Source organism: Mesorhizobium sp. CA8 (assembly GCF_020164955.1).
Lineage (GTDB): Bacteria > Pseudomonadota > Alphaproteobacteria > Rhizobiales > Rhizobiaceae > Mesorhizobium.
This window is the reverse complement of the sequence record NZ_JAIUHG010000003.1, coordinates 1-56940: the sequence shown is the minus strand read 5'-3', so window position 1 is coordinate 56940 and position 56940 is coordinate 1. Positions and strand designations below refer to the sequence as shown.

General features: G+C 63.6%; 55 protein-coding genes and 1 riboswitch (1 of these 56 only partly in view). Of the genes, 25 read left to right on the top strand and 30 right to left on the bottom strand.

Annotation, left to right across the window (positions count from 1 at the left end):
• The 3 genes from LB553_RS04660 to LB553_RS04650 all read right to left on the bottom strand — a co-directional run.
• Positions 1–102 carry the beginning of a dienelactone hydrolase family protein gene (locus tag LB553_RS04660; RefSeq protein WP_224511083.1) on the bottom strand. It extends 630 nt beyond the left edge of the window, so 102 of the gene's 732 nt are visible here — the first part of the coding sequence; its start codon is at positions 100–102; its stop codon lies off the left edge, out of view.
• 104 nt (positions 103–206) lie between these two features.
• The gene (locus LB553_RS04655; protein ID WP_224511081.1) at positions 207–896 is read right to left on the bottom strand and encodes a 4Fe-4S dicluster domain-containing protein; all 690 of its coding nucleotides are present in this window, start codon (positions 894–896) and stop codon (positions 207–209) included.
• Positions 897–985: 89 nt separating this feature from the next.
• Positions 986–2560 carry a trimethylamine methyltransferase family protein gene (locus LB553_RS04650; protein ID WP_224511079.1) on the bottom strand — a complete coding sequence of 525 codons (1575 nt, stop codon included), beginning with the start codon at positions 2558–2560 and terminating at the stop codon, positions 986–988.
• 270 nt (positions 2561–2830) lie between these two features.
• On the opposite strand from LB553_RS04650, the gene LB553_RS04645 reads away from it, so the two are divergent.
• Positions 2831–3529 carry a corrinoid protein gene (locus tag LB553_RS04645; RefSeq protein ID WP_224511077.1) on the top strand — a complete coding sequence of 233 codons (699 nt, stop codon included), beginning with the start codon at positions 2831–2833 and terminating at the stop codon, positions 3527–3529.
• An 85-nt stretch (positions 3530–3614) separates the two neighbouring features.
• Here the strand turns inward: LB553_RS04645 and LB553_RS04640 are convergent, their stop codons facing one another.
• The gene (locus LB553_RS04640) at positions 3615–3749 is read right to left on the bottom strand and encodes an entericidin A/B family lipoprotein (RefSeq protein ID WP_041003961.1); all 135 of its coding nucleotides are present in this window, start codon (positions 3747–3749) and stop codon (positions 3615–3617) included.
• A 53-nt stretch (positions 3750–3802) separates the two neighbouring features.
• On the opposite strand from LB553_RS04640, the gene LB553_RS04635 reads away from it, so the two are divergent.
• A complete protein-coding gene (locus LB553_RS04635; protein ID WP_224511075.1) occupies positions 3803–4444 on the top strand; it encodes a DUF1638 domain-containing protein in 642 nt (213 codons plus the stop codon).
• 3 nt (positions 4445–4447) lie between these two features.
• Here the strand turns inward: LB553_RS04635 and LB553_RS04630 are convergent, their stop codons facing one another.
• Complete coding sequence (locus tag LB553_RS04630) at positions 4448–5356, bottom strand: NAD-dependent epimerase/dehydratase family protein (protein WP_224511072.1); 909 nt, start codon at positions 5354–5356, stop codon at positions 4448–4450.
• A gap of 123 nt (positions 5357–5479) precedes the next feature.
• Here LB553_RS04630 and LB553_RS04625 point away from each other — a divergent pair, with 123 nt between their 5' ends.
• The 6 genes from LB553_RS04625 to LB553_RS04600 all read left to right on the top strand — a co-directional run bounded on the left by LB553_RS04625 (position 5480) and on the right by LB553_RS04600 (position 10170).
• Positions 5480–6055, top strand: coding sequence for a DUF4893 domain-containing protein (locus LB553_RS04625; protein ID WP_224511070.1), 576 nt, complete (start codon positions 5480–5482; stop codon positions 6053–6055).
• Between the two features lie 95 nt (positions 6056–6150).
• Positions 6151–6933, top strand: a complete 783-nt coding sequence (locus tag LB553_RS04620) for a formyl transferase (RefSeq protein ID WP_224511068.1) — start codon at positions 6151–6153, stop codon at positions 6931–6933.
• Between the two features lie 135 nt (positions 6934–7068).
• The gene (locus tag LB553_RS04615) at positions 7069–7371 is read left to right on the top strand and encodes a virulence factor (RefSeq protein WP_041003951.1); all 303 of its coding nucleotides are present in this window, start codon (positions 7069–7071) and stop codon (positions 7369–7371) included.
• The gene (locus LB553_RS04610; protein ID WP_224511066.1) at positions 7364–7963 is read left to right on the top strand and encodes a methylenetetrahydrofolate reductase C-terminal domain-containing protein; all 600 of its coding nucleotides are present in this window, start codon (positions 7364–7366) and stop codon (positions 7961–7963) included. The genes LB553_RS04615 and LB553_RS04610 overlap by 8 nt, the downstream gene beginning before the upstream one ends.
• The gene (locus tag LB553_RS04605; RefSeq protein ID WP_224511063.1) at positions 7960–9054 is read left to right on the top strand and encodes a methylenetetrahydrofolate reductase; all 1095 of its coding nucleotides are present in this window, start codon (positions 7960–7962) and stop codon (positions 9052–9054) included. The genes LB553_RS04610 and LB553_RS04605 overlap by 4 nt, the downstream gene beginning before the upstream one ends.
• 141 nt (positions 9055–9195) lie before the next feature.
• Positions 9196–10170 carry a methyltetrahydrofolate cobalamin methyltransferase gene (locus LB553_RS04600; protein WP_095764928.1) on the top strand — a complete coding sequence of 325 codons (975 nt, stop codon included), beginning with the start codon at positions 9196–9198 and terminating at the stop codon, positions 10168–10170.
• 79 nt (positions 10171–10249) lie between these two features.
• Here the strand turns inward: LB553_RS04600 and LB553_RS04595 are convergent, their stop codons facing one another.
• Positions 10250–10492 (bottom strand): hypothetical protein, encoded by a 243-nt coding sequence (locus LB553_RS04595; RefSeq protein ID WP_224511061.1) that lies wholly within the window; start codon positions 10490–10492, stop codon positions 10250–10252.
• 89 nt (positions 10493–10581) lie between these two features.
• Between LB553_RS04595 and LB553_RS04590 the strand changes: the two genes are divergently transcribed.
• A complete protein-coding gene (locus tag LB553_RS04590) occupies positions 10582–12651 on the top strand; it encodes an ASKHA domain-containing protein (RefSeq protein ID WP_224511059.1) in 2070 nt (689 codons plus the stop codon).
• 110 nt (positions 12652–12761) lie between these two features.
• On the opposite strand, the gene LB553_RS04585 is transcribed toward LB553_RS04590, so the two are convergent.
• Entirely contained in the window at positions 12762–13784 is a 1023-nt protein-coding gene (locus tag LB553_RS04585) for an acyltransferase family protein (RefSeq protein WP_224511057.1), read from the bottom strand.
• Between the two features lie 338 nt (positions 13785–14122).
• Between LB553_RS04585 and LB553_RS04580 the strand changes: the two genes are divergently transcribed.
• From LB553_RS04580 to LB553_RS04570, 3 genes are all read left to right on the top strand, one after another.
• Positions 14123–14308 (top strand): hypothetical protein, encoded by a 186-nt coding sequence (locus LB553_RS04580; protein ID WP_181174730.1) that lies wholly within the window; start codon positions 14123–14125, stop codon positions 14306–14308.
• On the top strand, positions 14308–14457 hold the full coding sequence (locus LB553_RS04575; RefSeq protein WP_224511054.1) for a hypothetical protein: 150 nt from the start codon (positions 14308–14310) through the stop codon (positions 14455–14457). The genes LB553_RS04580 and LB553_RS04575 overlap by 1 nt, the downstream gene beginning before the upstream one ends.
• 148 nt (positions 14458–14605) lie before the next feature.
• Positions 14606–15568, top strand: a complete 963-nt coding sequence (locus LB553_RS04570; RefSeq protein WP_224511053.1) for an alpha/beta hydrolase — start codon at positions 14606–14608, stop codon at positions 15566–15568.
• Position 15569: 1 nt separating this feature from the next.
• Here LB553_RS04570 and LB553_RS04565 read toward each other — a convergent pair whose 3' ends face one another.
• Positions 15570–16469, bottom strand: coding sequence for a LysR substrate-binding domain-containing protein (locus LB553_RS04565; protein ID WP_042645025.1), 900 nt, complete (start codon positions 16467–16469; stop codon positions 15570–15572).
• A 221-nt stretch (positions 16470–16690) separates the two neighbouring features.
• On the opposite strand from LB553_RS04565, the gene LB553_RS04560 reads away from it, so the two are divergent.
• The 3 genes from LB553_RS04560 (at position 16691) to LB553_RS04555 (ending at position 18602) form a co-directional block, all read left to right on the top strand.
• Positions 16691–16876, top strand: coding sequence for a hypothetical protein (locus LB553_RS04560; protein ID WP_095764923.1), 186 nt, complete (start codon positions 16691–16693; stop codon positions 16874–16876).
• Between the two features lie 347 nt (positions 16877–17223).
• Positions 17224–17358 (top strand): hypothetical protein, encoded by a 135-nt coding sequence (locus LB553_RS30460; protein WP_263483928.1) that lies wholly within the window; start codon positions 17224–17226, stop codon positions 17356–17358.
• Positions 17359–17663: 305 nt separating this feature from the next.
• A complete protein-coding gene (locus LB553_RS04555; RefSeq protein ID WP_263483932.1) occupies positions 17664–18602 on the top strand; it encodes a GlxA family transcriptional regulator in 939 nt (312 codons plus the stop codon).
• 20 nt (positions 18603–18622) lie between these two features.
• Here the strand turns inward: LB553_RS04555 and LB553_RS04550 are convergent, their stop codons facing one another.
• From LB553_RS04550 to LB553_RS04450, 21 genes are all read right to left on the bottom strand, one after another.
• Positions 18623–19414, bottom strand: coding sequence for an ABC transporter ATP-binding protein (locus LB553_RS04550; RefSeq protein ID WP_224511048.1), 792 nt, complete (start codon positions 19412–19414; stop codon positions 18623–18625).
• The gene (locus LB553_RS04545) at positions 19411–20187 is read right to left on the bottom strand and encodes an ABC transporter permease (protein WP_411962156.1); all 777 of its coding nucleotides are present in this window, start codon (positions 20185–20187) and stop codon (positions 19411–19413) included. The genes LB553_RS04550 and LB553_RS04545 overlap by 4 nt, the downstream gene beginning before the upstream one ends.
• Positions 20188–20248: 61 nt before the next feature.
• The gene (locus LB553_RS04540; RefSeq protein ID WP_224511047.1) at positions 20249–21199 is read right to left on the bottom strand and encodes an ABC transporter substrate-binding protein; all 951 of its coding nucleotides are present in this window, start codon (positions 21197–21199) and stop codon (positions 20249–20251) included.
• A gap of 112 nt (positions 21200–21311) precedes the next feature.
• A complete protein-coding gene (locus LB553_RS04535; protein ID WP_224511045.1) occupies positions 21312–22157 on the bottom strand; it encodes a DUF1194 domain-containing protein in 846 nt (281 codons plus the stop codon).
• Between the two features lie 78 nt (positions 22158–22235).
• Complete coding sequence (locus LB553_RS04530; protein ID WP_224511043.1) at positions 22236–23177, bottom strand: phosphoribosylaminoimidazolesuccinocarboxamide synthase; 942 nt, start codon at positions 23175–23177, stop codon at positions 22236–22238.
• Between the two features lie 132 nt (positions 23178–23309).
• Positions 23310–25871, bottom strand: a complete 2562-nt coding sequence (locus tag LB553_RS04525) for a GcvT family protein (RefSeq protein WP_224511042.1) — start codon at positions 25869–25871, stop codon at positions 23310–23312.
• 147 nt (positions 25872–26018) lie between these two features.
• The gene (locus LB553_RS04520; protein ID WP_224511041.1) at positions 26019–26798 is read right to left on the bottom strand and encodes a hydroxymethylpyrimidine/phosphomethylpyrimidine kinase; all 780 of its coding nucleotides are present in this window, start codon (positions 26796–26798) and stop codon (positions 26019–26021) included.
• Positions 26789–27394, bottom strand: a complete 606-nt coding sequence (locus tag LB553_RS04515) for a thiamine phosphate synthase (RefSeq protein WP_224511040.1) — start codon at positions 27392–27394, stop codon at positions 26789–26791. The genes LB553_RS04520 and LB553_RS04515 overlap by 10 nt, the downstream gene beginning before the upstream one ends.
• Positions 27391–28164, bottom strand: coding sequence for a thiazole synthase (locus LB553_RS04510; protein WP_224511039.1), 774 nt, complete (start codon positions 28162–28164; stop codon positions 27391–27393). The genes LB553_RS04515 and LB553_RS04510 overlap by 4 nt, the downstream gene beginning before the upstream one ends.
• A 2-nt stretch (positions 28165–28166) precedes the next feature.
• Entirely contained in the window at positions 28167–28364 is a 198-nt protein-coding gene (gene thiS / locus LB553_RS04505) for a sulfur carrier protein ThiS (protein ID WP_224511038.1), read from the bottom strand.
• A complete protein-coding gene (gene thiO, locus LB553_RS04500; protein WP_224511037.1) occupies positions 28333–29340 on the bottom strand; it encodes a glycine oxidase ThiO in 1008 nt (335 codons plus the stop codon). The genes thiS and thiO overlap by 32 nt, the downstream gene beginning before the upstream one ends.
• Before the next feature lie 3 nt (positions 29341–29343).
• Complete coding sequence (thiC, locus tag LB553_RS04495) at positions 29344–31188, bottom strand: phosphomethylpyrimidine synthase ThiC (protein WP_224511036.1); 1845 nt, start codon at positions 31186–31188, stop codon at positions 29344–29346.
• 105 nt (positions 31189–31293) lie between these two features.
• A riboswitch (TPP riboswitch) is annotated at positions 31294–31409 on the bottom strand.
• A gap of 689 nt (positions 31410–32098) precedes the next feature.
• Positions 32099–32857 (bottom strand): FkbM family methyltransferase, encoded by a 759-nt coding sequence (locus LB553_RS04490; protein ID WP_224511034.1) that lies wholly within the window; start codon positions 32855–32857, stop codon positions 32099–32101.
• Complete coding sequence (locus LB553_RS04485) at positions 32854–34086, bottom strand: hypothetical protein (RefSeq protein WP_224511031.1); 1233 nt, start codon at positions 34084–34086, stop codon at positions 32854–32856. The genes LB553_RS04490 and LB553_RS04485 overlap by 4 nt, the downstream gene beginning before the upstream one ends.
• Positions 34087–34099: 13 nt before the next feature.
• Positions 34100–35575 carry an aspartate aminotransferase family protein gene (locus LB553_RS04480; protein WP_412033235.1) on the bottom strand — a complete coding sequence of 492 codons (1476 nt, stop codon included), beginning with the start codon at positions 35573–35575 and terminating at the stop codon, positions 34100–34102.
• Positions 35576–35597: 22 nt separating this feature from the next.
• Positions 35598–36605 carry an NAD-dependent epimerase/dehydratase family protein gene (locus LB553_RS04475; protein ID WP_224511030.1) on the bottom strand — a complete coding sequence of 336 codons (1008 nt, stop codon included), beginning with the start codon at positions 36603–36605 and terminating at the stop codon, positions 35598–35600.
• The gene (locus LB553_RS04470) at positions 36602–37036 is read right to left on the bottom strand and encodes an EamA family transporter (protein WP_224511028.1); all 435 of its coding nucleotides are present in this window, start codon (positions 37034–37036) and stop codon (positions 36602–36604) included. The genes LB553_RS04475 and LB553_RS04470 overlap by 4 nt, the downstream gene beginning before the upstream one ends.
• Positions 37037–37157: 121 nt before the next feature.
• A complete protein-coding gene (locus LB553_RS04465; RefSeq protein ID WP_224511026.1) occupies positions 37158–38510 on the bottom strand; it encodes an FAD-binding oxidoreductase in 1353 nt (450 codons plus the stop codon).
• Positions 38510–39943, bottom strand: coding sequence for a UbiA family prenyltransferase (locus tag LB553_RS04460; RefSeq protein ID WP_224511025.1), 1434 nt, complete (start codon positions 39941–39943; stop codon positions 38510–38512). The genes LB553_RS04465 and LB553_RS04460 overlap by 1 nt, the downstream gene beginning before the upstream one ends.
• Before the next feature lie 263 nt (positions 39944–40206).
• Positions 40207–40470, bottom strand: coding sequence for a hypothetical protein (locus LB553_RS04455; RefSeq protein WP_027167119.1), 264 nt, complete (start codon positions 40468–40470; stop codon positions 40207–40209).
• Between the two features lie 292 nt (positions 40471–40762).
• Positions 40763–43252, bottom strand: coding sequence for a mechanosensitive ion channel family protein (locus LB553_RS04450; RefSeq protein ID WP_224511024.1), 2490 nt, complete (start codon positions 43250–43252; stop codon positions 40763–40765).
• Positions 43253–43445: 193 nt separating this feature from the next.
• Between LB553_RS04450 and LB553_RS04445 the strand changes: the two genes are divergently transcribed.
• From LB553_RS04445 to LB553_RS04425, 5 genes are all read left to right on the top strand, one after another.
• Positions 43446–44705 carry a sarcosine oxidase subunit beta gene (locus LB553_RS04445; RefSeq protein WP_224511023.1) on the top strand — a complete coding sequence of 420 codons (1260 nt, stop codon included), beginning with the start codon at positions 43446–43448 and terminating at the stop codon, positions 44703–44705.
• A 15-nt stretch (positions 44706–44720) separates the two neighbouring features.
• Entirely contained in the window at positions 44721–44999 is a 279-nt protein-coding gene (locus LB553_RS04440; protein ID WP_224511022.1) for a sarcosine oxidase subunit delta, read from the top strand.
• Complete coding sequence (locus tag LB553_RS04435) at positions 44996–47989, top strand: sarcosine oxidase subunit alpha (RefSeq protein WP_224511021.1); 2994 nt, start codon at positions 44996–44998, stop codon at positions 47987–47989. The genes LB553_RS04440 and LB553_RS04435 overlap by 4 nt, the downstream gene beginning before the upstream one ends.
• Positions 47990–47996: 7 nt before the next feature.
• A complete protein-coding gene (soxG, locus tag LB553_RS04430; protein ID WP_224511470.1) occupies positions 47997–48584 on the top strand; it encodes a sarcosine oxidase subunit gamma family protein in 588 nt (195 codons plus the stop codon).
• A 220-nt stretch (positions 48585–48804) separates the two neighbouring features.
• Entirely contained in the window at positions 48805–50187 is a 1383-nt protein-coding gene (locus tag LB553_RS04425; protein WP_224511020.1) for an MFS transporter, read from the top strand.
• A 27-nt stretch (positions 50188–50214) separates the two neighbouring features.
• On the opposite strand, the gene LB553_RS04420 is transcribed toward LB553_RS04425, so the two are convergent.
• A complete protein-coding gene (locus LB553_RS04420; protein WP_224511019.1) occupies positions 50215–50919 on the bottom strand; it encodes a nitroreductase in 705 nt (234 codons plus the stop codon).
• A gap of 281 nt (positions 50920–51200) precedes the next feature.
• Here LB553_RS04420 and LB553_RS04415 point away from each other — a divergent pair, with 281 nt between their 5' ends.
• The 5 genes from LB553_RS04415 to LB553_RS04395 all read left to right on the top strand — a co-directional run.
• Positions 51201–51743 (top strand): helix-turn-helix domain-containing protein, encoded by a 543-nt coding sequence (locus LB553_RS04415; RefSeq protein WP_412033267.1) that lies wholly within the window; start codon positions 51201–51203, stop codon positions 51741–51743.
• A gap of 98 nt (positions 51744–51841) precedes the next feature.
• Positions 51842–54295: a GcvT family protein gene (locus tag LB553_RS04410; RefSeq protein ID WP_224511015.1), complete on the top strand. Its 2454-nt coding sequence runs from the start codon at positions 51842–51844 to the stop codon at positions 54293–54295.
• Positions 54292–55191, top strand: coding sequence for a homocysteine S-methyltransferase family protein (locus LB553_RS04405; protein WP_224511013.1), 900 nt, complete (start codon positions 54292–54294; stop codon positions 55189–55191). Before LB553_RS04410 ends, LB553_RS04405 begins: the two co-directional genes overlap by 4 nt.
• On the top strand, positions 55191–56372 hold the full coding sequence (locus LB553_RS04400; RefSeq protein WP_224511011.1) for a pyridoxal phosphate-dependent aminotransferase: 1182 nt from the start codon (positions 55191–55193) through the stop codon (positions 56370–56372). The genes LB553_RS04405 and LB553_RS04400 overlap by 1 nt, the downstream gene beginning before the upstream one ends.
• Positions 56369–56940 (top strand): NAD(P)/FAD-dependent oxidoreductase (locus LB553_RS04395; RefSeq protein WP_224511008.1); only part of this gene is annotated, 572 nt, incomplete at its 3' end. The genes LB553_RS04400 and LB553_RS04395, both read left to right, overlap by 4 nt.

Below are 56940 nucleotides of genomic sequence, written 5' to 3'. Positions count from 1 at the left end.
CATGTAGAGGATGACGCCAGCCTTGGCCGGCGCGGCTGGACGAAACAGCCGTGCCTTCGCCGTGCCGTCCAGGGTCTTGATCTCGATGTCCTGCTTCGTCATTGCGCGCTCCGCCGGTTGCCAGGCGATAGATATCCGCGCCGCCCGGCAGGGCAAGCCGCAACCTCTCGATCGCGGTCAAGTTTCCGTGCGGTTCGGAAGAATGCCTACAGTCCGGCGAACGCCGCCATATGAAAAGCCTGGACATCGGGCGGATAGCGATACTTAGCGCCATAAGGACAGACGTTGCGGTCGAGGCAGCCGCCGGCGCGGCAGGGTGCACCATCCGTGCCACGCACATGCACCAGGCACGCCTGGTGCGCGAAGCCATCCATCGAATAGGCGCCGACCGGACAGGATTTCAGGCAGGGTTTTTCGACACATGTGTCGCAAAGATGAATCGCTTCGTGAGCTTCGGGAGCGGAAATCTCGTCATCGAACAGCAAGGCGCCGCGATAGGCATGCCAGAGCCCATAGGTCGGATGCATGAGAATGCCGAGCGGCGACGGTTTCAGCCCTTCCGCCCGCATCGCCCATTGCTGGAACGGCAGATAGGGCCGGTCTGAAGGCGATATGGCGCGGACGCCGAATTCTTGCGCCACCGCGCCGATCACCTCGCGCGACCAACTGTCGAGCGGGTTGGCGATGTCCCTCGCCTGTCGTTCCCGCCAACGCTGGAAATGCGGCCAGGGCGCCGCGCCCGCCTGCCCGACAAGCAGCATCGATTTGGCTGGAGCGCCGGAAGGTCCGGCCGGCGCCATCTCATCGTCGCCGAAGCTGAAACCGCCGCGCCGGATCAGGCCGTTGGCCGCGAGCGCGGCCGCAATCTCCTCGACCGTGCCGCGGGAAAAAGTCATCCTTTCCGGTCCGGATCGGAGAACGCGCTCCGCCAGACTTCCTTGTGAATGATGTTGGCGACTTTAGCCCGGCCTGACTCGGGCTCCTTTCACGTGAAGGCGTCGGGCATCGAGCCCTTCTTCTTGGCGATGAAGTCCTTCAGCGCCTCGTCGATGGCCGGATCGAGATGCGGCGCCTCGTAGCTTTCCAGCCAGCGGCGTGCGAGCTCATTCGCCCGCTGCGGCGCGGTCTTCTCGCCTTCGGCCAGCCACTGCTCGTAGGAATTATTGTCGGCGATGCTGGAGCGGTAGAAGGCCGTCTGGAAATTCGCCTGGGTGTGGTCGCAGCCGAGATAATGGCTGCCCGGGCCGACCTGGCGGATGGCGTCCATCGCCTGGCCGTTTTCCGACAGGTCGACGCCCTCGGCAAACTTCTGCTGCATGCCGAGCTGGTCGATGTCCATCATGAATTTTTCGTAGCAGGAGGCGAGCCCCCCCTCGAGCCAGCCCGCCGAATGCAGCACGAAATTGGTGCCGGCAAGGATGGTCGAGTTGAGCGTGTTGGCGCTCTCATAGGCTGCCTGCGCGTCCGGGACCTTCGAGGCGCAGAGCGAACCGCCGGTGCGGAATGGCAGACCGAGCCGTCGCGCGAGCTGTGCCGCACCATAGGAGACCAGCGACGGCTCGGGCGTGCCGAAGGTCGGCGCGCCGGACTGCATCGAGATCGACGAGGCGAAGGTGCCGAACAGCACTGGTGCGCCGGGCCTGATCAGCTGGGTGAACGAGGCGCCGGCGAGCACCTCGGCCAGCACCTGCGTCAGCGTGCCGGCAACCGTCACCGGGCTCATCGCGCCGGCCAGGATGAACGGCGTGACGATGCAGGCCTGGTTATGGCGCGAATAGACTTTCAGCGCCCCGAGCATGGTCTCGTCGAACACCATCGGCGAGTTGGCGTTGATCAGGCTGGTCAGCACCGTGTTGTTCTCGACGAAGTCGTCGCCGAACACGAGCTTGGCCATCGCCACCGTGTCCTCGGCCCGCTCCGGCGCCGTCACCGAGCCCATGAACGGCTTGTCCGAGTAGCGGATATGCGCGTAGATCATGTCGAGGTGGCGCTTGTTGACCGGCACATCGACCGGCTCGCACACCGTGCCGCCCGAATGGTGGATCGACGGCGCCATATAGGCGAGCTTCACGAAATTCTGGAAATCCTCGATCGTCGCGTAGCGGCGGTTGCCGTCGAGGTCGCGCACGAAGGGCGGGCCGTAAACCGGCGCGAACACGGTTGCATTGCCGCCGATCTGCACCGAGCGCTCCGGATTGCGCGCATGCTGGGTGTAGATCGAAGGGGCTGTCTTCAACAGCGAGCGGCAAAGGCCCTTGGGAAAGTGCACGCGCTCGCCCTTGACGTCGGCGCCTGCCTCTTTCCACAGCGCCAGCGCCTCGGCGTCATCGCGGAAGATGATGCCGGTTTCTTCCAGCACGGTGTCGGTGTTCTTCTCGATCAGCGCCAGCCCCTCCTCGTTGAGGACCTCATAGACGTTGATCTTGCGCTTGATGTAGGTGAGCTGGGTGCCCGGGCCGCCGCCCGATCGGGCCGCCCGGCGTGCCGCCGCGCCGCCGCTGGCGCCGCGTCCGCGCCGTCCACCTGACGCTTCCTGCTCGACTGCCGCGTTATCGCTCATGATCGTCTTCCTATAACTTGGCCTGAATTGGCTGGGGCGGCCCATCGTCACCGCTTCTTGCCGGATCGTAGCCATGCACCCTATTGGAAACGGCCAGCCAGCGCCAACGCCTGTCGCAAAATCGACAAGAAAAGCGCCAATTTTTCAGTCGCTTTCCTTTTGCGGGAAGTCGCAAATCAGCTATGGCTAGCTTGCCCTCGCGGGTTAGGTATTGGCGCATCGATTTTTAGGCTGCCGCAGTCATTCCGAGCAGCAAGGAGCCCGAGAAAAATGTCCGACGACGAGATCATCCTTTCCGAGCTTTCCGACGAGGAACTCGTGCAGCAGATGCATGACGACCTCTATGACGGGCTTAAGGAGGAAATCGAGGAAGGCACCAACATCCTTCTCGAGCGCAATTGGGCGCCCTACAAGGTGCTTACCGAAGCGCTGGTCGAAGGCATGCGCATCGTCGGCGAAGACTTCCGCGACGGCATCCTGTTCGTGCCGGAAGTGCTGCTCTCGGCCAACGCCATGAAGGCCGGCATGGCCATCCTGCGTCCGCTGCTCGCCGCCACCGGCGCGCCGAAGCAAGGCAAGATGGTGATCGGCACCGTCAAGGGCGACATCCACGACATCGGCAAGAACCTCGTCGGCATGATGATGGAAGGCGCCGGCTTCGACGTCATCGATCTCGGCATCAACAACGCGGTCGAGAAGTATCTCGACGCCATCGAGCAGCACCAGCCCGACATCATCGGCATGTCGGCCCTGCTCACCACCACCATGCCCTATATGAAGGTCGTCATCGACACGATGAAGGAAAAGGGCATCCGCGACGACTATGTCGTGCTGGTCGGTGGCGCGCCGCTCAATGAGGAATTCGGCAAGGCCGTCGGCGCCGACGCTTATTGCCGCGACGCCGCTGTGGCGGTGGAGACGGCCAAGGATTACATGAAGCGCAAGCACAATGTTCGCGCTTCCGCCTGACCCAAGGCATCAGGATCGATCGACAAGAAAAGCCGCGCCTTGCAGCGCGGCTTTTTTGTTCCCAGATGATAGGCGAGGCTGCCGATCAGTTGACGGTGTCTTTGACCGCCCTTGCCGTCGATTTGACATCCTTGCCGACGCCCCGGATGGTGTTGGCGCAGGCGGTGAGTGCAAGCGCGCAGGCCAGGATGGCAATCGGCGCGATGCGTAGCAGTTTCATGGACGGTGTCTCCCTCGACAGATGTTAAGCCCCGCAGCGAAAGCCGGCCCGACTTGGTCAAGACGCAAAAAACGGAACCGAATCAAACAGACAGGCTGCTCGTCATCGCCTGCGGGATGATTGCGCGCGAAGTTTTGGCCGTCAAGCAACGGCTAAAGCTCGACCATCTCGAGCTGACCTGCCTGCCGGCCGAGTTCCATTTCTATCCGGACCGCATCGCTCCGGCGATGGACAAGGCGATCGAGAAAGCCAAGGCGGAAGGCTACCAGCACATCTTCGTCGGCTACGCCGATTGCGGCACCGGCGGCCTGCTCGACCGCGTCATCGAGAAGCATGGCGTCGAGCGCATGGCCGGGCCGCATTGCTTTGCTTTCTACCAGGGCATGGACGCCTACGCGAAGGTGGCCGATGACGACATGATGTCGTTCTATATGACCGATTTCCTCTGCCGCCAGTTCGAGGCCTTCTTTATCAAGCCGCTCGGCCTCGACCGGCATCCCGAGCTGATCAAGGACTATTTCGGCAACTATGAGAAGCTGATCTATCTCGCCCAGACCGATGACCCGGAACTCGATAAGGTCGCCGAGAAAGCCGCCGCCATGCTCGGCCTCACCTATGAGCGCCGCTCGACCGGCTATGGCGACCTGATCGGCGAACTGGCGCGGGCGGCGCAGGGCGCTGCACGAGACGTCTAACCTTCAGGCCTGCTCCAGCGCCGCAAGCACGTCAGCAAAGCTGGTCCTGCAGACGAAGCCCAGCCTCTCCCTCGCCCGCGACGGGTCGTAGACGCGGTCGATCGAAGAGAACATCGTCCAGCCCTGCTTGGCAAAAAGGCGCGGATATTCCGGAAAATAGCGCGCCACCACGGCCGGCGCGTCGGCGATCAGCTCGGCGCAATCCTGCGGCCGGAATGGCGTCGGCGCCGAGATGATGAAGATGTCGAAGCCAAGGCTCGGCGCCTTCTCCAGGGCCGCGACATGGGCCTCGGCCGCATCTTCCACCGTCAGCCGGCGGAACAGCAACTCGTTGGCCTTGGTGTTGGCGTCCGATTGCTCGATCGCATGCGGGTCGTCCGCTTCGGGAAAGAAGCGCGCCATGCGCAGCACCACGACCGGCAGTCCATGCTGAAGATTGTAAAGGCGGCACAGATGCTCGGCGGAAAGCTTGGTCACGCCGTAGATGTTGCGCGGCTCCGGCGACATCTCCTCCGTAAGCCAGGCGGCCTTGCGCGCGCCGCCCTGGAAACCGGCGCGGATCGCCTGCGAGATCATCAGCGACGTCGTCGAGGTGAAGACGAAGCGCTCGACGCCGCAGGCAACCGCCGCGTCGAGCAGGTTCAGCGTCCCCTGGATGTTGGCCGCGACGAAGGCCGTATTCTCATTATGCTCGATGTTCGGCTTGTGCAGCGCGCCGCTGTGAATGATGGCCTCGATGCGATTGTCGCGGACAGTTCCGAAGACCAGCTCGCGATCGGCGATCGAGCCGACGACTTGCGTACGCGCCGAGGCAACCGGATCGAGACCGACCACCTCATGGCCGAGCGCTTCGAGCCTCGGCTTGAGCGCGCCGCCGAGCCAGCTGGACGATCCCGTGAGCAATATCCGCATCGATCAAACCGCCATTTTTCGAGCTCACGCTGTTAAGCATGGATGACAGGCGATGGCGAACCGGTAAGTTGTGCGCCAGCGATGGAAAAACTGTTCCAGCCATTGATTGAGGAAACACATTTCATGACGCCTCGCCTGCTTTTTGCCGCCCTCGGCCTCATCGCCCTCACCTTGCCCGCCCATGCCGACGGCGAAGTGCAGAAGCTGATCACCGCCGCCGACAAGACGCGACTGGATAGATACGGCGAGACGCGCAAGGCGGCCCTCGAGGAGGCAAAAGCCGGCAATCCGTCGGAGGTCAAGCAGTTGGATGACCTGCTCGCCAAGCCACTTGTCGCCTTCTCCGACAAGGACCTCACCGGAAACTGGAAGTGCCGCACCATCAAGGCAGGCGGCCTGAGCCCGCTCATCATCTATGGCTGGTTCAAATGCAAGGTGGCCGACGACGGCTCGGGCTGGCGGCTTACCAAGGTCAGCGGCTCGCAGCGCACAACCGGCCGCTTTTTCGACGACAACGAGAAACGCGCCATCTATCTCGGCTCGTTCTCGGTCAATGACGACAAGGCCAAGCCTTATGGCAGCGGCCCCGGAAGCGACCAGGTCGGCTACGCCTTCCGCAACAGCGCCACCGAATGGCGCATCGAATTCCCCGCGCCCTATTACGAGTCGAAGCTCGACATCATGGAATTCAAGCGCTGAACCGGGCGCTGAAACGCCTGACTGAGGGTTTTGGGCACACCAAGGATTAACCCGCTCCGCATAGCATGCGCCCGATTTTTTAGCGGGTGCTTGCCGTGGCAGCGTCGGAATCGAGTACGCGACCAATTGTGGTCGTCACTGAAGGTGGCCCGCATATCTGGGCCATCGTCAATGCGCTTGCCGACCGCGTCGGTCCCGTCAGCGTCATCCTCGAATCCGCTGAATCCAAAAAGCGCCTGCTCATCGGCCGCGCGCGACGCCAGGGCTGGATCTCGGCCATCGGCCAGCTTGGCACGATGGTGTTGACGAGACTCGGCAAGCGGTTCCTGGCCGGTCATGCCGAGAGGCTTATCGCCGAGGAGAAGCTCGCGACCGAGCCGCGGCATGGCCAGACGATCATTCATGTGCCTTCAGCCAACGGGCCGGAATGCCTGAAAGAAATCAACAGCATCAAACCCGGCGTCGTGCTGCTTGCCGGCTGCAGGCTGCTGTCGAAGGATACGCTGGCAAAGATGCCTTGCCCGGTGCTCAACTATCACGCCGGCATCGCGCCGAAATATCGCGGCATGAATGGCGGCTACTGGGCGCTGGCCTGCGGCGATCGAGGGAATTTCGGCACCACCATGCATCTGGTTGATGCCGGTGTCGATACCGGCGGCGTGCTGAAGCAGGCACGCGGCAGGCCAAAGACCGGCGACACGATCGCCAGCTACGCGCTGCGGCAGGCCGCCTTTTCGCGCGATATATGCGTCGAGGCGGTCGGCAATGCGCTGGCCGGCAGACTGGAAACGATCGATCCGGGCCTACCGTCGAAGCAATGGTATCACCCGACGATCTGGTTCTACCTCTGGACCGGCCTGACCAAGCGCGTCTGGTGATCAGCCGGCAACCGAATCCAGCATTCGCTTTGCGTCATGGCCAGCGTCGCTTTTGAAGGCGCGCGCGTCGTCCCATAACAAGCGGCTCAACCACGCATGCGGCAATGCTCCATGACTTCGAGGAGTTGAGAATTCATGGCCGATCTGATCGTCGTCTACTGGCGCGACATCCCAGCCCAGGTCATCGTCAAGAAGGGCCGGCAGAACGCCAAGCGCGAATTGCCGCTGCGCTTCACTGAGGCGATCGACATGTGCGCCATGCGCACCGGCGCTGGCGGCACCGACGACTATCTGGCGGAATGGCGCAAGGCCGACCCGGTCCCGGTCGGCGACGACATCGAGGCCGAGGTCGAGAAAGCCTATCAGGAACTCGACGCGAAATATGACCGCGAGCGGCTGGTCGCTCTGGTCAAGGCTGGCGGGAAAGAAAATGTCTGACAAGCAGCCGACGGTTACCCAGGCCACCTTGGTCAAAAAGGCAGCGCCGAAATCCGACTACAAGCCCGCGGACGTGTCGCCGCAGCGGCGCGTCCAGCGCACTTTTGCCGTCAGACTCTGGTCCATCCGGCACTCGCGACTGCTCGAATGGTTCTACAGCCGGTTCGCCGATGCCTTCCTGCTCCTGCATCCTCTGTGGAAGGGCATCGGCTACAGCCGGGTCGAAGCCCCGGTGAAATTCATCGAGAAGCGCGTCAAGGGCTTCATGTTTGACTGCCGTATGTGCGGTCAATGCATCCTGTCGTCGACCGGCATGTCGTGCCCGATGAACTGCCCGAAGCAGCTTCGCAACGGCCCCTGCGGCGGCGTGCGCGCCAACGGCAATTGCGAGGTCGAGCCGGACATGCCTTGCGTCTGGGTCAAGGCCTGGGAGGGCTCGCGCAACATGGTGCATGGCGACAAGATCCTGGCCGTGCAGAAGCCGGTCGATCAGTCGCTGCGCGAAACCTCGGCATGGCTTAGGGTGACGGCGCAGGCCGCCGCAGCGCGTGAAGCCGCCCAGAACCAGCAGAACACCGGAGCTTCAGCATGAGCGTCCGCCACCAGCGCGACGAGAACCCGGCCGGCATCCACCTGCCGCTTGAGCCCCTGCCCGGCCACACCTCGCGCGGCCGGCTGGAGCGCGTGCTGCGCCGCGGCGAGTTCGCGGTGACGACCGAGCTCAACCCGCCCGACAGCGCCGATCCCGAAGACGTCTACAACCGCGCCAAGATCTTCGACGGCTGGGTCGACGCCATCAACGCGGTCGATGCCTCGGGCGCCAACTGCCACATGTCCTCGGTCGGCATCTGCGCGCTGCTCACCCGCATGGGCTACGCGCCGATCATGCAGATCGCCTGCCGCGACAAGAACCGCATCGCTATCCAGGGCGACGTGCTGGGCGGCGCCGCGATGGGCGTCGCCAATATGCTCTGCCTCACTGGCGACGGCGTGCAGGCCGGCGACCAGCCCGGCGCCAAGCCGGTGTTCGACCTTGATTCCATGTCGCTGCTCGAAACCATCCGCATCATGCGTGACAACGGCAAGTTTCTGTCCGGCCGCAAGCTGACGACGCCACCGCAGGTTTTCCTCGGTTGCGCGGTCAATCCCTTCGCGCCGCCCTACGACTTCCGCCCGATCCATCTCGGCAAGAAGATCGCCGCCGGCGCGCAGTTCGCGCAGACGCAGTATTGCTTCGACGTGCCGATGTTCAAAGCCTTCATGCAGAAGGCGCGCGACCTCGGCCACACCGAAAAGCTCTTCCTGCTCTGCGGCGTCGGCCCGCTCGCTTCCGCCAAGACCGCGAAATGGATCCGTTCCAACGTGCCGGGTATCCACATCCCCGATGCGGTGATCAAGCGGCTGGAAGGCGCGCAGGATCAGAAGAAGGAAGGCAAGCAGCTCTGCATCGACATCATCAACGAGGTGAAGGAAATCCCGGGCGTCGCCGGCGTCCATGTGATGGCCTATCGCCAGGAGGAATATGTCGCCGAGATCGTCGATGAATCCGGCGTGCTGAAAGGCCGCCAGCCCTGGAAACGGGAGATCCGCCGCGACGATCAGATCGTCGCCGAACGGCTCGACCACATACTGCATGACGAGATTACCGAAACCCAGGTGGATATGGTGAAGACCGCGCACTGATGTATGTCGCCCAAAGCGGGAACCGGTTTGGTGCAACGACACACATGAACTTAAAATCTAAGAGCGCGGACGGCACGCATTCACTTGAACCAAATCAGATAACGATATAAAGAAGTCTTTATATCCCGACGGAGAGATTGCATGACCCGCACCATCGTCGCCTCGGCGACCCGAGAAATCGTCATCGGCTTCGACCAGCCCTTCTGCGTGATTGGCGAGCGCATCAACCCGACCGGCCGCAAGAAGCTGGCCGCCGAAATGGTGGCCGGCAATTTCGAGACCGTCATCAAGGACGCGCTGGAGCAGGCCGCCTGCGGCGCCACCATGCTCGACGTCAATGCCGGCGTCACAGCCGTCGACCCCAATGCCACCGAGCCGGCGCTTCTCGTGCAAACGTTGGAAATCGTGCAGGGCCTCGTCGACCTGCCGCTGTCGATCGATAGCTCGGTCAGCGCCGCGATCGAGGCCGCGCTGAAGGTCGCCAAGGGCCGTCCGCTGGTCAACTCCGTCACCGGCGAGGAAGAAAAGCTCGAGGCCATCCTGCCGCTGGTCAAGAAATACAACGTCCCGGTCGTCGCCATCTCCAACGACGAGACCGGCATCTCGATGGATCCGGACGTCCGCTTCGCCGTCGCCAAGAAGATCGTCGAGCGCTGCGCCGATTTCGGCATCCCGGCGCATGACGTCGTCGTCGACCCGCTGGTGATGCCGATCGGCGCGCTGGGCGATGCCGGACGCCAAGTGTTCGCGCTGCTGCGGCGGCTCCGCGAAGAACTCAAGGTCAACACCACCTGCGGTCTCTCCAACATCTCCTTCGGCCTGCCGCACCGCCACGGCATCAACGCCGCTTTCATCCCGATGGTGATCGGCGCCGGCATGACCTCGGCAATCATGAACCCGGTCCGGCCGCAGGAGATGGAAGCCGTGCGCGGCGCCAATGTGCTCAACGGCACCGACGAGAACTGCACCAACTGGATCCGCACCTACAAGGATTACAAGCCGGCCGAAGGCGGCCAAGCGGTTGCGGCTCCAACAGCCGTCAATGCGCCCGGCGAAGGCAACGGCAATGGCGGCCGTCGCCGCGGCGGCCGCGAAGCCCGCATGGCCAGGGGGTAAGCGCGCAACCGTGAGCCCCACCGCAAACAATGCTGGTCCGATCGCATCGCGGATGCGCTCGGACAGCTCTGCTTTGCGTTCAGACCACGCCCGATATGGCGTCGAACAACGCCATTCCCGCCCACGATCCGAAGATGCCCGTCACGCCGCCGACGATGAAATCATCGTCATGGGCGGGCCAGTACGCGTGCAGCAGCAGCGCACCGACAATCGCGCCGACAATCCCGGTGGCGAGGTATTGCGGATTGCGCAGCCACGAGCCCTTGATCACGCGCACCATGGTGAACGCGGTGAAGATGGCGGAGAGCAGCAGATCCGACATGGTTGGCCCCTGGACCAACGGACTCTCCGCCCAATAGTAAAACGATCCGTTAAACGGCATCGGCAATTGCCATCGAGACACATGCCAGCATGAATCCTCCCCCCAACATCACCGATCCGCTCGTCCTGTTCATGCCGTCGGGCAAGCGCGGCCGGTTCCCGGTCGGCACGCCGGTCCTCGATGCGGCGCGCCAGCTCGGCGTCTATGTCGAAAGCGTGTGCGGTGGCCGCGCCACTTGTGGGCGCTGCCAGATCGAAGTGCAGGAAGGCAATTTCGCCAAGCACAAGATCGTCTCGTCCAATGACCACATCTCGCCCAAGGGCGCCAAGGAAGAACGCTACGAGCGCGTGCGCGGTCTGCCCGAGCGGCGTCGCCTCTCCTGCTCGACGCAGATCCTCGGCGACCTCGTCATCGATGTGCCGCAGGACACGGTCATCAACGCGCAGACCATCCGCAAGGACGCCGACACCAGGGTGATCGCCCGCGATACGGCGATCCGCATGTGCTATGTCGAGATTGAGGAGCCCGACATGCACAAGCCCCTCGGCGATCTCGACCGGCTCAAGATCGCCCTGATGAAGGACTGGGGCTTCAAGAATCTCGAATTCGACTTCTATCTCATGCCGCAGGTGCAGGGCATCCTGCGCAAGGGCAACTGGACGGCCACCGCTGCCATCCACAAGGATGCCGACAGCGACATCGCGCGCGTCATCGCGCTGTGGCCCGGCCTGAAGAACGAAGCCTACGGCCTTGCCTGCGACATTGGCTCGACCACCATCGCCATGCATCTGGTGTCGCTGCTGTCGGGCCGCGTCGCCGCATCTTCCGGCACGTCCAATCCGCAGATCCGCTTCGGCGAGGATCTGATGAGCCGCGTCTCTTATGTGATGATGAACCCGGACGGCCGCGAAGGCATGACGGTCGCGGTGCGCGAGGCGGTATCCGGCCTCGTCGACAAGGTCTGCGCCGAAGGCAACGTCCAGCGCGCCGACATCCTGGATTCCGTCTTCGTCGGCAATCCGATCATGCATCATCTGTTCCTCGGCATCGATCCGACCGAGCTCGGCGGCGCGCCCTTCGCGCTTGCCGTCTCCGGCGCCGTGCGCATCAAGGCGTCCGACATCGGCCTGAAACTCAACCAGGGCGCGCGCCTCTATATGCTGCCCTGCATTGCCGGCCATGTCGGCGCCGATGCTGCCGCCGTAACCCTTTCGGAAGGGCCGCATCGCCAGGACGAAATGATGCTGATCGTCGACGTCGGCACCAACGCCGAGATCGTGCTCGGCAACTCGGCGCGCGTCGTCGCGGCCTCCTCGCCTACCGGCCCGGCCTTCGAGGGTGCTGAGATCTCCGGCGGCCAGCGCGCGGCGCCCGGCGCTATCGAGCGCGTGCGCATCGATCCGGACACGCTCGAGCCGCGCTACCGCGTCATCGGCTCGGAGCTGTGGTCGGATCAGCCGGGCTTCGCCGAAAGCGTGCAGGCGACCGGCGTCACCGGCATTTGCGGTTCGGGCATCATCGAAGTGATCGCCGAGATGTACCTGTCGGGCATCATTTCCGAGGACGGCGTCGTCGACGGATCGCTCGGCATGCGTTCGCCGCGCATTGTGCCGAACGGCCGCACCTTCTCCTACGTGCTGAAGGAGGGCGAGCCGAAGATCACCATCACCCAGAACGATGTGCGTGCCATCCAGCTTGCCAAGGCGGCGCTCTATGCCGGCACCAAGCTGTTGATGGAAAAGCAGCACACCGACCATGTCGACCGCATCCATTTCGCCGGTGCCTTCGGCTCCTTCATCGATCCGAAATACGCCATGGTGCTCGGCCTCATCCCGGATTGCGACCTCGACAAGGTCTCGGCCGTCGGCAACGCCGCCGGCGCCGGCGCGCGCATGGCGCTGCTCAATCGCGGCTATCGGCGCGAGATCGAGGAGACGGTGAGCAGGATCGAGAAGATCGAGACGGCGCTTGAGCCGAAATTCCAGGAGCACTTCGTCTACGCCATGGCGTTGCCGAACAAGGTCGACCCCTTCCCCAAGCTGGCGGCCGCGGTGAAGCTGCCGCCGCGCAAGACGGTGGGCGAGGACGGCGCCGCCGGCGATGCCGCCCCTCGCCGGCGTTCGCGCGAGGAACGCGCGGCACGGCGCGGCCGCGGCTAGAGCATGATCCCGAAAAGTGGAAACCGGTTTTCGGAGAAGATCCTGCTCCAACAAAGAGTTAGATCAGGATGGCGAGTCAACGAAACGTCATCCCGATCTAACGTTTCAGCTCATTCCGCGGCCCCTGCGGCCGCGGCATTGGTTGCCTTGACGGCGCTCTTGGGACGTTGCGGATGCAGCAGCCCGATCAATGGTTTTTCAACGATCAGATAGAGCATCGCCGAGAGGGCAAGCGTGGCGACCAGGATCGGCGCCGGCTGCAACGCTGCCGGCAGGCCGGTCCTCAAGACGACGCCAGTCGTCAGGACGCCGACCACGACATGCCACAGATAGATCGAATAGGACGCATCGCCGAGAAATGTGGGCAATGCAGCCGGCTTGAACGGCCGCGCCCGCTCGGCAAAAACCGCGCCCGCCACGATCAATGCGGCCGGAAGTCCCCAGCGCAAGGCACGCGGCAAATCGGCATCGAATAGTGAGCCGGCCGCAAGGAGAAGAAATCCCGCGCCAGCCATCGCCAGCCCCACCCCGAGCGGCAGCCTGGCACCTTGCAACCACAAGCGCCCGACAACGACGCCGGCCGCGAACTCGATCACGACGGGATCGGTGAAGGCATGCGCATATCCGGCCGGACGGACGAAATGCAGCGCGACGATGGCGACAAGCGCGCCGGTGAGAACGCCGAACCGCCACCGCTCGCCCAGGAACAGGACAAGCGTGAAAACGAGATAGAACATCATTTCATAGCAAAGCGTCCAACCCTGTATGACGATGGGATGCAGCGCGCCCTCCTGCAGGACCGGCAGGAAGAACAGCGAGCCCAGGAAATTCGGGACACTGAAGAAATGGCCGTAGAAGAATTGCGGCTTGAGCACGATGCCCGCCGCGGTCAGCAGCGTGACGATCCAGTAGAGAGGCACGATGCGGGTGATCCGGCGTCCCATGAAACGCCAGGGATCGGCCGGCCTGCCGGCCGTCGTCACCCACATGATGAAGCCGCTGATGACAAAGAAGATGTCGACGCCGGCTGCCCCGACGTCGAGCGGACCGCCGAACTGCTCGCTGACGTGAAAGCAAACGACCGCGCAGGCGGCGAGGCCGCGCAGATATTGGATACTATGTATGCTCGTCACGATGCCCTGACCCGTATCGCATCATGCTGCGATGCACATACCCCACGCCGCATTGCACAATAACAATGCAGCCGCTCGCCTCTGTCAACCACCGATGGCAGCTATTCGGATTGAAACGGGCGCGCCGGTCTGCCCAATCATTTGAATGCAAATGTTTCCGGATCCGCGGGATCTCGAAACCGAAACGCTGTTTTCGCGAAATCGACCCGATACATGCGTGACGCATTTAGCGGCCATCGCATGGCGGCTGAAGATTATGCACATCGCCCAAAAGCGCTTCGCGGCTTTGGGACAAAGACATGCAACTTCGGCTGCCACGCTCTTCAAGGGAGATGAAAATGTCGATGTTTGGAAATCTCAGCCGCTTCGGTGTCACCATCAGGCAGGCTCATGCCAGGAACAAGGCGATCCGCGCGCTCAACGATCTGCCGGCGCATGTCCAGAAGGATATCGGCTGGCCGGCCTCGCCGCCGAGCGACCCGCAGGCAGCCCTTCACGCGCTGCTTCTAGGCACGCCGCGCTGATGACCTTCGCCGACAAATGCAAGCTGCTCGGCAAGCGCCGGGGCCGCAATACGGCCCTGGCTGCCGGCGACAACAAACTGCGCGCGGCGCTGCGCTGGAGCAATGCCGGGAGAAGTGCGCAGCTGTTGGGCTCGGCGACGCAGCCGTAGCCTTCCGTTCGAATCGCGCAAACAAGGAACTCCCACCGTCGCAACGCCGATGCGCCAGCGGCTAAACCTTGACATTTTTAACTGAGGTACAATCTTGGAATAGCGGGGGAACTCTCTTAGTCGGCTCTGCCGAAATGCGTGTATCCGCATGCCCAGCTTGAAAAGCCATCTCGTTTCGTTCGTTCTCAGGCACAGCCGCAAGAAGGCGTTTTCCAGTCCCGAGAACCTGCACCGTTGGATCGCCTACGCCCGCAAGACCGAAGACCATCGTCCGCCGGCCTTGCTCAAGGCGCGGGTAGACATCACCGAGACCGAAATCGACGGCTTTCCCGTCTATGAGATCGCGCCGAAGGCGGGCGAGCGCCGGCGCATCCTCTACATGCATGGCGGCGCTTACGTTTTTCAGATCACCTCCTACCATTGGGGGCTGATCGCCGAGATGGCCGAGCGTCTCGGTTTCGGCATCACCGTGCCGATCTACCCAATCGCGCCCGAGCACGATTTCCATGACATGTTCGGCATGGTCGGCAACGTCTACCGCCGCATGCTCGATGAGACCGAGGCCGAGGACATCATCTTCATGGGCGATTCCGCCGGCGGCAACATGGCGGTCGTGCTGACCATGATGGCGGCCGAGGAAGGCCTGCCGGCACCGTCGCATCATGTACTGATCTCGCCCGGTCTCGACGTTTCGCTTGCAAATCCCGAAGTCTTCGAGGCCGAGCGGCAGGATCCATGGCTGGGCATTCCGGGTGGGCTGGAAGCGGTGCGGCTCTACAGCGCCGGTTTCGACCGCAACGACTGGCACATCAGCCCGCTTTACGGCGACTTGTCCGTGCTGCCGAAGACGCTGCTGCTGACCGGTTCACGCGACATGCTGACACCAGATAATCTCATCTTCGCCGAACGCGCGCGCGCTGCCGGCGTCGAGGTGGACGTGGTCTATGAGGAAGGCATGTTCCACGTCTGGCCGCTGATCGAGATGCCCGAGGCGCGCCGCGCGCGCGACAGCATCGTCGACTTTCTCAGCGTTCCCGCAGCCCTCCGGACTCGCGCCCGGCGCAGGACAAAGGCTGATTTCGCAGCCCGGCCCGCACCGGCGGCTGAATAGCTCAGAACTTGCCGGTCTCGCGGAACAGTTCGAACGTCGCCCGGATGTGGTCGGCCACGGCCTTCACCGGCGCGCTCGCATCGGGCGCCACCACCATGGCAAGGTTGTAGGTGCCGATCTCGGGCATGCCGTCCTTGGCGCCCAGCGAGACCATCTCGTCGCCGAGGAAGGACTTCGGCAGCGGCGCCACCGCGAGGTCGGCCATGATCGCGGCACGCTGGCCGGCCGTGTGGGCGCTCATATAAGCGATGCGGTAGTTGCGGCCCTCGCGTCCAAGCGCTTCCAGGGCGCCGGCCCGCCAGGCGCAGCCTTCTTCCCACAGCGACACCGGCAGCGGTTCGCGCAGATGCGCGCAGCCGCCCTTGGCCCCGGCCCACACGATCGGCTCGGTCAAAAGCACCTCCGCGCCGACCGCACTGGTCTTGTAGGAATTGGTGAGCAGCGTGATGTCGAGCGCGCGGTCGTCCATGCGCCGGCGCAGATTGATGCTCTGGTCGATGGTGACGTCGACGGCGATCGACGGATGCGACTGGGCGAAGCGCTTCAGCACATGCGGCAGCACACGCTCGCCGTAATCGTCGGGGGAACCGAGCCGTACCACGCCCACGATGTCGGGGATGATGAACTTCGACACCACCTCGCGGTTGATCGACAAAAGCCGGCGCGCGTAGCCGAGCAGCATCTCGCCATCCGTGGTCAGCGTCACCGAACGCGCGTCGCGCGCGAAGACGGAACGGCCGAGGATATCCTCCAGCTTCTTGATCTGCATGGAGACGGCCGATGGCGTGCGGAACACCGCATTGGCGGCGGTGGTGAAGCTGCCGGTCTCGGCAATCGCCACGAAGGTGCGCAGCACATCGAGGTCAAGCAGCGGCAAAGGATGATTGAGCGGGGCGTTCATGGCAGCCTGCCTTCAAATTTTCTGATGCAATCCATCATTCCATTTCGTTTGATTGAACATCACTCCAGGCGCATAGTCAACTCGATCGATACAGGATGCTGCCAAAAGCAGCCATGAAACGACCCTGACACAGTCCTGCAATCGACGTGAAATGAAGCTGAAACAGACTTGGTTTAACGCAATGACGGGCGCCCCTCCCTGCCCGCATAGAGGAGAAAGAAATGTCTATCCTGTCTTCCATCGGTCGGCTTGCGACCGAATTCAGCGCGGCCCGCGCCCGCTACCAGACCGAACGCGCCATCCATGCGCTGCCGATCGAACTGCAGAAGGATATCGGCTGGCCGGAAGCCGCAGATGCCAAGACCGGCTTGCGCCTCGGTGTTGGAAGCTGGGCCGGAGCGAAGTAACCGAGTGTGTATGAAGTTCTGAAGGCCTGCCGCGTCAGCTCGGCAGGCCTTTTTGTTTATGGCCTTTTGTTTGCATTCAAACCACTTTTCCGGCCATGCGGCTGCTGCATGACGCATATGAGCCATCCGCATAGCGGGTTAACAAACCAACCAACCCACCGAAAATAGTGGAAAATTTTGGGTACGCTGCCCAAGGATGTCGCAAGCCATGTCGCTTTTCATATCAAGCGCTTCGCTTTTGCGATTTAGATTTTGCTGAACTGAGCCTATATCACCGTCAGCCAAAACGAGCTGCCCCACTCCATTAAGCGAAGGCGACCCGTCTGAGCAACCAAATGGAGATGATGATGAAGCTCTTTGCCCGCCTGTTCACCCGCCGTGAAATGAACCTGACAACCGCTATGGAACGTCAGCGTCTTGCCAAGACCATGCCCGGCCAGACCGGCGCCATGGCTGCTGCCCGCCTCGGCTTCGTCGCCTGAGACAATTCGGCATGCTGAATTCCAACGCCGCCCGGCTTGCCGAGGCGGCGTTTTCATTTGGGCATTGCCACCTGACGTCGGCGAAGAGCCGCCCTGCAGTTGCACGAATTGCCCATTTGCGACCCGTGTCGCAAATTTAATCTTCACTTAGCCGCCTACCCGATTGACAGGAATGATTTTTCCTGTTGTCGCTATGCTGTTCGCGACATCCTGTTCGCGTCATGGCTGCGTGAGGTTTCCCCGTGAATGCCGTAAAGCATCCGATCAAGAGATCGTTTGTATTCTTCCTCATTCCCGATTTTACGATGATCGCCTTCGCGACGGCGCTGGATCCGCTGCGCTCGGCCAACAGGATGCTCGGCTATGAAGCTTATCGCTGGCGGCTGGCCAGCATAGACGGCAAGCCGGTGCGCGCCTCGAACGGCGTCGAATGCGCCGTCAACACCTCGCTCGAGGAAGAGCGCAAAAAGATGGCCGGGCCGGATCGGCCGAACATGGCGATCGTCTGCAGCGGCATCAATGTCGAGCGCTACCACAACAAGTCGGCCTTCGCCTGGCTGCGCGAGGAATACAACCGCGGCGTCGCCGTTGGCGGCCTGTGCACCGGCGCCCATATCCTGGCCGCCGCCGGCCTGTTGTCCAACAAGCGCTGCGCCATCCATTGGGAGAACCTGCCGGGCTTTTCCGAGGCATTCCCGAAGGCCAATGTCTTTGCCGACCTCTTCGAGGTCGACCAGAACGTCTACACCTGTGCCGGCGGCACCGCCGCGCTCGACATGATGCTGAAGCTGATCGGCGACGATTTCGACGAGAGCCTCGTCAATCGCGTCTGCGAGCAGGTGCTGACCGACCGCGTGCGCAGCCCGACTGACCGCCAGCGCCTGCCGCTGCGCGCCCGCCTGGGCGTTCAGAACTCGAAGGTGCTCACCATCATCGAGCTGATGGAAGCCAACCTTGCCGAGCCGCTGTCGCTGATCGAGATCGCCGACCATGTCGATCTTTCCCGCCGGCAGATCGAGCGCCTGTTCCGCACCGAGATGGGCCGCTCGCCCGCCCGCTATTACCTGGAGATCCGGCTCGACCGCGCCAGGCACCTGCTGATCCAGTCGTCGATGCCGGTTGTCGAAGTGGCGGTGGCCTGCGGCTTCGTCTCCGCCTCGCATTTTTCCAAATGCTACCGCGAGCTCTACGCCCGCTCGCCGCAGCAGGAGCGAGTCGACCGCAAGCAGCTGCTGGCGGCTTAAGCAGGCAGAGGCGCAGTCGTCTAGGCGGACTGCGTCTGCGCTGTCCGCATCGCCTCGATGCGGACGTCTTCGGTGAGTTGCGCCTTCAGCGCGGAGAATTCCGGGCTGGTCTTCAGCGTGTAGTAGCGCGGATGCGGCAGGTCGACCGGCACGTCCGATTTGATGCGGCCGGGCCGGGCGCTCATCACGATCACCCGCGACGCCATGAAGATCGCCTCCTCGATGTCGTGGGTGACGAACAGCACGGTCTTCTTGCGCCGCTCCCAGATGCCGAGCAGCAGTTCCTGCATCAGCCCGCGCGTCTGGTTGTCCAGCGCGCCGAACGGTTCGTCGAGCAGCAGGATTTCGGGATCGTTGGCCAGTGCCCGCGCGATCGCCGTGCGCTGCTGCATGCCGCCCGACAGCTGCTTGGGCCAATGGTTCTCGAAACCCCTCAGACCGACGAGATCGATATAAGAGGCGACGATCTCGTTGCGCTCGCGCTCGGGCCGGCCTTGCTCGCGCAGGCCGAAACCGATGTTTTCGGCAACCGTGAGCCAGGGAAACAGGGTGTAGGACTGGAACACCATGCCGCGGTCCGGGCCCGGCCTTGTGACCGCCTTACCGTCGAGCAGCACGCGGCCGGTACTCGGCGCCTCCAGTCCCGCGACGATCCTGAGCAGTGTCGACTTTCCGCAGCCGGATGGCCCGAGGATGGTGATGAAGTCATTGGCCGCGACCGCGAGGTCTACTGGCTGCAGCGCCTGCACCGGTTGCCCGCCCCCGACCCCGGCAAAGGTCCGCGAGACGCGCTCGATCAGAAGCTTGCTCATGCCAGGCTCCAAGGATAGAGCCAGCGGTTGAGCGCCTTGAAGGCAAAATCGGACAGAAGCCCGATCAGCCCGATGACGATGATGCCGAAGATGATCTGCCCCGTCGCCAACCGCGACTGGCTGTTGATGATCATGTAGCCGATGCCTGACGACGAGCCGATCAGCTCGGCGACGATCACATAAGTCCAGGCCCAGCCCAGCACCAGCCGCAGCGTTTCGGCGATCTCCGGCGCGTTGGCCGGCATGATGACGCGCTTGACGATGCCGTTGTCGGTCGCACCCAGCGTATAGGCTGCCTCGACCAAGTCCCGCCTCGTGCTGCCGACCTTGACCGCGACGATCAGGATGATCTGGAACACCGAGCCGACAAAGATAACCAGGAGCTTTTCGAGTTCGCCGATGCCGGCCCACAGGATGAGCAGCGGAATGAATGCCGACGCCGGCAGGTAGCGCGCAAAGGAAACGAACGGTTCGAGGAAGGCTTCGACCGGCTTCCAGGCGCCCATAGCGATGCCGATCGGCACCGCGAAGATCGACGCAAGCACGAAGCCGCCGAAGACGCGCCAGATCGTGATCAGGATATCGAGCCAGAACCGGTCTTCGACGAGCAGCCGCCAGCCGTCCTTCAGCATCGACAGCGGATCGGCGAGAAAGATCCGGTTCACGTGGCCGCCTAGCGTGATCCACGCCCAGAACGCCACGAACAGCACAAAGAAGGCGATGCCGAGCGCGGTTCGCGTGCCCGGCGCAACGGGATGCAAGGGACGCAGCATCAGGAAAAGTCCATGAGAGGAGGGATCGGCGGCCGGGCGCCACCGATCCGGCGATGCGCGATCAGTTGGCGACCGCGCTGGTGTCGGCGAGCGTCGTCACGTCGGGCGCTTCCTTGATCAGCCCCATCTGCAGCAGGAGCTCGGCGGCCGTTTTGGAGAAGTCCTGGAACTCCTTGGTGAAGAACTGCTTGTTCTCCGCCTTGTCGGCCCATTTCAGATACTTGGCCGAAGCCTCGAACTCCTTGGCCGACTGCTTCACGTCGGCGCCCATGATCTCATAGGATTTCTGCGGATCCTTCTTGATCATGTCGAGCGCGTCGAAATAGCTGTCGGCGAGGGCCTTGGCGGCATCGGGATTGGCCTTAAGGAAGTCCGGCGTGCAGCCGACCGTATCCATCACCATCGGATAATCGAGCGTGGTCGCCAGGATGTGGCCCTGGTCGGCCTTGTCGCGCACGGCGGATATGAAGGGCTCGTAAGTGACTGCGGCATCGTTTTGGCCGGCGAGAAAGGCTTGCGCCGCCGCATCCGGCTCCAGGTTGACGATGGTGACGTCCTTGGTCGACATGCCGTTCTTGTTCAGCACCCAGGCGAGCAGGAAATAGGGCGAGGTTCCAGGCGCGGACGAAGCGACGTTCTTGCCCTTGAGATCGGCGACGCTCTTGATGTCGTTGCGCACGACGATGCCGTCGGCGCCGTAGGATTTGTCGAGCTGGAAAATCTGCTTGGTGGTGACGCCGCTGGCGTTCCACACCATCCAGGTCTCGACGGTGGTCGCCGCGCATTGCAGGTCACCGCTTGCGATGGCCAGTGGACGGCTCGCCTGCGGCACTTTCTTGAGCGTGACGTCGAGCCCGTGCTTTTCGAAAAGCCCGGCCTGCTTGGCCAAAGTCAGCGGCGCGAAACCGGTCCAGCCGCTGATGCCGATGGTCAACGACGTCGCCGCCATCGCCGGCGCGCTAAGCACGGCGGCCGCGGTCAGCGCCGCCGCGAAAATGGAGGTTCTTTTCATTGTGGTTCCCCTTTTATGGTGAGCCCGAATTGTCTCACAGACCCCAAAAGGCTTGTCAATGAAGCAGAAGCCGCACCGGACGATGGTTCTCCTTGAGGGGCTTCTCGATTGCTCACGGCGTGCCCCAGCCGCGGTTGCGCCACATCTTCTCGCCCACCAGGCAGTCTGCTGCCGGCCCGTCGTCGGCGAGTACGACCGGCGGGTGCGCTGCCTCTTCGGCCGCCCATTGCGGTGAAGCCGGGCCGGCAAGCTCCAGCACCAGCTTGCGGCGGATCGCTTCGGGAAACTGCGTCCAGTCATTGACCGGGATCATGAAGGCGCCTGGTCCGCCGATGACGCAGTCGCTGTAATAGCGGTCGAGATTTTCGACGTCGAAGGCGCCGCTGAACCCGCCGCGCGTCATCAACGGCAGCCCGTTGATGGTGATGCCTTGCTTGACCACCTCGTCGCGCGTGAGATTGACCGGCGCGCCCTGGTTGTTGGGCCCGTCGCCGGAAACGTCGATGACCCGCTTCGTACCCTGGAAACCGCTCTCGGCGAACAGATCGCTGCCGAAGCTCAGCGCGCCGGAGATCGAGGTCCGCCGGGCGCTGTCCGGCGGCCGGGCATTGAGATGCGCCACCACCTTCTCGGCATCGTCGCGATTGGCGATCACCGTCCACGGCACGATGACGCGCTGCCAGGTCGTGCCCGCCCATTCGACATAGGTGACAGCGATCTTGCCATAGGCGCCGTCGGCGATGGCCTTCAGCACGTTGTCATGCGTCAGCGCCGCGGCGTAGCCGTGACGCTGGATCTCCAGCTCGGCCGGCGACATCGAAAGCGAGACATCGACCGCCAGCACCAGCTCGACATCGACCGGTTCGGCGGGAGAAGCTGCCGGCGTCAGCCAAAGCGCCAGCGCCAGGGCGGCGGCACCGGCTGAGACGATATGCCTTGCGCGGGCATAGGCGGACATGGAGGAAGGTTAGGCGAAAATCGCCGCGCGCAAAAGCCGGGAATTTCCCGGCGTTGGATTTCCGCCGGCGTGGATCTTTTAAAAATATCGCGCGAGATTCGAACGGATGCGCTCCAGCACCGTATCTCCCGAAAGGTCGGGCACGAATTTGGCGCCCGTGATCGCTTCATAGGCCTGGATGTAGATCGCCGAGGCCTGGTTGACGATCTCGTCCGGAATTTGCGGGATCGGATCGTTGTAGGGATCGCACCGCGCTGACACCCATGAGCGGACGAAATCCTTGTCGAAACTCTGCGGCCGCCCGCCGCTTGCGAACGCCTCGTTATAGCTCTGCGCGATCCAGTAGCGGCTGCTGTCGGGCGTGTGGATTTCGTCCGCAAGTACGATGGCGCCGTCCGGCGCGGTGCCGAATTCATATTTGGTGTCGGCCAGGATCAGGCCGCGCTCGGCGGCGCGCTGCTGGCCGCGAGCGAACAGTTGCAGCGCATAACGCGATACGGTGTCCCACTGCGCCTGCGTAAGCAGCCGCTGTTCGATGATCTCGGCCTCCGACAGCGGCTCGTCATGGCCGCCGCTGGCGGCCTTGCTGGTCGGGGTGATGATCGCTTGGGGCAGCTTTTCATTGTCGCGCAGCCCATCGGGAAAGGTGTGACCGTAAAAGCTCCGTTCGCCCTTCCTGTATTTGGTGAGGATCGAGGTGCTGGTGGTCCCCGCCAGATAGCCGCGCACCACGATCTCGACCGGCAGCATGTCGAGCCGCCTGCCGACGACGACATTGGGGTCGGGATATTCCAGCACATGGTTGGGGCAGATGTCGGCGGTTTCCTCGAACCAGTAGCGCGCCGTCTGCGTGAGGACCTGCCCCTTGAATGGGATCGAGGCCAGGATCGTGTCGAACGCGCTCAGACGATCGGTGGCGATGATGATGCGGCGCCCGTCCGGCAGATCGTAATTTTCGCGCACCTTGCCATTGTAGCGATTGGGCAGTTCGGGAATGAAAGCGTCGGAGAGGATGCGCATGGGACACGTAGCTTTCGCGGGCTTCTGATCGGGCCACATAAGCCGCTGGCCGCCTGTACATCAAGCCAAGCACGAAGGCCTTCCGAGGAAGGCCAAAGCTTTTCCGATCAGTTGCCGCTATCGCGCCGGCCGTCAGCTCCTCGGCTTGAGGTTCTCCGGGTCGTAGAGCGGCTTGTAGCCGACACCGGCCACCTCGACCGGATAGGTCTCACCAAAATACTCGACCTGCAGCTTGCGGCCTTCCTGGCAGAAGGCCCAGGGCAGATAGGCCAGCGCGATGTTCTTGCCGATGGTTGGGCCGTAGGCGACCGAAGTGGTGAAGGAGCGGCGGCCGAGCTCGTCGACCAGCGTCTCGCCGGTCGCGGGATCCTGCACCGGCATGGTGCCAACCGGATAGCGCGCGACGCCCTTGGAATCGGTGTTCTCGGTCATCACCAGCGTGCACAGCATCGCCGGCTGGTGCGCGCGGGCGCGATATTCCAGGTGCTTGGCCTTGCCGCAGAAATCGTTCTCCTTGACCTTCGGACGGGCGAGGTCGGCCTCGAGAAGGTTGTACTCGGTCAAAAGGTCGGCGTTCTGCAGCCTGAGGCTCTTTTCCATGCGGCGCGTGTTGGCGTAGGTCTCGACGCCGAACGGCATGACGCCGGTGGAGCGCAGCGCGTCCCAGACGGCCAGCCCATCCTCGTAGCGCATATGCAGTTCCCAGCCCTGTTCGCCGACATAGGAGATGCGGAACGCTGTGACGTCCTTGCCGCCGATCTTGATCGGCTTGATCGCGGCGAACGGGAAATTCTCCGGCGTCAGCCCGTTCGGATCCTCGACCACCTTCTGCAGGGTCGTGCGCGCATTCGGTCCCCAGATACCGATGGTGACGTATTTCTCCGTCACATCGGTGACGGTGGCATCGAAACCTTTGTCGTGCGCGGTGCGCTGCATGTAGCGGAAGTCGCGCGGGCCGGCGTCGGCGCCGTCGATCACCCGGCAGCGATCGGCCATGCGGATCACCGTGAAGTCGGCGCGCACCATGCCCTCCTCGTCGAGGAAGTGGGTGTAGATGCCCTTGCCGATATTGTTGTCGCCGCCGATCTTGGCCGCGCACAGCCACTCGAGTAGCGCGACATGATCCGGTCCCTCGACGTCGTACATGGAGAAGTGCGAGAGGTTGACGATGCCGCAATCCTCGCTCATCGCCAGGTGCTCGGCATTGGAGACGCGCCAGAAATGGCGGTTGTCCCACTCGTTCTCGCGCACCGGCACGCGGTTGCCGTACTTCTCCAGCAGATGCTCGTTGGCCGCGTAGCCATGGGCGCGCTCCCAGCCGCCTAGTTCCATGAAATAGCCGCCGAGCTCCTTCTCGCGCTCATAGAACGGCGAGCGGCGGACATTGCGGCCCTTGGAGAAGGGCTCGCGCGGATGCACCGCCGGATTGTAGACCTTCATCGCCGTCTCGGTGCAGCGGTCCCAGATGAACTGTTCCTGCATCTGGTGCGGATAGAAGCGCGAATAGTCGATCGCGTGATGGTCGATCGACGTGCGGCCGTCGGTCATCCAGTCGGCGATCAACTTGCCCATGCCCGGGCCGTCCTTGACCCAGATGGCGACGGCGTACCACAGGCCCCTCACCTTCTGGCTTTCGCCCATGGATGGACCGCCGTCGGTGGTCACCTGCAAGAGGCCGTTGAAGGAATGGCCTTCATTGTAGCCGAGTTCGCCGAGGATCGGCGTCAGTTCCATGGCGCGCTCGAGCGGCGCCATGATCTGCTCCATGTCTAGGTCGCGCTGCGAGGGCGACAGCCGCGCCTGGTCTTTTTCCAGAAGATCGCGCGGGTGGCACAGACGCGGATTGGTCTCCTCGTAATAACCCCATTCGATCTGACCGCCCTCGGCGGTCTTCGGATCGCCGGTGTCGCGCATATAGGCCGAGTTGCCCTGGTCGCGCAGCAGCGGCCAGCCGATCTCCTTGCCGGTGCCGGCAAACTCGTTGTACGGCCCGAAGAACGTCAGTGGATGGTCGATCGGCATGACCGGGAGGTCCTCGCCGACCAGCGCCGCGGTGAGCCGGCCCCAGATGCCGGTACAGACCACGACATAATCGGCCTCGATCGTGCCGCGCTCGGTCACCACGCCCTTGATGCGGCCGTTCTCGACGACCAGCTCCTTGGCCGAGGTGTTCGCGAAAGCCTGCAGCTTGCCCGCGGCAACCCCTTGGTCGACCAGCTTGCCGGCCACCGTCTGCGAGCGCGGGATGACGAGGCCGGCGTCGGGGTCCCACAGGCCGCCTTGCACCAGATGCTCCTCGATCAGCGGGAACTTTTCCTTGATCTCGGCCGGCTCGATCAGCCGCGCGCGGGTGCCGAAGGATTTTGCCGAGGCGATCTTGCGCTTGATCTCGTCCATGCGGGCGTCGTCGCCGACGCGAGCGACCTCAAGGCCACCGACGCGGGCGTAGTGGCCCATCTTCTCGTAGAAATCGATCGAGTAGAGCGTCGTCCAGCACGACAGGAAATCGTGGCTGGTCGTGTAGCAGAAGTCCGAGGCGTGTGCCGTCGAACCGATATCGGTCGGGATACCCGACTTGTCGATGCCGACGATATCCTCCCAACCGCGCTCGATCAGGTGATGGGCGACGGACGCGCCGACAATACCGCCCAGACCGACGATGACGACCTTCGCCTTTTTCGGAAACTCTGCCATTGCCCGCGACTCCAAAGGGATAAAGCGGGCGGGACTATAGGGCGGAGCGGTAGGGTGATTGAAGCCTGTTTGCGACATTAGAAAAATGCCGAGCGACCCTGACAGCCGAACGCGCCTGGCTCGGGCTGTTACAGGGTGAGGAATTCCTCATGCGCCGGGACTGGCTTCGTGCTGGGTACATCGCAGGAATTCCTCGAAGACGAGCCGCTTGCCTTCGCGCACGCTGTCCTCGAGCTGCTTCGCACCGGCCAGATACGCGGCGATCGCGCTCGCCAGCATGCAGCCGGTCCCGCGCATCGATCCGGCAAGCCTGGGCATATCGAGGCGCACAGGCTCTTGTCCGCCTTCCAACAGGACATCCGTCGATCTGGGCCCCGCTGCATGGCCGCCTTTGATGAGCAGCGCGTGCAGTCCTTCCGCAAGCAATTGCCTTCCCTGCCGCAGCGCATCGTCGTCGTCCGAAGCCAAATCCGATCCGGTCAGCATCGCCATCTCGACAAGATTCGGCGTCATGAGACGGCAAAGCGGCATGAGGTCGCGCTTCAATGCCCCGATCGCCTCCGGTTCCAGCAATTGCCTGCCCGACGAGGAAGCCAGCACCGGGTCGAGAACCGCCGGTATCTGCGGATTTTCGCGCAGCACGGCGGCAACCGCCTCGACAACGCGTGCCGTTGAAAGCATGCCCATCTTTATCGCCAGCACTTTGTTGGCGCGCAGCGCTGCGCGCATCTGATCGGCGACCAGGCCGGGCTGAATATGGCGGACTGCCGTAACGGATTGGTGTGTCTGCACCGTCACCGCGGTAACGGCAAGACAGGTCCGCAGGCCGATCGAGGAGATCGTCTCGATGTCGCGCGCAATCCCGGCGCCCCCGCTGGAATCCGATCCGCCGACAACAAGCACATGCGGGTCCCGGTTCAGCGCCATTGATCCGTCTTTTCGATCCATTCTCTGGTGCGCGCTTCGGGATCGGAATTCAAAGTTATGTCCGTGACCACCGCCGCACTGTCGGCGCCGGCTTCGAAAACACCATCGAGCCGCCCGGGGTTGAGGCCGCCGATAGCGACCAGTGGCAGAGGCGCGATCCGTTCCTTCCATGCTCGGACCCGTTCCAGCCCCTGCGGAGCCCATTTCATCTGCTTCAGGATGGTGGGATAGACTGGGCCGAGCGCAACGTAGTGGGGCTTCGCCGCAACAGCCGTTTCCAGCTCGGCATCGTCGTGGATGCTCAGTCCGAACCTGACGCCGGCGGCCTGTATCGCCCGAAGATCGGCAGTTTGCAGATCCTCCTGACCGAGATGGACGAAGTCGCAACCCTCCTCGATCGCCAGGCGCCAATGATCGTTGATGACAAGCTGGCAATGGTGTCGAGCGCACAAGGCTTTTGCCTTGCGGATCTCCATGCGCAGCCCGTCCTCGTCCATGTCCTTGATGCGGAGCTGCACCAGCCTGACGCCGAGCGGCACCAGTCGCTCGATCCAGGCGGCGCTGTCGACGATCAGGTAGAAGGGATCGAGCTTCATGAGAAAACCGCCCTGCCGATCGTAGGGGTCGACGGCACGGCGACGTCGCGCGGCTCGAGCAGACCCGAACCATACGCTTCGCGGCCGGCATCGACTGCCTTGCTGAAAGCGCGCGCCATTCCGACCGGATCGGCAGCCTTGGCGACCGCCGTGTTGAGGAGCACGGCGTCGAAACCGAGCTCCATCACGGTTGCCGCGTGCGACGGCCGTCCGAGCCCCGCATCGACGATCAACGGAACGTCGGGGAAATGCCCGCGCATCGAGCGCAGCGCCATGATGTTGACCGGTCCCAGCGCCGAACCGATCGGCGCGCACCACGGCATCAGAACCTTGCAGCCCGCCTCAAGCAGCCGCTCGGCGACGACAAGGTCGTCGGTGGTGTAGGGGAACACGATGAAACCGTCCTCGCACAGGATGTGGGCGGCTTCGACCAAGCCGAACACGTCCGGCTGAAGCGTGTCATGGTTGCCGATGACCTCTAGCTTGATCCAGGACGTGCCAAAAACCTCGCGCGCCATCTTCGCGGTCGTGACGGCTTCCTTCACGGAGTGACAGCCGGCGGTGTTGGGCAGGATTCTCACGCCGAGCGAATTGACCAGCGACCAGAATTGTTGGCCGCCCCTGCCGTCAGCCATTTCCCGGCGCAGCGAGACCGTCACCACCGAGGTGCCCGACGCCTTGACCGCTTCGGCCAGTATGGCCGGCGATGGATATTGAGCGGTGCCGAGGAGCAGCCGTGAGGCGAGCTTCGTTCCGAGAAGATCGAACATGGCTAGCCTCCCTGCATGGGCGACAGGATTTCGATCCGGTCGCCATCGGCCAATCGAAACTCCGCCCGGTTGGCCGCGGGCACGACATCGCCGTTGAGCGCGGTGGCCAGCCAGTTGCCCTCATAGTCGAGCTCCTTCAAAAGGGCGTCGAGCGTCGCCGCCCTGGCCTCAAGCGCTTCGCCGTTGACGATCAGCTTCATTTTCAGACTCCAGCTCGGTGGTTGAATTGAAGAGAAGGCCGGCAGCCTGCTCCGCCATGGCGGGTGAAAGCAGGAAACCGTGCCGGTAGAGGCCGTTGACCGTGATCGCGCCATCTTTCCGCCGTTTCACGCGTGGCAGATTGTCGGGATAGGCCGGACGAACGCCCACCCCTGTCTCGACGATTTCGGCCTCACCGAACGCCGGATGAAGTGCGTAGGCCGCGTTGAGGAGCTCCATCAGCGAACGGGCGGTGATCGGTCCGTCATGATAGCTTTCGATCATGGTCGCGCCGACCATGAAGTGATGATCGGCCCGCGGCACGATATAGATCGGATGACGCGGATGAAGGAGACGCACGGGCCGAGCGAGCGAGACCTCGCGCGTGTGGAGGATCAGCATTTCACCACGCACACCGCGCAAATCGTCGTCGGCCCGCGCCATGCCTATGCAATCGATCACCCGATCAAAGCCGGAAGGAGCGATCTCGCCCGCCTCGAAGAGGAAGACGACGCCCATTGCGCGCAATTTTCCGGCCAGCGCTTCGAGAACCCGGCGGGGATCAAGATGAGCTTCGCCCGCAAAGAACAGACCCTTGCGGAACCGGCCGGCAAGGTCGGGTTCAAGGGCCGCAATCGCCTCTTCGTCGACGGACTGGTGGTTACGCGTACGAGCCGCAAAGCGGGCAAGCTCCAGGGCCTCCCGCGCATGGGCGACGACGAGAGTGCCGGCCTTCGTCACGAGCCCGGGCAGTGTCCTTTCCCACCACTCGGCCGAAGTTTTGCCGAGAGTGACAACCGCCTCTTCGGCGCTTTCGCGCTCGCACCAGGGGGCCAGCATGCCGCCGGCAAGCCACGAGGCCTTGCCGCCTATCTGGCTGCGAATTTCGGCAACCGTGACGGACGCACCCCGCGCGGCTAATTCATGGGCGACGGTGAGGCCTGCCACACCGGCGCCTTTGACAAGGACACGGCGCATGACTCAGCGCGCGCCCCGATCATCCTGCGCCGAAGCCTGTTCTTCCACTCCGGGCGTTTCGACCGGCATATAGAGATCGCCGCCGGCGCGGTATTTCTCCGCCATGGCCGCCATCCCCTCCTTTTGCGCTTCCGCGCGAATGTCGTGGGAGATGCGCATGGAGCAGAATTTCGGCCCGCACATCGAGCAGAAATGCGCGACCTTATGCGCCTCCTTGGGCAACGTCTCATCGTGGAACGAGCGCGCCGTCTCGGGATCGAGCGACAGGTTGAACTGGTCTTCCCAGCGGAACTCGAACCGCGCCCGCGACAGCGCGTCGTCTCGGATCTTTGCGGCCGGATGACCCTTGGCAAGGTCTGCGGCATGAGCGGCGATCTTGTAGGTGATCACGCCGGTCTTGACGTCGTTGCGGTCCGGCAAGCCGAGATGTTCCTTCGGCGTGACGTAGCAAAGCATCGCCGTACCGAACCAGCCGATCATGGCGGCGCCGATGCCGGAGGTGATGTGGTCGTAGCCCGGTGCGATGTCCGTGGTCAGCGGCCCGAGCGTGTAGAACGGCGCCTCGCCGCAGACGGCAAGCTGCTTGTCCATGTTCTGCTTGATTTTGTGCATGGGAACATGGCCGGGACCCTCGATCATCACCTGGCAGTCTTTCGCCCAGGCGATTTTGGTCAATTCGCCGAGCGTCTCCAGCTCGGCGAATTGCGCTTTATCGTTGGCATCCGCGATCGAGCCGGGGCGTAGGCCGTCGCCGAGCGAGAAGGAAACGTCATAGGCCCTGGCGATATCGCAGATCTCATCGAAATGCTCATAGAGGAAGCTCTCGCGATGATGGTGCAGGCACCATTTGGCCATGATCGAGCCGCCGCGGGAGACGATGCCGGTGACCCGGTCGACGGTCAGCGGGATGTAATGCAGCCGCACGCCGGCGTGGATGGTGAAATAGTCCACGCCCTGCTCGGCCTGCTCGATCAGCGTGTCGCGATAGACCTCCCAACTCAGATCCTCGGCGATGCCGCCCACCTTCTCGAGCGCCTGGTAGAGCGGCACGGTGCCGATCGGCACCGGCGCGTTGCGTACGATCCATTCGCGGATGTTGTGGATGTTGCGGCCGGTCGAGAGGTCCATCACGGTATCGGCGCCCCAGCGGATCGCCCAGACCATCTTTTCGACCTCTTCGGCCATCGAGGAGGTGACGGCGGAGTTGCCGATATTGGCGTTGATTTTCACCAGAAAATTGCGGCCGATGATCATCGGCTCGCTCTCGGGATGGTTGATGTTGGCGGGGATGATCGCGCGGCCCCGCGCCACCTCGTCGCGCACGAATTCCGGCGTGACGAAGTCCGGTATCGATGCGCCGAACGCTTCCCCATCCTGTTGCAACCTGCTTCGCAGCATCTCGCGGCCAAGGTTCTCGCGGATGGCCACGAATTCCATCTCAGGCGTGATTATGCCGGCGCGCGCATAGGCAAGCTGTGTCACCGCCTTGCCGGCTTTTGCCCGCACCGGACGATTGCGGACTGGAAATTCAGGCGTCAGCCGTTCGCCCGTCGCAAATCCGTTGTCCTCGGGCCTGACGTGGCGGCCGTCATAGGCTTCGACATCGCCGCGCGCGGCGATCCAGTCCTGCCGAAGGCGGGCAAGACCCTTTTCGATATCCGTCTCGATCGCGGGGTCGGTATAGGGGCCTGACGGATCGTAGACCGTCACCGGCGGTTCCCCGGCTGTCGGGTGCACGCTGATCTCGCGCATCGGCGCCCTGATCTGCGGATGGATGATGCCGTTCTTGTGGATTTTTCGCGACGCCGGCAATGGCCCGGTCGATACGGTGGGTGTCAAGGCATTCATTTGAGGCTCCTTTGCTCGTTGCATTGGAGACCCAGTTCTGTGCCGGAAGGATGAAAAGACGCCTTTGCCTGCCTGCTTGAGACAGGTCTATGGGCACCAAGTCCCGCAAAAGCGCTTGCACCGTCCCTACGCCAGTATGAACTGGATCAGGTTCAACGGGTCACTGCGCCGCAAAGCCAGCAGTATCTCAGCCCCTTGCCGGGACTCCCCTGGTGAATGGCTGAAGTTGAGCGAGCCGACGCCGTTTTGTCAAGCACGTCCGGCCCGGGTAGTGGGTCACGCTGGCGTGACTGACAAGCTATGGGGGATCGCGGACATCGTTGCGCTTATCGAAGCGAAAGAAGCAGAGCAGCCGACGGTGCGCGGCTCTTACAAAAAAGGGATCGCATGATGCGCAGGAACATGAGCGGTCCGACCAGCTTATCAAGGTGACACAGGATTTCTGGCCGGGCCGCCCAGTAAGGCCGGGGTTGCCTATCCCAGCCTACCCCGCCCAAGTTCTTCCGAAAGCTGGTCGGGGTCAATTACGCCCCGCCTGAAAAGCCACATGACCTTCATGGCTATCTCTTCGCGCTCATTCTCGCGAACAATTCGATATTTTGCGCAGTAATCGTTGAGAGCTTTTGTGAGGATTGGGAGTTCGTCGGAATCCGCCACCCCGCACGACAACATGCCTGCCTCCCCATATATGGGCGGAAGCATGCCGCTTCCAATGTCCGCCTGCCTCTACCCCGTTGCGGACGACTTGAAAAAGATACACCCGGAAAAAGGTCAGCTTCGAGTCAATTCGATGCGACTGAGGTCGGACGCCCGTCAGGGCTTCTTGAGGAGACGCGCCTCGCGAATGCGCGAATTGGCCCGGAGGGCAATTGGGTTCGATTGCCGTTGCAGCGATTGGTGGTGATGCAGGCTAGGCGAAGGCCCAGATATCTTCGGCCTGGAAGCCGACCTGGTAGCCGGCGGTCTTCAGCTTGACAACGACCTGGCCGATCTCGGCGGCCGGAAGCGCCCCGACCTCGATCTTGATCATGCCGGGGCGGTAGCGCTCAAGGTCGAGCTGGTCGAACACCATCCAGTCGGCGCCTTCGCAGTCGACCAGGAACGCGTCTACGTGGGTGATACCGTTGCGGTCGAGCAGCGTCTGCAAGGTCTCTGACGGCACCTCGATGTCCTTCAGATGCGGCGCGAACCTGTTGAAGTTGGCGTCAACCTCGCCCCAGGCGTTCTTGCCCGACATCAGATTGGTGTCGGTGACCGATGAGCAGCCGATGAACTCGATCGGCAACGTGCCGGCCTCGAGCGCCGCGGCATCGAAGGTATGGACCGTGATCGTGCCCTTGGTCCTTGTCACCGCCACCGGCTCTATGATGAAGCGGCTCGCATCCGGGTAATTGGCGCGCAGCCGCTTCTGATTGTACGGGATCGGCTCGACCAGCATCGCGCGCGCCCCGGGGATGCGGTGCAGCCAGGGCGTCACGTCGTCGAACAGTGCGCCGTCGCAGGCGCCGACATTGACCATCTGGAACGGCCGGTCACCGCCGCCGAAACGTGCCCGGAGCGCCGCCTTGGCCAGGAACTTCGTGCCGTGCAACGCCGGCCCGCGGTCGAGCAGGCCCGCCGGAAGACCGAGCGACAGGAGAACGCGCGCAAAGCTGGACAGCGATCTCATGACTTGTCTCCGGGAATGACCTGCAGCGCAGCACGGCCGCCGCCCTGGCTTGCCGCCGCCCACAGCGCCATCAGCGGCGCGGCCAGCAGCAGGAAGGGCGGCAGAAGATTGGGGAAATAGATGCGGGTGTCGTGGATCGGGAAGACGGCGAATTTCGCCAGCACACCGAGCACCAGCGCCGCCAGCAGGATGCCGGCGCGGCGGTCGAGCCGGAAACCGGCGCGGCTCAAGCTGTACCATCCGGCCAGTGCCAGGACCGATACGCCGACCCAGCTGTTGACGTTGACGGCGCGCACCACCGAGGCGGCGAAGGCCTTGAGATAGGCCGTCAGCGAAAACGGCGGGTCGAACCCGTCCATATTGTAATGCTGCTCAATGCTGGAGAACCAAAGATGCGGCCACCAGCCGGGATGCTGCGCCCAATGCGAAATGGCGAAATAGGCGATGAAGGAGGCCGCGACGCCTGCCAGCGCACCCCATGCCCTCTCGCGGAACACGATAAGCAGCACGGCGAAGATGGCGAGGAAGACGATGTTGTCTGGCCTGGCCATGAATGCGAGGAAGAGCAAGGCCGCCGTAGCCGCCTCGCGCTTGCGCACATAGGCGAAGACACCGCCGAGGAACAGCGCCGAGCACAGAAGGTCCGGCGTCGAGGCCCGCGCCGCATCGCCGAAATCGGCCATGATCAGCAAGGCGCCGACGACCGGCGCCAGCGCCAGCGCGCCTTCCGCGCGCAGCCAGGCGAGCGTGATAGCGCCGAACAGCAGCACGGAAAACACTTGCACCAGCCGCATCGCCTCGACCGGCGAGACGACATGGCTGAGGCTGGACAGGATCTCCGCATAGAGGAACTTGATCCGGTACATGCCGAGCAGCGAATGGAAGTCGGCGGCATTCTGCGCCATATGGCTGCGGAAGCCGGCGCCATCGTCCGTCAGCGTCTTGTATTCACCCGCCGACACGCCAGCCTTCACTGTGCTGTAGGCATAGTCATGCAGCGCCTGGGGGGCCGGATAGGCGCTTTCCTCGGCGATCGCCAGATAAGGCAGCATGTCCCAGTTGGCGTCGGGCATGAACCAGGCGGTCGCGGCGGTCAGCAGGATATAAAGTGAGAAGGCGATCGCCCCGAGCGATGCTGCCCATTTCGCGTAAGCCCCCTCGCCCCACGCCAGGCCCGCACCGGTCAAGCGTTCCAGCGGATTGGTTGAACCGGACGGCCTTGTCAGCATCCTCACCGGCCCCCTATCTACCGACCTGGCTCTTCACGAAATCCTTCACGATCGACACGATGCCGCGCGACAAAAGGCTGTCGAAGGCATCGACGAAGCGGTCGACATGCTCGGGCTGGCAGATCAGCGGCGGCTCCAGCCGGATGACGTTGCGATTGTATTCGGTGAAGGCGACGAGCGCGTCGTAGTCGCGCAGCAGCAGCGAACCGACGAATCCCGACAGCGAGCCCTTCAGCTTGTCGTCGAGCACGCTCACCACCGGGCGCAGCACCATCGGCAAGGTCTGCGAGAAATCATGGAACTCGAGCCCGATCATGAAGCCCTTGCCGCGCACGTCCTTGATGATCTTCGGATACTTCCCCTTCAGCGCCTGCAGCCGCTGCAGAAGGTAGTCGCCGGTCGAGGCGGCGTTGTCGATCAGCCCTTCGTCATAGAGCACGTTGATGCCCTCGATCGCGGTGACGCAGGCCTCGCCCATGCCGCCGAAAGTCGCCATGGCGTGGATCATCGCCGTCTTCGGCGTGCCATAGGCCTTCATGTAAACGTCACGCCTGGCGATCATCGCGCCGACCGCCGCCTTGCCGGCGCCGAGCGACTTCGCCAGCGCCGTCACGTCGGGCACCACGCCGTAATGCTCGAAGGCGTAGAAGCGGCCCGAGCGGCCATAGCCGCACTGCACTTCGTCGGCGACCCACAGCACGCCATATTGGTCGCAAAGCGCGCGCAGCCTCCGCCAGTACTCGGCCTTTGCCTGGATGATGCCGCCGCCGCCCTGGATGGTTTCCAAGACGATGACGCCGATCTCCGGATCGCTTTTGAACAGCCGCTCGACAGCGTCGATGTCGGCGAAGGGAACGCGCACGACATTGTCGGCGACCTTGAAGTCGGCGCGGTAGAGCTGGCCGTCGGTGATCGCCAATACGCCCTTGGTCTTGCCGTGGAAGGAATTCTCGGCATAGACGATTTTCGGCCGCTTCGGGCCGGCGGCGCGCTCGGCGAGCTTCACCGCCGCTTCCATGGCCTCAGAACCCGACGAACCCAGGAACACCATATCGAGATCGCCGGGCGAGCACTTGGCGATGTTGTGCGCAAGCGCCGCCGCATATTGCGACATGAAGGCGATGGCGATCTCCTGGCGCTTCTCCTCCTGGAATTTCTTCCGCGCTTCCAGGATGCGCGGATGGTTATGGCCGAAGGCCAGCGACCCGAAGCCGCCGAAGAAGTCGAGGATCTTGCGGCCGTTCTGGTCGATATAGAACATGCCCTCGGCGCGCTCGATCTTGACCTTGTGGAAGCCGAGCAGCTTCATGAAATGAAGCTGTCCGGGGTTGAGATGCGCCTTAAACAAGTCGGTGATGCGGGCGACATCCATCGCCTTGGCCTGCTCGACGCTGATCAGGTCGGGCTTGGCGATTGCTGCAGGCGAAAGCGCCGGCGCATCGACCAGCGTGCGCGAGCCTGTTTGTTCCGGCTTGGCCATGACGGTCATCTGAAAAATCTCCCTTCGCGCCCTATTCGGCAGGCACATGTCTGGTGGCGACGGCGTGGCCGTCCTTCTTGGCGCGGTATTCGCTGTAGGCGGCGATCAGCATGTCCTCGTCGCGATATTGCGGCACCCAGCCGAGCTGGCGCTCGGCCTTGGATACGTCGAGCACGCATTCCTCGTCGGCGATCAGATACTGCTCCGGATCCATGATCGGCATGTTCAACCAGTCGAGCAGGTCGAGCGTGCGCTTGACCGCCCAACCGGGGGTCGGCAGCAGGAGCGACTTCGAGCCGGCATGGCGGATCAGGTCGCCGAGCAGTTTTTTGACCGGCGGCGGATTGAGCGAGCCGAGATTGTAGGCCTCGTTCGGCACGCCGGCTTTCCAGGCCGCGCGGGCGGCTTCGGCGCAATCGAACACAGAGATGAACTGGTAGGGATTCCGGCCCCAACCGATCATTGGCACCGGCAGGTTCCAGTCGATCAGCTTGAACAGTTTTTCCAGGATCCCGAGGCGACCGGGGCCGATGATCAGGCGCGGCCGAAACAGCGAGATCGACATGCCGCGCTTGCGCCATTCGGCGGCAAGCTCCTCGGTCTTGAGCTTCGACAACCCGTACTCGCCGAGCGGCGAGACGGGATGGTCTTCGGTCATCGGCAGCACCACCGTGTGGCCGTAGATCATGTCGGTCGTATAGTGGACGAGCCTCTGCGCGCCGGCCTTGTCCATCGCCTGGATAATATTCTCGGTGCCGTGGAAGTTCACCGGAAAGAAGAAGTCGTGCCGCTTGGCGCGCACCTGGATGGGCGACAGCATCTTGGCCGACAGATTGTAGACCATGTCGTCGGCCTTGAGCCCGACCGCCGCCACCGAGGCCGGATCGGTGACATCGCAGGTGATGAAGCGCACCGAGCGGTAATGTGGCAGGTCGCTCTTGACGATGTCGGCGACGACGACGGTCTCGCCATCGGCGACGAGCTTGGGCGCAAGGTGACGGCCGACGAAGCCGTCGCCGCCGAAAATCACATGTCTCATCGAACGATCTCGCTTGTGCCGATCTTGTCGGGATTGATGGATACGGTTTGGTCCTCATGCCTCCGCCCACTCTGCGCGATCAGCACCGTGCCGACGCAGATGCAGGCGATGCCGGCAATGCGCCAGCCATTGAGGTCCTCACGGAAGACGAAATAGGCAAAGACCGCCACGGCGACATAGGCGAGGCTGAGGAACGGATAGGCGAAGCTGAGCTCGACTTTGGACAGCACATAAAGATGCGACGCCATCGAGATGACGAAGGTGCACAGGCCGAGGAACACCCAGGGACTGAACACGACCTGCGACAGCTTGACGAACGGATTGACGCCCTCGAAGGAGACCGGCCCCATCGACATCATGCCTTGCTTCAGCATCAGCTGCGCCGCGGCATTGGTCATGACCGTGAAGAGAATGAAGGTTATGTATTTCATTGTTGCCACCCCCGCCCCTTGGGCGGTCCTATTAAAAACCCACAAATATTTCGTGAAGCGTGATATTGTTGAGTAAACCCTGACGTAACGATTTATTTACCGTGATTTATTCGACCTTTATCTATTCGGCGGCTTCAGCGCTCCCTTGTCGGATCTCCAGTCTCTTGGCGGTACGCGCCCAGAAATTTGATATGAACGCCGGGTCGCGAAGCGCCTCCAGCCGTTGCCATTGCGGGAACGACGCGGCGAATGTCTCAGGCCCCATCCGGGCGTCCTTGTAGGGGTTCACCGCCCCGCCCGCGCCAACAGCAATGCGGTCGAGCTCGGCGAGCAGCCGCAACGTCCCTTCGCCCCGGTTGGCGAAATCGAGCGTCAGCGTGTAGCCGGGCCGCGGGAACGACAGCAGCGCCGGCGAGCGGACGTCGCCGAAGCGCTTGAGCACGGTCAGGAACGATCCCTGCCCTGCCCGCCGTGCGGCGTCGAGAAGCACAGGTACGACGCGGCGCGCATTCGCATCCGGCACCACGCTTTGGTGCTGGAAAAGTCCCTGCGGCCCGTAGAGCCGGTTCCAGTCGCGGACCCCGTCAAGCGGAAAGAAGAAGCCCTGATGGCCGGCCTGGTGCGGAGCCTGGGACTTGCCCTTTTTCCAACGGTAGGCCGCGTTGAAGACGGTGAGGAAGGGCCGATTGAGGACGTTGAATGGTGGCTGCACCGGCACGGAAAACCGGCTGCCGGCGCGCGCCGCCGCGTGCGATCCGTGTTCGGCATGGTTGCCGGTGAACAACAGCCCGCGACCGCGCCCGTGGCCGCTGGCAAGCTGATCGATCCAGGCGACGGCATATTCATTGGCCTGGTCGGCAGCCTCGGCAAGATCGAAGAATTCGCCGAGATCGCGAAACCGCGTCACGCTTTCGATGATATCGAGCGATGGCACCCGCATCAGCTTGATCGATGCCGACAGGATCAGCCCCGTCAGCCCCATGCCGCCGATCGTCGCCCCGAACAGTCGGACATTGTCGGTTTGCGAGCAGCGATAGGTCCGGCCGTCGGACCGAAGCAGCGTCAAAGCCTCGACATGGCAGCCGAAGGTGCCTCGCCGATGATGGTTCTTGCCGTGGACGTCATTGGCGATCGCGCCGCCCAGCGTCACGAATTGCGTGCCTGGAACCACGGCCGGAAAGAAGCCGTAGGGCGCGGCATGAGCGATGATATCGCAAAGCAGCGTGCCGGCATCTGCCTCGATCACGCCCGTTTCGGCGTTGAAGGAACGGATGCGGTTGAGCGGCCGCATGTCGACCACCATGCCTGCATCGTTCTGGCAACTGTCGCCATAGGACCGGCCATTGCCGTATCCGAGCAGCGATCCGGTCTTCGCCTCGCCGCGTTTAAGCAAGGCGATCGCCTCGTCCGCCGCGATCGCCTTGCGCGCCGGCGGCGTCGCCAGTCCGAAGCTGCCGAAGCGCTCGTGCCTCATCACCAGCCTCCGGCGACGAGGAAGACCGCGCCGATGACGACGACGATCTGGCTGCGCCAGTCGCGGATGATGAAGACGACCGGGTCGTCATGCATCTCGTCGCGGCGGGCCAGGATCCAGACGCGCATCGTGAGATAAAGCACGATCGGAGCCAGCGGCCATATCAGCCACGGATGCGGATAGAGCTCGCGCACCGCCGGGCTGTCCATATAAAGCGCCAGGACCAGCGCCGACGAGAAAGCCGACGCCATGCCGGCCTGCGCGACGATCTCCTGGTCCTCGGTGCGATAGCCGCGGCCAGCGATGCGCTCGCCGGGCGGGATCGCAGTGGTGCGCAACTCGACGAAGCGCTTCACCAGCGCCAGCGACAGGAAGAAGAAGATCGAGAAGGCAAGCAGCCAGAAGGAGACATCGACACCGGTGGCGGCTGCGCCCGCAAGCACGCGGATCGTGTAGAGGCCCGCAAGCGTCAGCACATCGATCAGAAGCATGCGCTTGAACGACAGCGAATAGGCTGTGGTGACGACCAGATAGCCGGCAAGCACGCCAAGAAATTCGATCGGCAGGAACAAGCCGGCGGCAATGCCGACCGCAAGCAGCGCGACGATCGCGCCGAGACCGAATGGGATCGACAATACGCCGCTGGCGAAAGGCCGGTTGCGTTTTGTCGGATGCTTGCGGTCGAGCGCGAGGTCGAAGAAATCATTGAGGATATAGATGGCGGACGCCACGGCGCTGAAGGAAATGAACGCCAGCAGGCATTCCCAGATCATGTTCGGGTTGAAATATTCGTGCGACAGCACCATCGGCACGGCGATCAGGGCGTTCTTCAGCCACTGATGGATGCGCAGCATCTTGACGTAGGTCCTCAGCGTCGGCGTCGGCGCGAGCATGGCCTCGGCTTGATGCGCCGCCTGCCAGCGCCGGGCGCTGCGGTCGGGCGCCACCACGAGCGCGTTGCGCGCGGCATCGAACACTTTGAGGTCGTGGCGGCTGTTGCCGGCATAGTCGAAGCCTGCATCGCCATAGGCGGCGACAAGTGCCGCGCATTTCCTGCCGGAGGTCATGTTGTGCGGACCGTCGGTCGCCAGCACATGATCGAAAATGCCGAGATGCGCCGCGATCGCTTCCGCGAACTTGCGCGGCGTTCCCGTCGCCAGCACGATCTTGCGGCTCTCCCGGTGCTCGGCGCACAGCCGGTCGAGCAGATCCCGACGGTAAGGCAGCGAGGCCGGGTCAATGTCGACGCGGCTGGCGATTTCCTGCTTCAGCCGGGCCGGGCCGCCGATCAACCAAAACGGCAGGAGAAAGACATAGAGCGGATTCTTCTTGAGGAGGATGAACAGGCCTTCCCACAGAAGGTCGGTTGCGATCAGCGTACCGTCGAGATCGACCGCAAGCGGAATTGCGTTCCTGTCCGACCTCGCGTCCATTGCCCTGCCCCGATCGAGCGCAGAATCCCGAAACTCCGATCTCGGAAGGGAACCATGCGCCAACTCAACCCACGCCGTGTGCCGGCGTCCTCGGGGCAGATATAGCCGGAGATGACGCAGCGAACGTTAAAACGTCCGGTTGCAATGCATTGTCATGCCGGTTTTTCGGCGTCGTCGTTAAGCGACAGCTACCGGAAACGATAAAAGGCCGGACATCGGTCCGGCCTTTGCCAATCTTGCGGCGCCACTCTCTGTGGCGAGAGTTACTTGATGCGCGCCGCGCCGCCCGAGATTTCGACCGTTTCCGAGCCGGTCAGGGCTTCGAGGTCACCATTGGGCAGAGTGACGAAGCAGCCGTTCGAGCAGAATTCCACCGTCTCGCCGGCGGCAAGCGTCAGCTCGCTCTTGGCGCCGCCTTCGGTCACGACCAAGGTCCGCGTCTGAGCGTCCCGGTTGATCGCGCTGGCGGCGAAAGCCGAACCGCCCAGTGCCAGCAACGCGATGGCGGCAACGACAGACTTCCACATTGAAATTTCGGTGTTTCACACACCGCCTCTGTTCAAATTTGCAAGGCATTCTCGCCCTTTGCATCGAAGCTTATATGAGATGTTACCTGAACCGCAACTGAATGCCGCATTCATGCCACAATCGATTTCGCTGTCGGATAAGCCGTCGTCCAAGGTGTATTGAGATTCAGGTCAGGCCGAGCCGAAAATGGTGGCTTCCGAGAACCGGAGCGGAGCGTACTTGAAGTACGTGAGCACCGGAAGCGCAGGAAACCCCATTTGCAGGCCGGCCTCACCTGAATATCAATACACCTCAGCCGGGGTCCGGCTTGCGGCCCTTGCGCTTGGTCTTGGCCAGCCGTTCCCGCTCGGCCGCGGCTTCCGCCTCCAGCCTCTCGCGCTCCGCGAATTCGGCTTCGATCTTGTCGTCGTCGATCGGCCAGGCTTCGTGCTTCTTGCTCTCGACCACGGCGCGCGGCGTCGATGGTATCTCGATCTGCTCCTGCTCGAAGATATCGAAGATGGCGAAGCGGATATCGTTCTGCACGACGCTGCCGTTCATGATGTCCGCGACGAACACGCGTATTTCGAATTCGAGCGCGGCCGAACCGAAATTGGCGAAGAGGACGAACGGCTCGGGGTTCTTCAGCACCATCGGATGGGCGCGCGCAATATCCGTCAGGACGGCATGGACGCGCTTGACGTCGCTGCCATAGGCGACGCCGACCTTGATGTCGATGCGTCCGAGCTTGTTGCGATGCGTCCAGTTGCCGACAGCATTGTTGATCAGGTTCGAGTTGGGCAGGATCACCGCCTGCCGCTGGAACGTCTCTATCTCGGTGGCGCGTACGCTGATCTTCCGCACGGTGCCGCTGACGTCGCCCGCGACGATCCAGTCGCCGACCTTGAACGGCCGTTCGGCAAGCAGGATGAGGCCTGAGACGAAATTGGACACGACGTTCTGCAGGCCGAAGCCGATACCGAGCGAAAGCGCGCCGGCAACCAGCGCCAGGTTGGAAAGATCGATGCCCGCCGCCGAGATGCCGACCAGCGCGGCGACCGCCACGCCGGCATAGCCGACACCGAGCCGGATCGAGTTGCGCACGCCGGCATCGACCTTGCCGCGCGCCATCACCGAGCCGTCCAGCCAGCCCTGGAACCAGCGCGTCAGGAAATAACCGATGCCGAAGACGACGATGCCGCTGAGGATGCCGAGGAAGGAGATGGTCACCGAACCGATCGTGACGCCGGTCGCCAGTTTGTAGGCCCAGGCCTCGATGTCGCCGGGCTGGAAGCCCCACATCAATAGGATCAGCGGCAGGAACACCACCACGATCATCAGGTTGATGGCGATGCTGACGACCAGGCCGAGCTGGTCGAGGGCGGTATCCTCGTAGCTGGAGTTTTCCGAAAGCCATCGCCCGACCGAAGTGTCGGCGAAGCCGCCCTCCTCCCCGATCGCGCGAGCCGAGAGGAAGCCGATATACGCCGTCACCAGCACTGTGCCGGTCACCACGACCTGGAACGAGACGAAAAGCGCCAGGCCGATATAGCCAAGCAGCGCCGCCGCAATGGTGAACAGGCCGAGGGCGATGGCCATGAAGCGAAGCCATGCCGGCCAGGGCCGCCATGAGCCGTCAGCCGTCCTGAAAGGCCGCAGCAGTCCCATCAGGATCAGAATGACGCCGACGATGATCGCGGCGACAAAGCCCCTGGCGATCGTCAGCGAAAGTGGCGATCCCATCTTCTCGTTGACGACCGACAGGAAGTAATTGAACCCGAGCACCAGCGCCATGGCGGTCGTCAGACCAACCAGCCAACGCGCCCGGCCGGTCGCGACCGGGATCAGGCGCCAGTTGGGCAGGCGCGGTTCGAGCGCCGCGTTGGTCAGCCGGTTGACGCAGAACACCATGGCGATCACCGTCAGCAAGGCATTGAGGAACGTGCCGATATCGCCACGCAGCACATTGTAATAGTTGAAGAAGAACACGGCCGAGGCGAAGAAGACGCCGAGCGCCAGGGTCGGCAGCAGCGTCGACCAGAAGGCCACCGACAGCCTGCTGAGATAGGACGGATCCTCGACCGTCGGGTCGGCCTCGAATATGCGGCCGAACAGGCGCCTGCCGCCGATCAACAGAACGGCCGCCAGGGCGAGCGCCATCAGCGTCGCCGCAAGGATCGCCTGGAACTTGAACCTGACGGCGAAGCTCGCCCAGGACGAAACTGCCTTGTAGAGGCCCGTGAACTGATCATGCGCGTCGGAAAAGGCCTGCGGGCTCAACGCGTCGGTCAGATCATAATGCTTGGTGATGACGCTGCGGAAAAGCTCGCTGCGCATGACGGCGATCTTGTCGACCAGCCCGTTGACGCGGATCGACAGGTTTTGCGCGCTGGCGACGACCGCGTTGATCTGAGCTTTTTCCGTGGCGAGCGCACTGCGCTCGCTGCTGACGATCACCGGCTCGGTAGGTTGCCCCTGCGCCGGCGGCGGGCCGAGAACCTCGGCGCGATTGTTGATGTCGGTGAGGCGCTGCCGGAACGCCAGCGCGCTGTTCAGCGCCGCGCGCGAAATATCCTCCAGCTGCAACCGGATGTCGACAAGCCCCGCATCGTCCTGGTCGGGGTCGCTCAGTTTCTTTTCCAGGCCGTCGGTCCTGGCCGTCAGGTCCTGGATGACCTTGGTCTGATCGGCGATGAGCTGCGACGAACCATGGCCGATCGCCTGCGCCGACGCCTCGAGCGCCGGCTGCCCGAAGACAGCGACGATGACGATCAGAAGCAGGCGAAGCAGGCGGAAGAACATGACTTTGTTGGCGACTCGCGGCCGAAAAATTCTCGAAATTTCCGCCTTTGATAAAGACCGGCCTATCGGGCGGCAAGCCGTCCGATCGCATCGGCGAGAGTCGGCCTGGCGAAAAGCGATGGCGTAATCTTGGCTTTACGCTTCCCGCCTGCTCTATAGTCTGCCGCCTCGCATCATAAGGACGATAGGAAGAATGGCGGAATATTCAGCCTTTTCGCTGCTCAAGAACGCGCTGACCGGCAACAAGGATTGGAAGCCCGCCTGGCGCAAGCCGGATCCCAAGGCTTCCTATGACGTGATCGTCATCGGTGGCGGCGGCCACGGTCTTTCGACCGCTTATTATCTTGCCAAGGAACACGGCATCACCAATGTCGCGGTGCTGGAAAAAGGCTGGCTTGGCTCCGGCAATGTCGGCCGCAACACCACCGCCGTGCGCTCCAACTATCTCTTGCCGCAAAACACCCGCTTCTACGAACATTCGATGAAGCTGTGGGAGAACCTGTCGCACGACCTCAACTACAACGTCATGTTCTCGCAGCGCGGGTGCCTCAATCTCGCGCACACGCCCGCCCAGCTTGACGACTATGCCAGGCGCGGCAACGCCATGCGCCATCTCGGCGTCGACGCCGAACTGATGAGCGTCGACCAGATCAAGCGGCTTGTGCCGGCGCTGGATGTCTCCGGTTCCGCGCGCTTCCCTGTCGTCGGCGGCTTGATGCAACGCCGTGCCGGCAGCGCCCGTCACGACGCCGTCGCCTGGGGCTATGCGCGCGGCGCCGACCGGCGCGGCGTCGATATCATCGAGAATTGCGAGGTCACCGGTTTCCTGCGCGACGGCGACCGCGTCACCGGCGTTTCGACGACGCGCGGCGAAATCCGCGCCAAGAAGGTCGCGCTTGCGGTTGCCGGCAGCACCGGCCGCGTCATGCAGCTTGCCGGCATTTCGCACATGCCGATCGAAAGCCACGTGCTGCAGGCCTTCGTCTCGGAATCGCTGAAGCCGATCATCGATACGATCCTGACCTTCGGCATGGGCCATTTCTACATTTCGCAATCCGACAAGGGCGGCCTCGTCTATGGCGGCGACCTCGACGGCTACAACAGCTACGCCCAGCGCGGCAGCCTGCCGATCGTCGATGAGGTGATGAGCGAGATGCTGGCGCTGTTCCCCGGCCTGGCGCGCGTGCGCATGCTGCGCTCCTGGGGCGGGCTGTGCGACATGACGATGGACGGCTCGCCGATCATCACCACTGGCCCACTGCCGGGCATGTACCTCAATTGCGGCTGGTGCTATGGCGGCTTCAAGGCGACGCCTGCCTCCGGCTGGTGCTTTGCCTACACCATTGCCAAGGACGAGCCGCACGATTTCAACGCGCCCTTCACACTCGACCGCTTTTATCGGGGCCTCATCATCGACGACAAAGGCCAGGGCGCGACGCCCAGATTGCACTAGGGTTTGGATTGAAAAATGCTGATCACCTGTCCCTATTGCGGCCCGCGCGACGTCATCGAATTCACCTACCAGGGCGACGGCAACCGCCAGCGGCCGCAGCCCGCCTCGCAGAACCTCGACGCCTGGAACGCCTATGTCTACGACCGCCTGAACCCGGCCGGCGATCACAACGAGATCTGGCAGCATTCCGGGGGTTGTCGCGCGCATCTTAGGGTCGTGCGCAACACCATCACGCACGAAATCCTGAGCACCGAGTTCGCCCGTGGCGGCCACAAGACGGAGAGCCGCTCGTGAGCCCGCGCCGCGCCGAGACCGGCGGCCGGATCGACCGGCTGCGCACCATCCGCTTCACCTTCGACGGCGCGGCTTACACCGGCCATGCCGGCGACACGCTGGCCTCGGCGCTGCTCGCCAATGGCGTGACGCTGTTCGGCCGCTCCTTCAAATATCATCGCCCGCGCGGCCTGCTTGCCGCCGGCGTCGAGGAGCCGAACGCGCTGGTGACGGTGCTGCGCGGCGAAGTGCGCGAGCCGAACATTCCGGCCACCATGGTCGAGATCTATGACGGGCTGGTCGCCGTCAGCCAGAACCGCACGCCTTCGCTCGCCTGGGATATCGGCGCCCTCAACCAGCTCGGCGGCAAGCTCCTGTCGGCCGGCTTCTACTACAAGACCTTCATGGGTCCGGTGATCGGTCCGCTGAAGGGCACGCGCTTCTGGATGTTCTGCGAGCATTTCATTCGTCGCGCCGCTGGCCTCGGCAAGGCCGGCACCGCTCCCGACCCGGCGCGCTACGAGCGCATGAACGCATTTTGCGACGTGCTGGTCGTCGGTTCCGGCCCGGCCGGCCTGATGGCGGCGAAGGCCGCCGCCGACCAGGGCGTCCGCGTCATCCTTGCCGACCTCGAAGCCCACTTCGGCGGTTCCGCAAACTGGTCGGACGAAATCATCGACGGCATGCCCGCCGCCGACTGGGCCCAACGCGCAGTCGGGCAGCTCGAAGGCAACGACAATGTCCGCCTGCTGCCGCGCACGACCGTGTGGGGTTACTATGATGGCAACACGCTTGCCGCGCTGGAACGGGTGACCGACCACAAGGAAACACCCGCCAAGGGCGAACCGCGCCAGCGCTACTGGGCGATCCGCGCGGGCACAGTGGTGCTCGCCACTGGCTCCTTCGAACGGCCGCTGGTGTTTCCGGGCAACGATCGGCCCGGCGTCATGCTGGCGCATGCGGCGGAACGCTACGCAGTTGAATATGGCGTGCTGCCGGGACAGCGCATCGCGCTCTTCACCAATAACGACAGCGCCTACCGCTCCGCCGTCGCCTTGAAGAAGGCCGGCGCGACCATCGTTGCCATCGTCGATGTCCGTGCTGACATCTCGAACGACATGCGCCGGCTCGCCGGCGAGGCCGAGGCCGAGCTTCTGGACGGCCATGCCGTGATTGCGACCGAAGGCGGCAAGGCCCTCACCGGCCTCAAGGTGCAGCGCTTCGACGCCCTGAGCGGTGCGCTGAGCGGCGACGAACGAAGCATCCATGCCGACAGCCTTTTGATGTCGGGCGGCTGGTCGCCGACCATCCATCTCGCCAGCCAGGCGGGCGCCAAGGCTGAATGGGACCCGGCCAGGCAGGCCTTCCTGCCGCCCAAGCCGACGCAGCGCTGGATCGGCGCCGGCGCCTTCACCGGCAGCTTCTCCACCGCCGAAGCCATCGCCGAGGGTCGCGCGGCCGGCGTTTCGGCTGCCGGCGGAACGGCCGCGCCCGCCGCCCTGCCGACCGTCGAGGCCGCACCGGGCGATCCCGATCCGGCTCCGGTCTTCGAAATCAAGGCCAAGGGCAAGAGCTTTGTCGACTTCCAGCACGATGTGACCGCCGAGGACGTGCGGCTTGCGCATCGCGAAGGCTTCGTATCGGTCGAGCATCTGAAGCGCTACACCACGCTCGGCATGGCGACCGACCAGGGCAAGAACTCCAATGTGCCTGGCCTTGCGATCATGGCCGAGGCGCTCGGCAAGCCGATCCCCGAAGTCGGCACGACGCGCTTTCGCCCGCCCTACACCGCAGTGTCGATCGGCTCGCTGGCCGCCGAACGCTTTGGCGATCTCAAGCCCGAGCGGCTGACGCCGATGCATGACTGGCACATCGCCAATGGCGCGACCATGTATTCGGCCGGCCTCTGGTACCGGCCGATGATCTACGGCCTTCCCGGCGAGACGATCGAGCAAGCCTATGTCCGCGAAGCGAAGGCCACGCGCGAAAGCGCCGGCATCGTCGATGTCTCGACGCTGGGGAAGATCGCGGTGCAGGGACCCGACGCGGCCGAGTTCCTCGACCGCGTCTACACCAACATGTTTTCCACTTTGGCCGTCGGCAAGGCCCGCTACGGCCTGATGCTGCGTGAGGATGGGCTAGCCTTCGACGACGGCACCACCTGGCGGCTCGGCGAGCAGGAATTCCTGATGACCACCACCACCGCCAATGCCGGCAAGGTGATGCAGCATCTGGAGTATTTTCTCGACGTCATCTGGCCGGAGCTGAAGGTCACCGTGACCTCCGTCACGGACGAATGGGCGGGCGCGGCGATCGGCGGGCCAAACGCGCGGGCCATCCTCGCTTCCTGCGTCACCGGCACCGCCGTCGACAACGCCACCCTGCCCTTCATGGGCATCGTCCATGGCCGGATCGCCGGCGTGCCGGTGATGATCTGCCGCCTGTCCTTTTCCGGCGAAATGGCGTTCGAGGTTTATTCCGGCGCCGGCTACGGCACCCATGTCTGGCAGGCCCTGATCGAGGCCGGCAAGCCGTTCGGCTTGGTCACCTACGGGCTCGAGGCGCTGGGCACGATGCGCATCGAGAAGGGCCATGTCACCGGCGCCGAGATCGACGGCCGCACCACGGCGCGCGACCTCCATCTCGACTGGATGCTGTCGAAGAAGAAGCCCTTCATCGGCTCGGCCATGATGGACCGCGAAGGCCTGATCGCCCCTGACCGGCTCGAGCTGGTCGGGCTGATCGCCCTCGACAACCGGCCGCTCAACGGCGGCGGCCATGTCGTCGAGGAACTGGACGAGGACAATCCGCACGACTCGCTCGGTCACATCACCGCCTGCTGCTATTCACCGGCGCTCGGCAAATATATCGCCCTGGCCCTGGTCAAGGACGGCAAGGCACGTCACGGGACCCGCGCCTTCGTCTCCGACCCGCTGCGCAACCGGTTCGGGCAGGTCGAGATCGTCTCCAACCATTTCTACGATCCGGACGGGAGCCGCATGCATGGCTGAGCAGCATTTGCCCGAACGCCAATCGCCGCTCGAGCCGGAGTATCATCCAGGTTCGCACGGCAACTTCGAACATGGCGTCGATGTTATCCTGTCCGAGATGCGGCCGGGCACGATCCTGCAGCTCGCCGCCTGGCCGGGCGAAGAGAAGCAGCTGATCGAAATTATCGGCGAGGTCACCGGTCTCGCTCTGCCCGATGGCGCCGGCGGCGGCGTGAGCAGCGGCGCCCGCGCCGCCTTCGGCTTCGCGCCGGGAAAGTTCACCGTGGTCGACGAAGCGGAGGGGCTTGCTCAAGCCTTCGCCGGCGCCATCACGCCAGCCGTCGGTACGCTGACCGATCTCTCGCATGGCCGCACCGCGATCCGCATCGCCGGCCCGAAGGCCGAGTGGGTGATGGCGAAGTTCTTTGCTATCGACTTCGCCTTGCCGGCCTTCCCGCTGGGCGCTGGACGTTCGACCAACCACCATGACGTGTTCGCCCAGATCCAGCGCACCGGCGCCGACCAGTTCGACATCTACGTCTTCCGCTCTTTCGCGCGCTCGTTCTGGAAGGCCTTGTGCCACGCCTCCGAGGAAGTCGGTTACGAGGTGCAGTAGCGCGGCGTTGCTGGCTCGGGATTGGTCCAGGCACTATCTGGCACTATCGACGGCCACAACTGCGGCTTGAGCCTTGGGCCAGCAGGCGCGATAGGTAGGGAATCACGGGCGTTTGCTGGGCAAACATCCGCACAGGCAACCAGTTCGACCATACCCTTCCATGACTGTTGAGACTTCGGCGACGGCCACGACCCGCTTTGCTCCGGCGGAGGGTCCGTCGATGCTGTTGCCGGCAACCGTCGCTTGCGGCGTGTTCATGACCAGTCTTGACCAGAACGTCGTGGTCACCGCGCTGCCCGGCATCGGCGAGAGCCTCGACCGACCGCCAAGCCAGCTTGGGCTTTTGATCACCGTCTATGTCGCCAGCCTCATTGTCACCATGCCGCTCGGCGGCTGGCTGGCCGACCGTTTTGGGCTGCGCAACGTCTATTGCTTCGCCCTGCTCGTCTTCGCCAGCGCCTCGGCCCTGTGCGGCCTTTCGGAAAACATCTGGATGCTAGTCGGCTCGCGCGCCTTGCAGGGCTGCGGCGGCGCGCTGATGGGCACGCTTGGCCAGGTCGTGATCCTGTCGAGCTTCCCGCGCGCCCGTACGCTGAAGATCAACATGTATATTTCGCTCGCCGGCCAATCCGGGCCGCTGGTCGGGCCGCTCGTCGGCGGCGCGCTCACCACCTACGTCTCCTGGCGCTGGATCTTCTACATCAATATCCCGATCGCCCTGACCGCGGCGCTTCTGGCCGTCTGCCTGTTTCCGACGACGACCAAGCCGGTGCGCACGCCATTCGATCTGCCTGGCTTCCTGCTCGTCGGCAGCGGCATGGGATTGCTGGTCTTCGGCATGGATTCGCTTGCAGCCAAGGATGCCGCGAACAGCCTGATCGGCATCGAGCTTGGCCTGGCGATCGTCATCCTGACGGTTGCCGCCTTCTATTGCCTGCGCGCCCGCAACCCGCTGCTCGATCTCAACCTGCTGCGCATCCGCACCTTCCGCATCTCCTTCCTGACCGGCGGGGGACTGGACACGATCGGCCTGAGCTCGGTGGTCTTCCTGCTGCCGCTGATGTTTCAGCTCGGCTTCGGCATGAGCGCGGTGCAGGCCGGATCGCTGACCTTCGTCGCCGCGATCGGATCATTGCTGATGCGCTTCTTCATGCCGCGCCTGTTGAACCGCTTCGGCTTCAGGCGCGTGCTGGTCGTCAACACGCCGATCGTCGCCCTGTTGGTTGTCGGTTTCGCCCTGATGCAGGAAAGCCTGCCGGCCTGGATCGTTTTGGTCTACATCTTTACCTTCGGCGTCTTCCGCTCGGTGCAATGGGCCTCCACCGGCAATCTTGCCTATTCGGACATCGCGCCGGAGCAACTCGCCCCCTTCAGCGCGCTCTATTACATCCTGTGGCAGCTTGCGGTGGCGATCAGCGTCGGCCTCGCGTCGGCGCTCCTGTCGCTGCTTGCCGGCGGCGGCAAGGCCAGCGTCAACGACTATCGCATCCTGTTCGTCATCGAAGGCCTGATCACGCTTTGTGCGTTATTGGCCTATCTGAGGCTGACCCCGAAGGACGGCGCCCATGTCAGCGGCCATGGCGCGCATATGAGCACGGATTGACGGTCCGCATCGCGGTCTGCGCCGACGCTATTCCGCGAAGGTCACCCAGTCCTCGATCGGCGCGCGGTCGGTGCGGAACTCGTTTTCGGGCTTCGAGGTGTCCTCGTAGCCGAGCGCCATGCCGCAGACGACGACCTCCTCGTCGGGAATGTTGAGCACCGGCCGGATCTGCCGGTGATAGGGCGCGAAGGCAGCCTGGGGGCAGGTATGCAGTCCCCGGCCCCGCGCCGCGACCATGATGTTCTGCAGGAACATGCCGTAGTCGATCCAGGAGCCTTGGTTCAGTCTCCGGTCGATCGTGAAGATCATGCCGACCGGCGCATCGAAGAAGATGAAGTTGCGGTCGTGCTGCGCCCGCATCTTGTCGACCTCGCGGCGGCCGATGCCCAGCGCGCCGTAAAGCCCGAAGCCGTTGGCGCGGCGACGCGTCAGGTAAGGTTCGAAGAACTGGTCGGGATAGTAGCGGTACTCGTCCCACTCGGCCTTTTCGGCGCGGATGCCGGAGTTGAGGATGGCGTCGCTGATGCGCTGCTTGACCTCGCCCTTGGTCACATAGACGCGCCAGGGCTGCATGTTGGTGCCGGACGGCGCACGCGCAGCGACCGCCAGGATCGCGCGGATCGTCTCGTCATCAACCATGTCGGGCAGGAAAGCGCGAACGGACCGGCGCGAGGTGATCGCCTCGTCGACGATCGCCGCTTCCGATGCGGTCCGGATGTTCTTCTCAAGCATGGGCCGTCCCTTTGCGCATGGCCAGAAACCGTAAAGACGGTTTCTCTTGACGACCATCCGCAGACTCTAAGCTAAACTGGTCCCGACCGGGCGCCCCACTCCGCCGCTCGTCCGCGAGCCTTTGCATCAACGGCCGAAATCGCGCAAGCAAATCTTGTGGCCTATGAAAATTCCCTTGATTTTTTCATGAATTTACTCTCTCATGAAATTTATCGAGATTTTTTCACGAGCAATCTTTGGCCCCCACCGCGACCAAATCGGAGCAGGACAATGGCGACCGGCTGCTGGCCGGCGACATCCGCGCGCTCCGCAAGGCGCGCGGCCTCACGCTCGCTGAAATTGCGCTCAAGTTAGGTCGCTCGGTCGGTTGGGTCAGCCAGGTCGAGCGCGGTCTTTCTATTCCTTCGCTCGGCGATCTCAGGGCATTCGCCGGCCTCTTCGATGTTCCGATCAGCCTGTTCTTCAGCCATGATGTGCCTGTCGAGCAGGAACGCGGCGTGGTGGTGCGCGCCGGCAGCCGCCGATCGCTTGGCACAAGTGAATCCGGCCTGGTGGAGGAGCTTCTCTCCCCCGACCTGGGCGGTAGCTTCGAGATGCTGCGCTCGGTCTTCGCGCCGGGCGCGGAGCTGAAGACGGAAGCGCGCCGTCCTACGGAAGAAGCGGGCTATGTCGCGTCGGGCACGTTCGAGATCGAGATCGACGGCGTCTGGCATCGTCTCGGCGAAGGCGACTCGTTCCGCTTCGAGGGCAAGCCGTTCCGCTGGCGCAATCCTGGCGTCGAGGCTGCGGTTGTCATCTGGGTGGTTTCACCGCCTGTCTATTGATCAATGCATGTCGCCCAAAAATGCGAAGCGGTTTGGGATAACGACATGCATCAAAACAAAAATCGAAGCGCGAAGCGCTTAGGCTTTGGAGGAAGAACATGGCGGGTTTGCCGGCCACGGCACGCGTGGTGATCATTGGAGGCGGTGTCGTCGGCTGCTCATCGCTCTATCATCTGTGCAAGGCGGGCTGGACCGACTGCGTGCTTCTGGAAAAGAACGAGCTGACCTCGGGCTCGACCTGGCATGCCGCCGGCAACGTGCCGACCTTCTCCCCGTCATGGTCGCTGATGAATATGCAGCGCTACTCGACCGAGCTTTACCGCGGGCTCGCCGAAGCGGTCGACTATCCGATGAACTACCATGTAACCGGCTCGCTCCGGCTCGCCCATACCAAGGAGCGCATGCAGGAATTCCAGCGCGCCAAGGGCATGGGCCGCTACCAGGGAATGAATATCGACGTCGTCGGACTGGACGAGATCAAGCGCCGCTACCCCTTCATCGAGACGCATGAGTTGAAGGGCGCGCTCTATGACCCGAGCGACGGCGACATCGACCCGGCGCAGTTGACCCAGGCGCTGGCCAAAGGCGCGCGTGACATGGGCGCGAAAATCATCCGCTTCTGCCCAGTCACCGGCGTGCGCCGCGAGAACGGCGAATGGGTGGTCGAAACACCGCAGGGCGAGATCCGCTGCGAGATCGTTATCAACGCGGCCGGCTATCGCGCCGCCGAAGTCGGCAAGATGTTCGGCCGCGATGTGCCGATGATGGTGATGAGCCATCAGTACATATTGTTCGAGGAAATCCCCGAGCTTGCCGCCTGGACGAAGGAACAGGGTCACAAGCTGCCGCTGCTACGCGACGTCGACACGTCCTATTATCTTCGGCAGGAAAAGAGCGGCATGAATCTCGGCCCCTATGAGCGCAATTGCCGCGCGCATTGGGCGACCCATAACGATCCGATGCCGGAGGATTTTTCCTTCCAGCTTTTCCCCGACGATCTCGACCGCCTCGAGCATTACCTCGCCGACGCTGTCGCCCGCGTGCCGATCCTCGGCACCGCCGGCCTCTCCAAGGTGATCAACGGACCGATCCCTTACGCGCCGGACGGCAACCCGCTGATCGGGCCGATGCCGGGCGTGCCGAACGCCTTCGAGGCCTGCGTCTTCACCTTCGGCATCGCGCAAGGGGGCGGCGCCGGCAAGGTGCTGGCCGAATGGGTCACCGAAGGCCAGACCGAATGGGATATGTGGTCCTGTGATCCGCGCCGTTTCACCAGCTTCGCCTCGGCGCCCGACTATTGCGTCGCCAAGGGCATGGAGATCTACGGCAACGAATACGCCATCCAGTTCCCGCGCCATGCCTGGCCGGCGGGGCGCAACCGCAAACTGTCGCCGCTGCATGAGCGCATCAAGGCGCTTGGCGGCCAGTTCGACGCCTATAATGGCTGGGAGCGCGCGACTTGGTACGCACAACCCGGCGATGATACTTCCGAGGAGTCCACCCTCACCTTCCGTCGCGACGGACCCTGGCAGCAGCGCGTGCGCGAGGAATGCCTTGCCGTCCGCGACGCCGCCGGCATCCTCGACCTGCCCGGCTTCTCGCGCTTCAACCTCGAAGGCCCGGGCGCGGCCGATTGGTTGGCGCTGCAGGTCACCGGCCTTGTGCCGAAACCCGGCCGCATCGGTCTCGTCTATTTCGCCGACGACAAGGGCCGCATCGTCACCGAGATGTCGGTGGTGCGCCACGGCGAAGACCGGATGACACTGATCACCGCCGCGGTGGCGCAGTGGCATGATTTCGAATGGCTGAAGTCGCGCATACCCGCCGATGCGGCCTTCACGCTGACCGACCGGACGGAGGAATACTCAACGCAAATCCTTGCCGGCCCGACCTCACGCGCTATCCTGGCCGAGGTCTGCGATGCGGACCTCACCCTTCCCTGGCTGACGCATCAGGAAACGACGATCGCCGGACGCTGGGCGAAGCTGGTGCGAGTCTCCTTCGCCGGCGAGCTCGGCTGGGAGATCCACACCAAGGTCGCGGACACGGCGACCGTCTTCGACGTCGTCTGGGCCGCCGGCCGGAAGCACGGGCTAAAACCATTCGGAATGTATGCGCTGGATTCGCTGCGGCTGGAAAAAGGCTACCGCACCTGGAAGGGCGACCTCTCGACCGACTATTCGATCCTGCAGGGCGGCCTGGAGCGCTTCGTCAAATGGGATAAGCCGGACTTCCGCGGCAAGGCGGCTTTGCTCAATGAGAAGCAGCAGGGCGTGAAGAAGCGCTTCGTCACTTTGGTCGTCGAGAACCCCGGCGACTGCGATGCGCCCTATATGTCGACGCTCTGGCATGACGGCACGATCGTCGGCGAGACGACGTCGGGCGGCTGGGGCCACCGGATCGGCAAGTCGATTGCGCTCGGCATGCTGCGCGCCGATCTCACGCAACCGGGCACGGCGGTCGAGGTCGAGATTTTTGGCGATCGCTTCAAGGCCATCGTCCAGAACGACGAACCGCTGTGGGATCCGAAGAATGAGAGGTTGCGGGCATGACTTCCGTCATCCTCACTGACGGCGGTATGGGACAGGAACTGGTCCGGCGCAGCAAGTCCGAGCCGACGCCGCTGTGGTCGGCCAGGGTGCTGATCGACGAGCCGGAACTTGTGCGTGACCTGCATGCGGAATTCATCCGTGCCGGCGCCCGCGTCATCACCATCAACACCTATTCGGCAACGCCCGAGCGCCTGGCGCGCGAGGGCGCCGAAGATCTGTTCAAGCCGTTGCAGAAGCGCGGCATCGAACTGGCGCGCCAGGCTCGCGACGAGGCGGGCGACGCCGCCATCGCCGGTTGCCTGTCACCTCTGTTCGGCAGCTACGCGCCGGCGCTGACCATCTCATTCGAGGACACGCTCGATATCTATCGCCGCATCGTTGCCGAGCAGGCCGACGGCGTCGATCTGTTCCTGTGCGAGACGATGGCTTCCGCCGAGGAGGCGCGCGCAGCGGTCACCGCGGCCTCGGAAATCGGCAAGCCCGTATGGGTGTCTTGGACGCTCGCCGATCATGGCACGCCGCGCCTGCGCAGCGGCGAAACCATTGCTGCTGCCGTCAACGCTCTCGATGACCTGCCGGTCGCGGCCCGGCTGCTCAACTGCTGCCGGCCCGAAGCCATCGCCGCCGCGTTGCCCGAACTCGTTGCCCTGGGTGGACAGGTAGGTGCCTATGCCAACGGCTTCACTTCGGTCGAGGCATTGAAGCATGGCGGGACGGTGGACGTGCTGCACGCCCGCCATGATCTCGATCCGCAAGCCTATGCGGACCAGGCCATCGGCTGGGTCGATGCCGGCGCCGGCATTGTCGGCGGCTGTTGCGAAGTCGGCCCCGCCCATATCGCCGCCCTGCGCGACAAGCTCACGCGAGCCGGCCACCAGATTTCGGGAGTTTCCTGATGCCAAAGCCATCAAAGCGCATTACCGGTATCGTGCCTTCGGGCAAGGACGGCTGGGAGGTCCATTTCGCCGCCTGGAATCGCAAGCAGGCCGGCGAGGACATCATTGTGCTCTCGGTCGGCGACCATGATTTCGACACGCCATCGGAAACCATCGAAGCCTGCGTGAGCGCAGTGCGCGGCAGCAACCATCACTACACGCCGCTGCCCGGCCTGCCGCGCCTGCGCAAGGCGATGGCCGCGGCCGCGACCGCTTGCGCCGGCATCCTCACGAGCCCCGACGAGGTCATCGCCACGCCTGGCGGCCAGGCAGCGCTTTACGCCGCCGTGCAGGGCGTGCTCGACCCGGGCGACCACGCCATCGTTGTCGCGCCTTACTACGCCACTTACCCCAACACCTTCAGCGCCGCGGGCGCCAGCTTCACGGTGGTCGAGACGCCGGCCGAAGATGGGTTTCAACCTCGCGCGGACATGATCCGCGCCGCGCTCAAACCCAACACCCGCGCCATCCTGATCAACACGCCGAACAACCCGACCGGTGCCGTCTATTCGCGCGAACGGCTCGAACAGCTGGCCGAAATCTGCAAGGAGCACGATCTCTGGCTGCTGTCGGACGAGGTCTACTGGACGCTCGGCGGCGGCGAGCACATCTCGCCGCGCTCGCTGCCGGGCATGGCCGAGCGCACGCTGGTCATCAACTCCATGTCGAAGAGCCACGGCATGACCGGCTGGCGCATGGGCTGGCTGACCGGCCCCAGGGCGATGATCGCGCTGATGGCCGATCTCAATCTGGTCACGACCTACGGCTTGCCGGCCTTCATCTCCATCGCCTGCGCCGAGGCGCTCGAAAACCACTATGGCGTGAAGGACATCGCCGAGCGTTACGCCGCGCGGCGCACGATCTTCCTCGATGCCATACGCGGCGCCAATGAAGTCACCGTGCGCGGCTCCGAAGGCGGCATGTACATCATGCTCGATGTCTCCGCAGTCGAACCCGACGACGAGAAATTTGCCTGGGCGCTGCTCGACAAGGAAAAGGTCGGCGTCATGCCCGGCTCGAGCTTTGGCGAGGCCGCCGCCGGCCACATCCGCATCAGCCTTTGCCAGCCCGAACCCATCCTCAAGGAAGCAGCGCTTCGCGTTCGCCGCTTGGCTTCCAACTATCGGCGCGAGGCCGCATGACCAAGACCGTCCCGACCAAGGCCATTCCCAATAAGGCGAGGGCCGTCATCATCGGCGGCGGCGTCTCCGGCTGCTCGGTCGCCTATCACCTGGCCAAGCTCGGCTGGACCGACATCGTGCTCTTGGAGCGCAAGCAGCTCACCTCAGGCACCACCTGGCATGCGGCCGGGCTGATCGGCCAGTTGCGCGGCTCGCAGAACATGACGCGGCTGGCGAAATATTCGGCCGACCTCTACGTCAAACTGGAAGCCGAGACCGACGTCGGCACCGGCATGCGCCAGGTCGGTTCTATTACCGTCGCGCTGACCGAAGAGCGCATGCACGAGATCTATCGGCAGGCATCGCTCGCCCGCGCCTTCGATGTCGACGTGCGCGAGATTTCGCCGCGCGAGGTCAAGGAGATGTACCCGCACCTCAACGTCTCGGATGTGGTGGGCGCGGTGCATCTGCCGCTCGATGGCCAGTGCGATCCCGCCAACATCGCCATGGCGCTGGCCAAGGGCGCGCGCCAGCGGGGTGCTGCGATTATCGAGAACGTCAAGGTCACCAAGGTCCATACGAAGAACGG

Coding starts and splice junctions, on each gene's coding strand:
- LB553_RS04470 (WP_224511028.1), bottom strand. CDS start 37,036: ATGAAATACATAACCTTCATTCTCTTCACGGTCATGACCAATGCCGCG.
- LB553_RS04475 (WP_224511030.1), bottom strand. CDS start 36,605: ATGAGACATGTGATTTTCGGCGGCGACGGCTTCGTCGGCCGTCACCTT.
- LB553_RS04400 (WP_224511011.1), top strand. CDS start 55,191: ATGCCAAAGCCATCAAAGCGCATTACCGGTATCGTGCCTTCGGGCAAG.
- LB553_RS04580 (WP_181174730.1), top strand. CDS start 14,123: ATGTCGATGTTTGGAAATCTCAGCCGCTTCGGTGTCACCATCAGGCAG.
- LB553_RS04555 (WP_263483932.1), top strand. CDS start 17,664: ATGATCGCCTTCGCGACGGCGCTGGATCCGCTGCGCTCGGCCAACAGG.
- LB553_RS04450 (WP_224511024.1), bottom strand. CDS start 43,252: ATGTTCTTCCGCCTGCTTCGCCTGCTTCTGATCGTCATCGTCGCTGTC.
- LB553_RS04600 (WP_095764928.1), top strand. CDS start 9,196: ATGACCCGCACCATCGTCGCCTCGGCGACCCGAGAAATCGTCATCGGC.
- LB553_RS04625 (WP_224511070.1), top strand. CDS start 5,480: ATGACGCCTCGCCTGCTTTTTGCCGCCCTCGGCCTCATCGCCCTCACC.
- LB553_RS04465 (WP_224511026.1), bottom strand. CDS start 38,510: ATGAGGCACGAGCGCTTCGGCAGCTTCGGACTGGCGACGCCGCCGGCG.
- LB553_RS04445 (WP_224511023.1), top strand. CDS start 43,446: ATGGCGGAATATTCAGCCTTTTCGCTGCTCAAGAACGCGCTGACCGGC.
- LB553_RS04605 (WP_224511063.1), top strand. CDS start 7,960: ATGAGCGTCCGCCACCAGCGCGACGAGAACCCGGCCGGCATCCACCTG.
- LB553_RS04655 (WP_224511081.1), bottom strand. CDS start 896: ATGACTTTTTCCCGCGGCACGGTCGAGGAGATTGCGGCCGCGCTCGCG.
- LB553_RS04595 (WP_224511061.1), bottom strand. CDS start 10,492: ATGTCGGATCTGCTGCTCTCCGCCATCTTCACCGCGTTCACCATGGTG.
- LB553_RS04590 (WP_224511059.1), top strand. CDS start 10,582: ATGAATCCTCCCCCCAACATCACCGATCCGCTCGTCCTGTTCATGCCG.
- LB553_RS04545 (WP_411962156.1), bottom strand. CDS start 20,187: ATGCTGCGTCCCTTGCATCCCGTTGCGCCGGGCACGCGAACCGCGCTC.
- LB553_RS04490 (WP_224511034.1), bottom strand. CDS start 32,857: ATGAGATCGCTGTCCAGCTTTGCGCGCGTTCTCCTGTCGCTCGGTCTT.
- LB553_RS04405 (WP_224511013.1), top strand. CDS start 54,292: ATGACTTCCGTCATCCTCACTGACGGCGGTATGGGACAGGAACTGGTC.
- LB553_RS04610 (WP_224511066.1), top strand. CDS start 7,364: ATGTCTGACAAGCAGCCGACGGTTACCCAGGCCACCTTGGTCAAAAAG.
- LB553_RS04575 (WP_224511054.1), top strand. CDS start 14,308: ATGACCTTCGCCGACAAATGCAAGCTGCTCGGCAAGCGCCGGGGCCGC.
- LB553_RS04530 (WP_224511043.1), bottom strand. CDS start 23,177: ATGCGCATCCTCTCCGACGCTTTCATTCCCGAACTGCCCAATCGCTAC.
- LB553_RS04550 (WP_224511048.1), bottom strand. CDS start 19,414: ATGAGCAAGCTTCTGATCGAGCGCGTCTCGCGGACCTTTGCCGGGGTC.
- LB553_RS04480 (WP_412033235.1), bottom strand. CDS start 35,575: ATGACCGTCATGGCCAAGCCGGAACAAACAGGCTCGCGCACGCTGGTC.
- LB553_RS04570 (WP_224511053.1), top strand. CDS start 14,606: ATGCCCAGCTTGAAAAGCCATCTCGTTTCGTTCGTTCTCAGGCACAGC.
- LB553_RS04425 (WP_224511020.1), top strand. CDS start 48,805: ATGCTGTTGCCGGCAACCGTCGCTTGCGGCGTGTTCATGACCAGTCTT.
- LB553_RS04615 (WP_041003951.1), top strand. CDS start 7,069: ATGGCCGATCTGATCGTCGTCTACTGGCGCGACATCCCAGCCCAGGTC.
- LB553_RS04455 (WP_027167119.1), bottom strand. CDS start 40,470: ATGTGGAAGTCTGTCGTTGCCGCCATCGCGTTGCTGGCACTGGGCGGT.
- LB553_RS04560 (WP_095764923.1), top strand. CDS start 16,691: ATGTCTATCCTGTCTTCCATCGGTCGGCTTGCGACCGAATTCAGCGCG.
- LB553_RS04630 (WP_224511072.1), bottom strand. CDS start 5,356: ATGCGGATATTGCTCACGGGATCGTCCAGCTGGCTCGGCGGCGCGCTC.
- LB553_RS04645 (WP_224511077.1), top strand. CDS start 2,831: ATGTCCGACGACGAGATCATCCTTTCCGAGCTTTCCGACGAGGAACTC.
- LB553_RS04520 (WP_224511041.1), bottom strand. CDS start 26,798: ATGGCGCTGAACCGGGACCCGCATGTGCTTGTTGTCGGCGGATCGGAT.
- LB553_RS04540 (WP_224511047.1), bottom strand. CDS start 21,199: ATGAAAAGAACCTCCATTTTCGCGGCGGCGCTGACCGCGGCCGCCGTG.
- LB553_RS04440 (WP_224511022.1), top strand. CDS start 44,721: ATGCTGATCACCTGTCCCTATTGCGGCCCGCGCGACGTCATCGAATTC.
- LB553_RS04650 (WP_224511079.1), bottom strand. CDS start 2,560: ATGAGCGATAACGCGGCAGTCGAGCAGGAAGCGTCAGGTGGACGGCGC.
- LB553_RS04510 (WP_224511039.1), bottom strand. CDS start 28,164: ATGTTCGATCTTCTCGGAACGAAGCTCGCCTCACGGCTGCTCCTCGGC.
- LB553_RS04460 (WP_224511025.1), bottom strand. CDS start 39,943: ATGGACGCGAGGTCGGACAGGAACGCAATTCCGCTTGCGGTCGATCTC.
- LB553_RS30460 (WP_263483928.1), top strand. CDS start 17,224: ATGAAGCTCTTTGCCCGCCTGTTCACCCGCCGTGAAATGAACCTGACA.
- LB553_RS04640 (WP_041003961.1), bottom strand. CDS start 3,749: ATGAAACTGCTACGCATCGCGCCGATTGCCATCCTGGCCTGCGCGCTT.
- thiO (WP_224511037.1), bottom strand. CDS start 29,340: ATGCGCCGTGTCCTTGTCAAAGGCGCCGGTGTGGCAGGCCTCACCGTC.
- LB553_RS04535 (WP_224511045.1), bottom strand. CDS start 22,157: ATGTCCGCCTATGCCCGCGCAAGGCATATCGTCTCAGCCGGTGCCGCC.
- LB553_RS04410 (WP_224511015.1), top strand. CDS start 51,842: ATGGCGGGTTTGCCGGCCACGGCACGCGTGGTGATCATTGGAGGCGGT.
- LB553_RS04485 (WP_224511031.1), bottom strand. CDS start 34,086: ATGCTGACAAGGCCGTCCGGTTCAACCAATCCGCTGGAACGCTTGACC.
- LB553_RS04565 (WP_042645025.1), bottom strand. CDS start 16,469: ATGAACGCCCCGCTCAATCATCCTTTGCCGCTGCTTGACCTCGATGTG.
- LB553_RS04420 (WP_224511019.1), bottom strand. CDS start 50,919: ATGCTTGAGAAGAACATCCGGACCGCATCGGAAGCGGCGATCGTCGAC.
- LB553_RS04525 (WP_224511042.1), bottom strand. CDS start 25,871: ATGGCAGAGTTTCCGAAAAAGGCGAAGGTCGTCATCGTCGGTCTGGGC.
- LB553_RS04515 (WP_224511040.1), bottom strand. CDS start 27,394: ATGAAGCTCGATCCCTTCTACCTGATCGTCGACAGCGCCGCCTGGATC.
- thiS (WP_224511038.1), bottom strand. CDS start 28,364: ATGAAGCTGATCGTCAACGGCGAAGCGCTTGAGGCCAGGGCGGCGACG.
- thiC (WP_224511036.1), bottom strand. CDS start 31,188: ATGAATGCCTTGACACCCACCGTATCGACCGGGCCATTGCCGGCGTCG.